General features: G+C 43.2%; 47 protein-coding genes and 1 pseudogene (1 of these 48 running past the window's edge). 18 read left to right on the top strand and 30 right to left on the bottom strand.

The annotated features are described in order from the left end of the window. From L4D12_RS02175 to L4D12_RS02165, 3 genes are all read right to left on the bottom strand, one after another. Positions 1–370: the beginning of an FGGY-family carbohydrate kinase gene (locus L4D12_RS02175; RefSeq protein ID WP_428446181.1), read on the bottom strand. 1,223 nt of this gene lie to the left of the window's left edge; only the first 370 of its 1,593 coding nucleotides appear in the window; the start codon lies at positions 368–370; its stop codon lies off the left edge, out of view. A 32-nt stretch (positions 371–402) separates the two neighbouring features. Next, positions 403–1,476, bottom strand: coding sequence for an alcohol dehydrogenase catalytic domain-containing protein (locus tag L4D12_RS02170; RefSeq protein ID WP_428446180.1), 1,074 nt, complete (start codon positions 1,474–1,476; stop codon positions 403–405). Positions 1,477–1,684: 208 nt separating this feature from the next. Further along, positions 1,685–2,680 carry a LacI family DNA-binding transcriptional regulator gene (locus tag L4D12_RS02165; RefSeq protein WP_428446179.1) on the bottom strand — a complete coding sequence of 332 codons (996 nt, stop codon included), beginning with the start codon at positions 2,678–2,680 and terminating at the stop codon, positions 1,685–1,687. Between the two features lie 314 nt (positions 2,681–2,994). Here L4D12_RS02165 and L4D12_RS02160 point away from each other — a divergent pair, with 314 nt between their 5' ends. From L4D12_RS02160 to L4D12_RS02145, 4 genes are all read left to right on the top strand, one after another. Beyond that, complete coding sequence (locus tag L4D12_RS02160) at positions 2,995–3,915, top strand: ABC transporter substrate-binding protein (protein WP_428446178.1); 921 nt, start codon at positions 2,995–2,997, stop codon at positions 3,913–3,915. Positions 3,916–3,969: 54 nt separating this feature from the next. Then, positions 3,970–5,469 carry a sugar ABC transporter ATP-binding protein gene (locus L4D12_RS02155; protein WP_428446177.1) on the top strand — a complete coding sequence of 500 codons (1,500 nt, stop codon included), beginning with the start codon at positions 3,970–3,972 and terminating at the stop codon, positions 5,467–5,469. Next, positions 5,466–6,458, top strand: a complete 993-nt coding sequence (locus L4D12_RS02150) for an ABC transporter permease (RefSeq protein WP_428446176.1) — start codon at positions 5,466–5,468, stop codon at positions 6,456–6,458. The genes L4D12_RS02155 and L4D12_RS02150 overlap by 4 nt, the downstream gene beginning before the upstream one ends. 105 nt (positions 6,459–6,563) lie before the next feature. Further along, complete coding sequence (locus tag L4D12_RS02145; RefSeq protein ID WP_428446175.1) at positions 6,564–8,060, top strand: FGGY-family carbohydrate kinase; 1,497 nt, start codon at positions 6,564–6,566, stop codon at positions 8,058–8,060. Positions 8,061–8,150: 90 nt separating this feature from the next. On the opposite strand, the gene L4D12_RS02140 is transcribed toward L4D12_RS02145, so the two are convergent. The 5 genes from L4D12_RS02140 to L4D12_RS02120 form a co-directional block, all read right to left on the bottom strand. Beyond that, positions 8,151–9,503 (bottom strand): leucine-rich repeat domain-containing protein, encoded by a 1,353-nt coding sequence (locus tag L4D12_RS02140; protein WP_428446174.1) that lies wholly within the window; start codon positions 9,501–9,503, stop codon positions 8,151–8,153. A gap of 266 nt (positions 9,504–9,769) precedes the next feature. After that, positions 9,770–10,372 (bottom strand): hypothetical protein, encoded by a 603-nt coding sequence (locus L4D12_RS02135; protein WP_428446173.1) that lies wholly within the window; start codon positions 10,370–10,372, stop codon positions 9,770–9,772. 5 nt (positions 10,373–10,377) lie between these two features. Next, positions 10,378–11,025, bottom strand: a complete 648-nt coding sequence (locus L4D12_RS02130) for a lysophospholipid acyltransferase family protein (RefSeq protein WP_428446172.1) — start codon at positions 11,023–11,025, stop codon at positions 10,378–10,380. 9 nt (positions 11,026–11,034) lie between these two features. After that, entirely contained in the window at positions 11,035–11,982 is a 948-nt protein-coding gene (locus tag L4D12_RS02125) for a phosphatidate cytidylyltransferase (RefSeq protein WP_428446171.1), read from the bottom strand. A gap of 12 nt (positions 11,983–11,994) precedes the next feature. Further along, complete coding sequence (locus L4D12_RS02120) at positions 11,995–12,624, bottom strand: CDP-alcohol phosphatidyltransferase family protein (protein WP_428446170.1); 630 nt, start codon at positions 12,622–12,624, stop codon at positions 11,995–11,997. A 374-nt stretch (positions 12,625–12,998) separates the two neighbouring features. Between L4D12_RS02120 and L4D12_RS02115 the strand changes: the two genes are divergently transcribed. Continuing rightward, positions 12,999–13,922 carry a PAS domain-containing protein gene (locus tag L4D12_RS02115; RefSeq protein ID WP_428446169.1) on the top strand — a complete coding sequence of 308 codons (924 nt, stop codon included), beginning with the start codon at positions 12,999–13,001 and terminating at the stop codon, positions 13,920–13,922. Positions 13,923–14,118: 196 nt separating this feature from the next. Here the strand turns inward: L4D12_RS02115 and pulA are convergent, their stop codons facing one another. The 6 genes from pulA to L4D12_RS02085 all read right to left on the bottom strand — a co-directional run bounded on the left by pulA (position 14,119) and on the right by L4D12_RS02085 (position 22,808). Continuing rightward, positions 14,119–17,436, bottom strand: coding sequence for a pullulanase-type alpha-1,6-glucosidase (gene pulA, locus L4D12_RS02110; protein WP_428446168.1), 3,318 nt, complete (start codon positions 17,434–17,436; stop codon positions 14,119–14,121). A 245-nt stretch (positions 17,437–17,681) separates the two neighbouring features. Further along, positions 17,682–18,911, bottom strand: a complete 1,230-nt coding sequence (locus L4D12_RS02105) for an autotransporter domain-containing protein (protein WP_428446167.1) — start codon at positions 18,909–18,911, stop codon at positions 17,682–17,684. A gap of 644 nt (positions 18,912–19,555) precedes the next feature. Next, positions 19,556–20,152: a hypothetical protein gene (locus tag L4D12_RS02100; RefSeq protein WP_428446166.1), complete on the bottom strand. Its 597-nt coding sequence runs from the start codon at positions 20,150–20,152 to the stop codon at positions 19,556–19,558. Positions 20,153–20,409: 257 nt separating this feature from the next. Beyond that, positions 20,410–20,646 (bottom strand): DinI-like family protein, encoded by a 237-nt coding sequence (locus L4D12_RS02095; protein ID WP_428446165.1) that lies wholly within the window; start codon positions 20,644–20,646, stop codon positions 20,410–20,412. Positions 20,647–21,686: 1,040 nt separating this feature from the next. Beyond that, on the bottom strand, positions 21,687–21,968 hold the full coding sequence (ppiC, locus tag L4D12_RS02090; protein WP_428446164.1) for a peptidylprolyl isomerase PpiC: 282 nt from the start codon (positions 21,966–21,968) through the stop codon (positions 21,687–21,689). Positions 21,969–22,118: 150 nt separating this feature from the next. Then, on the bottom strand, positions 22,119–22,808 hold the full coding sequence (locus tag L4D12_RS02085) for a VC0807 family protein (RefSeq protein ID WP_428446163.1): 690 nt from the start codon (positions 22,806–22,808) through the stop codon (positions 22,119–22,121). Positions 22,809–23,097: 289 nt separating this feature from the next. Between L4D12_RS02085 and L4D12_RS02080 the strand changes: the two genes are divergently transcribed. After that, on the top strand, positions 23,098–24,642 hold the full coding sequence (locus tag L4D12_RS02080) for a glutamate synthase-related protein (protein WP_428446162.1): 1,545 nt from the start codon (positions 23,098–23,100) through the stop codon (positions 24,640–24,642). A gap of 102 nt (positions 24,643–24,744) precedes the next feature. After that, positions 24,745–25,284, top strand: coding sequence for a hydrolase (locus L4D12_RS02075; RefSeq protein ID WP_428446161.1), 540 nt, complete (start codon positions 24,745–24,747; stop codon positions 25,282–25,284). Between the two features lie 98 nt (positions 25,285–25,382). On the opposite strand, the gene L4D12_RS02070 is transcribed toward L4D12_RS02075, so the two are convergent. Together L4D12_RS02070 and L4D12_RS02065 are read right to left on the bottom strand one after the other, a co-directional pair. Further along, positions 25,383–26,144 carry a DmsC/YnfH family molybdoenzyme membrane anchor subunit gene (locus L4D12_RS02070; RefSeq protein WP_428446160.1) on the bottom strand — a complete coding sequence of 254 codons (762 nt, stop codon included), beginning with the start codon at positions 26,142–26,144 and terminating at the stop codon, positions 25,383–25,385. Positions 26,145–26,235: 91 nt separating this feature from the next. Beyond that, positions 26,236–27,648, bottom strand: coding sequence for an MDR family MFS transporter (locus L4D12_RS02065; RefSeq protein WP_428446159.1), 1,413 nt, complete (start codon positions 27,646–27,648; stop codon positions 26,236–26,238). A gap of 213 nt (positions 27,649–27,861) precedes the next feature. Between L4D12_RS02065 and nagA the strand changes: the two genes are divergently transcribed. After that, entirely contained in the window at positions 27,862–28,986 is a 1,125-nt protein-coding gene (nagA, locus tag L4D12_RS02060; protein WP_428446158.1) for an N-acetylglucosamine-6-phosphate deacetylase, read from the top strand. A 120-nt stretch (positions 28,987–29,106) separates the two neighbouring features. On the opposite strand, the gene L4D12_RS02055 is transcribed toward nagA, so the two are convergent. Next, positions 29,107–29,409 carry a hypothetical protein gene (locus L4D12_RS02055; RefSeq protein WP_428446157.1) on the bottom strand — a complete coding sequence of 101 codons (303 nt, stop codon included), beginning with the start codon at positions 29,407–29,409 and terminating at the stop codon, positions 29,107–29,109. A gap of 363 nt (positions 29,410–29,772) precedes the next feature. Between L4D12_RS02055 and ltaE the strand changes: the two genes are divergently transcribed. Beyond that, on the top strand, positions 29,773–30,795 hold the full coding sequence (ltaE, locus tag L4D12_RS02050) for a low-specificity L-threonine aldolase (protein ID WP_428446156.1): 1,023 nt from the start codon (positions 29,773–29,775) through the stop codon (positions 30,793–30,795). Between the two features lie 78 nt (positions 30,796–30,873). Here the strand turns inward: ltaE and L4D12_RS02045 are convergent, their stop codons facing one another. Beyond that, positions 30,874–31,527, bottom strand: coding sequence for a hypothetical protein (locus tag L4D12_RS02045; RefSeq protein ID WP_428446155.1), 654 nt, complete (start codon positions 31,525–31,527; stop codon positions 30,874–30,876). A gap of 95 nt (positions 31,528–31,622) precedes the next feature. Further along, positions 31,623–33,032: a sodium:proton antiporter NhaD gene (nhaD, locus tag L4D12_RS02040; protein WP_428446359.1), complete on the bottom strand. Its 1,410-nt coding sequence runs from the start codon at positions 33,030–33,032 to the stop codon at positions 31,623–31,625. Between the two features lie 307 nt (positions 33,033–33,339). Here nhaD and L4D12_RS02035 point away from each other — a divergent pair, with 307 nt between their 5' ends. Then, complete coding sequence (locus L4D12_RS02035) at positions 33,340–33,813, top strand: hypothetical protein (RefSeq protein WP_428446154.1); 474 nt, start codon at positions 33,340–33,342, stop codon at positions 33,811–33,813. 150 nt (positions 33,814–33,963) lie between these two features. Beyond that, positions 33,964–35,190 carry a serine hydrolase gene (locus L4D12_RS02030; RefSeq protein ID WP_428446153.1) on the top strand — a complete coding sequence of 409 codons (1,227 nt, stop codon included), beginning with the start codon at positions 33,964–33,966 and terminating at the stop codon, positions 35,188–35,190. A 68-nt stretch (positions 35,191–35,258) separates the two neighbouring features. Here the strand turns inward: L4D12_RS02030 and sgrR are convergent, their stop codons facing one another. From sgrR to fdhF, 3 genes are all read right to left on the bottom strand, one after another. After that, entirely contained in the window at positions 35,259–36,962 is a 1,704-nt protein-coding gene (gene sgrR, locus L4D12_RS02025; protein ID WP_428446152.1) for an HTH-type transcriptional regulator SgrR, read from the bottom strand. Positions 36,963–37,073: 111 nt separating this feature from the next. Beyond that, a complete protein-coding gene (locus L4D12_RS02020) occupies positions 37,074–37,454 on the bottom strand; it encodes an NADH:ubiquinone oxidoreductase (protein ID WP_428446151.1) in 381 nt (126 codons plus the stop codon). Between the two features lie 419 nt (positions 37,455–37,873). Next, entirely contained in the window at positions 37,874–42,013 is a 4,140-nt protein-coding gene (fdhF, locus tag L4D12_RS02015) for a formate dehydrogenase subunit alpha (protein WP_428446150.1), read from the bottom strand. A 364-nt stretch (positions 42,014–42,377) separates the two neighbouring features. Here fdhF and L4D12_RS02010 point away from each other — a divergent pair, with 364 nt between their 5' ends. Further along, the gene (locus L4D12_RS02010; protein ID WP_428446358.1) at positions 42,378–43,316 is read left to right on the top strand and encodes a chemotaxis protein CheV; all 939 of its coding nucleotides are present in this window, start codon (positions 42,378–42,380) and stop codon (positions 43,314–43,316) included. A 210-nt stretch (positions 43,317–43,526) separates the two neighbouring features. Here the strand turns inward: L4D12_RS02010 and L4D12_RS02005 are convergent, their stop codons facing one another. Together L4D12_RS02005 and pdsO are read right to left on the bottom strand one after the other, a co-directional pair. Next, positions 43,527–43,697, bottom strand: a complete 171-nt coding sequence (locus L4D12_RS02005; RefSeq protein ID WP_428446149.1) for a hypothetical protein — start codon at positions 43,695–43,697, stop codon at positions 43,527–43,529. 78 nt (positions 43,698–43,775) lie between these two features. Continuing rightward, a complete protein-coding gene (pdsO, locus tag L4D12_RS02000) occupies positions 43,776–44,531 on the bottom strand; it encodes a sortase-associated OmpA-like protein PdsO (protein ID WP_428446148.1) in 756 nt (251 codons plus the stop codon). A gap of 267 nt (positions 44,532–44,798) precedes the next feature. On the opposite strand from pdsO, the gene pdsR reads away from it, so the two are divergent. From pdsR to L4D12_RS01985, 3 genes are all read left to right on the top strand, one after another. Then, on the top strand, positions 44,799–45,485 hold the full coding sequence (gene pdsR / locus L4D12_RS01995; RefSeq protein WP_428446147.1) for a proteobacterial dedicated sortase system response regulator: 687 nt from the start codon (positions 44,799–44,801) through the stop codon (positions 45,483–45,485). A gap of 5 nt (positions 45,486–45,490) precedes the next feature. Continuing rightward, positions 45,491–47,662, top strand: a complete 2,172-nt coding sequence (pdsS, locus tag L4D12_RS01990; RefSeq protein ID WP_428446146.1) for a proteobacterial dedicated sortase system histidine kinase — start codon at positions 45,491–45,493, stop codon at positions 47,660–47,662. A 388-nt stretch (positions 47,663–48,050) separates the two neighbouring features. After that, positions 48,051–48,653: a hypothetical protein gene (locus L4D12_RS01985; RefSeq protein ID WP_428446145.1), complete on the top strand. Its 603-nt coding sequence runs from the start codon at positions 48,051–48,053 to the stop codon at positions 48,651–48,653. Positions 48,654–48,659: 6 nt separating this feature from the next. Here the strand turns inward: L4D12_RS01985 and L4D12_RS01980 are convergent, their stop codons facing one another. The 3 genes from L4D12_RS01980 to L4D12_RS01970 form a co-directional block, all read right to left on the bottom strand. Then, the gene (locus L4D12_RS01980) at positions 48,660–48,932 is read right to left on the bottom strand and encodes a hypothetical protein (RefSeq protein WP_428446144.1); all 273 of its coding nucleotides are present in this window, start codon (positions 48,930–48,932) and stop codon (positions 48,660–48,662) included. A 175-nt stretch (positions 48,933–49,107) separates the two neighbouring features. Beyond that, positions 49,108–50,226 (bottom strand): glycine cleavage system aminomethyltransferase GcvT, encoded by a 1,119-nt coding sequence (gene gcvT, locus L4D12_RS01975; RefSeq protein WP_428446143.1) that lies wholly within the window; start codon positions 50,224–50,226, stop codon positions 49,108–49,110. A 237-nt stretch (positions 50,227–50,463) separates the two neighbouring features. Then, entirely contained in the window at positions 50,464–51,099 is a 636-nt protein-coding gene (locus L4D12_RS01970; protein WP_428446142.1) for a helix-turn-helix domain-containing protein, read from the bottom strand. A 324-nt stretch (positions 51,100–51,423) separates the two neighbouring features. On the opposite strand from L4D12_RS01970, the gene gcvH reads away from it, so the two are divergent. Together gcvH and gcvP are read left to right on the top strand one after the other, a co-directional pair. Beyond that, positions 51,424–51,804, top strand: coding sequence for a glycine cleavage system protein GcvH (gcvH, locus tag L4D12_RS01965; RefSeq protein ID WP_428446141.1), 381 nt, complete (start codon positions 51,424–51,426; stop codon positions 51,802–51,804). A 127-nt stretch (positions 51,805–51,931) separates the two neighbouring features. Then, positions 51,932–54,826, top strand: a complete 2,895-nt coding sequence (gene gcvP / locus L4D12_RS01960) for an aminomethyl-transferring glycine dehydrogenase (RefSeq protein WP_428446140.1) — start codon at positions 51,932–51,934, stop codon at positions 54,824–54,826. 231 nt (positions 54,827–55,057) lie between these two features. On the opposite strand, the gene L4D12_RS01955 is transcribed toward gcvP, so the two are convergent. After that, complete coding sequence (locus tag L4D12_RS01955) at positions 55,058–55,672, bottom strand: hypothetical protein (protein ID WP_428446139.1); 615 nt, start codon at positions 55,670–55,672, stop codon at positions 55,058–55,060. A gap of 572 nt (positions 55,673–56,244) precedes the next feature. Between L4D12_RS01955 and L4D12_RS01950 the strand changes: the two genes are divergently transcribed. Beyond that, the gene (locus tag L4D12_RS01950) at positions 56,245–56,670 is read left to right on the top strand and encodes a lipoprotein (RefSeq protein ID WP_428446138.1); all 426 of its coding nucleotides are present in this window, start codon (positions 56,245–56,247) and stop codon (positions 56,668–56,670) included. A 64-nt stretch (positions 56,671–56,734) separates the two neighbouring features. Here the strand turns inward: L4D12_RS01950 and L4D12_RS01945 are convergent, their stop codons facing one another. Continuing rightward, positions 56,735–57,307, bottom strand: coding sequence for an outer membrane beta-barrel protein (locus L4D12_RS01945; protein ID WP_428446137.1), 573 nt, complete (start codon positions 57,305–57,307; stop codon positions 56,735–56,737). Between the two features lie 66 nt (positions 57,308–57,373). After that, positions 57,374–57,664, bottom strand: a pseudogene (locus L4D12_RS01940) (transposase); the annotation flags it as partial. Between the last annotated feature and the right edge of the window lie 7 nt (positions 57,665–57,671).

The following is a 57,671-nucleotide window of genomic DNA, read 5'->3' as shown; positions in this document are numbered from 1 at the left end:
CTTTAAGCCTATCAAGATCAACATGGGTTTTAATCCATTCAACTTCATCTTCTGCTCGTCGGTCCATCCAAATTAAGCATGGATACAATGCTCGGCACTCTTCATCGACCGCAATACCAGAACCACCATATAGGCTACTCACCGTAATGGCTTTGATCTCTTTAGCGTTAAACTTGTCACTATGAGCTAATGTATGGATAACTGATTTGACCGCACTCAGCCAAACATCAGGCCATTGCTGCGCCCATAACGCGTGAGGTGTTTCGACCTTATAACTCACACTGGCGCTGTCGATCACTCGGCCAGTGACATCCATTACCAGCCCTTTGGTACTTTGCGTACCAATATCAATGCCAATAACTACACTCATAACTACACTCCATTTTATAGTGAACGCATCCGCTATGGTTTGAGAAGAACCTTGACTGACTCAGCACCGTGGGCCACTTCAAATGCTGCTTGCCAATCATCTAAAGCGAACTCGTGAGTCACAATACCCTCAGAGGTTATTAATCCTCGTTCTAATAAATCAATCACCACTTCATAGCAATAAGGACCAAGGTGAGCGCCGCGGATATCCAATTCTTTACGGTCACCAATGATGGACCAGTCAACGGTAGTTTCTGAACCAAATACACTGAATTCCACAAAACGCCCCAGTTTTCTGATCATATCAAGACCTTGCGTTACTCCCGGTGCCACGCCTGTCGCTTCAATGTATACGTCACAACCATAGCCATCGGTTAACGCTTTGACTTTTGCCACTACGTCTTCTTTCAGTGGATTTAACACCAAATCGGCACCATAGCGTTTAGCCAGATCTAATCGCTCATCAATGGTATCAATGACAATCAGTTTTTTCGGTGTCTTCAATTTCAGCGCTTGCACCATACCAAGCCCTAATGGCCCCGCGCCGGCGAGAACAACCACATCATTAAATTGCACGTCTGCACGGTTTACGGTATGAATTGAGCATGCCATTGGCTCGATAACCGCAGCGTCTGCAACAGATAGAGCATCCGGCAGTTTGTGCACAATGGATGTTTCTTTAAATAGCATGTATTCCGACATGCCCCCTTCAGCGACTTCATGCTGGAAACCGTAGATATTGTGTACTTCGCACATCCAGTATTTGCCTGACTTACAAAAACGGCACTTATTACAAGGCACAATTTGCTCAGCAAGAATTCTATCGCCCATTTGCACATCAAAATGTTCTTCAGCGCCCTCACCGAAAGCAACCACCACACCAAAAAACTCATGCCCAGGTACAACTGGCGTCTTCACCCAAGGGTCGTCACCCCAGAACATCTGAGCACCAGATTCACACTTAACGTCACCAGCACAAATGCCACAAGCTGTCACTTTAATGAGTAATTCTCTTGCCCCTGGTTTCGGAGTATCAATCATTTCTAAGCGATAATCTTTGGGCCCGTGACAAACTAATGCTTTCATTTTTTCAGGTACGTTTTTCATGATAATATCCTTATGTTAACGTTAACATAAAAGCGTAAAAAAATAGATTATGAGACGTAACTTACAGCGTATCAGGTAACATTAAGTATTTAAAAACAGATAATGTTGACGTTGTCATTTTTGATCAAAGCCACTGATATTTTCGTGACTTCAACAGCACTTTTATCGCTAAAGAGAATTTGGAACGTAAAATATGAACCGGATCAAATTACGCAATTAATTCACCATTGATAAAAATCCGAGAGTTTGCAGGTTGCTCACCAGTATGGATCAACTCAAACAACAATTCAGAAACACTCTTCCCCCACGCTGACGGATCATTAGCAATACATGGGATCGCCATCCCAAATGTTTTGGCATGTGGCACCTCATCAATAGAGAAAAACTGCGGTAATTTAAGCTTAGCATCTCGGGTTGCTTGTACTGCTGCCAAAGTGATCAAGCCATTGACCCCAACAATACGCTGTGGATTATACAAACCCGAACTCAGTGCTTGAGTAATCATAGGCAATGCATTTTCATATTTATAATCGGTATAAATCACAGAAATACGAGTGTCCGTATCGTGCATTGCGCCCAGAATACCCGCCACCCTATCTTGAGTGATCTCTGAATCTTTCGGCCCGCCAACAATAAGAATTTCGTTGTCAGCTTGAGATACCAGATATTTACCCGCTTTCACGCCTAGCTCAATGTTATTCAAAAACACCCCTGGCAAAGTTTGATTGGGGATATCTCGGTCAAGCAATACTAACGGAATACGGTAGGCTTTTGCCTGTTCAATATAGTAAGGATTATAATTGGTATTATCATGTACAACTGACAGAATAATACCAGCAGCCTTATAACTAAACAGTGCTGACACGGCGCGTGATTCAGCCTCAACACTGCCACCTGTATCAAAAATCATCACCGTGTAGCCCTTGGCATCTGCTGCACGACATACCGCTTTCGTGACTTCTGCATACACTGGGTTAAACGTACTGTCTGTCACCATACCTATGATATTACTCGACTGCCCTTTAAGATTTTTTGCAAACGCATTGGGTGAATAATTCATCTCTCTTGCAATAGATAATATTCGCTCACGAGTATCAGGCTTAACCAGTTCAGGTTTGTTAAACGCCCGCGAAACCGTAATATTGGTGACATTGGCGCGTTTCGCAATATCGACAATGGTAGTATTGTTTTTTTTTGTATCCATCGAGTAGAAATCCCCTTAAAACTCACTGGTTTATAACTCGGTTTTATAGCACAGAAATACACAACTGTATTCTTTACAACGACAGAACGTATATTTCAGCGGCGCGACTTTCATCACGTATCCTTTACGCACATAGTTCCATCTGCTCATTTTCTGTTCACAATCACAGTTTTTAATCTGCTGCTCCTATATTTTACATTTCATGTTGACGTTGTCATTAGTAATAAAATAAACCCAATTAATCGATTTTTCGATTTTAATGGCAGATAAATTGTTAACGTTAACATCACCCTACTATATAAACGGAGTTAACCATGTCCATATTACATAAACCTCTGACGTATATTTCCACTGCGGTTGCGTTGCTTGGAGTGTCTTTTGCTGTTACTGCAAAAGAAGAAATCACCATTGGCATGTCCTTTCAGGAAATGAACAATGCATATTTCGTGACCATGAAAGAGTCTCTAGAAGAGGCCGCTAGCGATATTGGGGCAAAATTAATCATCACTGATGCTCGCCATGATGTTGCTAAACAAATCAGTGACGTAGAAGATATGCTACAAAAAAATATCGACATCTTATTGCTCAATCCTACTGATTCGGTGGGTATTCAGTCTGCAGTCTATTCCGCGCATGAAGCTGGCGTGATCACCGTTGCCATCGATGCACAAGCTGAAGGGCCAATTGATTCATTTGTCGGGTCTAAAAACTACGATGCGGGTTATTTAGCGGGGAAATTTCTGGCAGATAGCCTAGACGGTAAAGGCGAAGTTGCCATTCTTGATGGCATCCCTGTTGTGCCAATTCTAGAGCGTGTTCGTGGTTTTGAAGCCGCAATGAAAGAGTACCCTCAAATCAAGGTCGTCACTAAACAGAATGGCCAGCAAGACCGCTCAATTTCACTTAACGTCACAGAAAACATGCTGCAAGCAGCACCTAAACTAGACGGTATTTTCAGCGTCAATGATGGTGGTGCGATGGGGGCCATGGCCGCTATTGAAGCATCAGGCCGTGATGTTAAGTTAGTGTCAGTGGATGGTCATCCAGAAGCCGTTGAAGCGATCCTGAAAGGTAATACCCCCTTTATCGCGACGTCTGCACAATACCCTCGAGATCAAGTCCGCATTGGTTTAGGTATGGCCTTGGCTAAAAAATGGGGCGCAAATATACCAACCGTTGTGCCCGTTGAAGTCAAACTAATCACCAATGAAAACGCAAAAGGCTTTGCTTGGTAGCATCAAACTACGCCCTCTTAAGTAAAGGGGGCGTTCTCTGAGGATGGAGTTCTTATGACCAAATTACTCGAAGTATCTGGGGTAAGTAAATCGTTTCCTGGGGTCAAAGCCTTAGACGATATCAATCTCTCACTTGATAAAGGTGAGATCCATGCCCTACTGGGTGAAAATGGCGCAGGAAAATCAACATTAATGAAAATTCTTTGCGGTATCTATTCCAATGATACTGGTAATATTTACATTGATGGCAACCAAGTGAAATTCAAAGAGTATCAAGATGCGATTGATGCAGGTGTAGGAATTATTTTTCAAGAGTTCTCTCTTATCCCCTACCTCAATGCGGTCGAAAACATCTTCCTAAATCGTGAACTTAAGAATCGGTTTGGTTTTCTCGACCGTCCACGCATGGTTAAAAAGTCAGCGATGATCTTCAAGCGGTTAGAGATCGACATCGATCTTACTGTGCCAGTTGAACAACTCAGTATCGCTGAACAACAATTTGTTGAAATCGCAAAAGCGCTGTCATTGAATGCCCGCATTCTCATTCTCGATGAGCCTACCGCAACCCTGACGCCCAAAGAAGCTAAGCACTTATTCAGTATCATGCTTGATCTGAAAAAGTTAGGTGTCGGTATGTTTTTTATCTCTCATCATCTCGAGGAAATATTCGAGATTTGTGACAACATCTCTGTCTTGCGTGACGGAACGTATGTCGACACGCTTGCTACTGCTGATACGAATATCGATGAACTGGTTGAAATGATGGTTGGGCGACGGGTCGAAAACTCATTTCCGCCCAAAAGCTTAACCATTATCCGTGAGACTCCGGTCTTAAATGTTGAAGCTCTTCAGCTTGAAAAACAAGGCCCCGTAAACAGCTTTAAGCTTTATCCAGGGGAGATATTAGGGTTCGCGGGCTTGGTCGGTTCCGGTCGGACTGAGACAGTACGAGCGCTTATCGGTGCAGATAAACCCAACCAACAACACATCGAATACTTAGGCCAAAAAGTCGTCTTCTCTTCACCAGCTGTCGCACTAAAACAAGGTATCGGTATTTTACCAGAAGACCGTAAAACAGAAGGGCTTATTCTTTCGTTTAGCGTCAGAGACAACATCACACTGAACAACTTCAGTGAAGAGATGACATTTAAATTTTTCATTGATAAGAACAAAGAAAATAACAAGGCACGATCGCTCATCAATAAAGTACGGGTGAAGACCCCCACCCCTGATACACCAGTTAATAACTTAAGTGGTGGAAACCAGCAGAAAGTCGTGATTGCTAGATGGCTAAACAATGATTGCCGCATCCTTATCTTTGATGAACCAACACGAGGGATCGACGTAGGAGCAAAAGCCGAAATATACGATCTAATGCGCGAACTAACGGCTAAAGGAATCGCCATCATTATGATTTCATCGGAATTACCAGAAGTCATCGGCCTGTGCGACCGCGTCGCGGTATTCAAAGAAGGTCAAATTGTTGCTGAACTCACCGATGAAGACATTGAGTCTAATAATATAATGCTACACGCTACGGGGAACGCCGCATGAACACTATCTCTAGCTCTACACCATCGACCAATAAATCCATCGATTGGAAACAGCTGTTGAAACAATGGTCTCAGCATCCTGTCTTTTTTCCACTGCTAGGGTTTCTCGCCGTCTTTATGATCATGGTATTAGTCAGTGATAATTTCCTGACAACCAATAACCTGACCAACGTTGCAAGGCAAGTCTCCATTAATGCTATCATCGCTGTTGGCATGACGTGTGCAATTTTAACTGGCGGTATCGATCTCTCTGTGGGTTCTGTCATGGCCCTATCCGGTACTATCACTGCAGGGTTGATAGTCACGGGTGTGCCTCTTCCTCTCGCGATTGTACTGGGCTTAATTTTAGGCGCTCTACTCGGCGGGATAAATGGCTTCTTGATTGCCTATGCGAGAATGCCAGCATTTATTGTTACCCTCGCCATGCTCGGAGTCGCGCGCGGATTAGCATTAATTTACACCGGTGGTTACCCTATCTCTGGTCTACCACAAAGTTTTAACTTTTTTGGCCGTGGCGACGTAATGGGCCTGCAAACCCCTATTTTAATCATGTTTATCGTCTACATCGCGGCTTACTTGTTATTAAACCACACGCCTTTTGGTCGTCATGTATACGCATTAGGTGGTAATGAAGAAGCGGCCCGATTAAGTGGTATCAAAGTCCCTAAAGTGACCCTGATGGTGTACACACTTAGTGGCTTTACCGCTGCTATCGCAGGGCTTATTCTGACCTCTCGTTTGATGAGTGGTCAGCCCAATGCTGGTGTCGCCTTTGAACTGGATGCAATCGCAGCTGTTGTACTGGGTGGTGCAGCCATGAGCGGCGGTAAAGGTGCCATTATCGGTACATTAGTCGGCGCAATGCTACTCGGTGTCCTGAACAATGGCCTTAACCTTGTCGGTATCTCTCCTTACGTTCAAAACGTCATCAAAGGCATCATTATTCTTGTCGCAATTTACGTCGGTACAGATAAACGTCGTCGTAACTAACCACAACACAGTCAAAGCCTGAACCGTTCATCAACAGAACGGTTCTTAACTTTTGCCATTTGGAATATGAGCAATTCCCAAATAGAAAACAGGTTTGGAGGAAGCATGGCCTATTTCTTAGGTATCGATTTTGGTGGAACAGTTACAAAGGCAGGTCTTTATAATACTGACGGGCATGAGCTTGCTGTTGAAGAGTATGCTACCGAATTATTAAGTGACCACGCCGGTTTTGCGGAACGAGACATGGAACAACTCTGGCAAGCAGTTTGCCATGTCACTCAAAGCGTGATCGCTAAAGCTTGTGTCGCCAGCAACGAGATTGCAGGCATTGGCTTTTCATCACATGGTAAAGGGTTATATGCCATTGATAAACATGGGAACCCTGTACGAAACGGTATTGTTTCAAGTGACACCCGGGCATTAAATCAAGTGCTTTCATGGAAAGAGGCGGGAATTGATGAGAAAGCCTACCGCAAAGGCAGGCAGCAGCTCTGGACCGGACACCCTGTCTCACTGTTGGCTTGGCTCAAGCAAAACGAACCGGGTAACTACGATAAAATCGATACTATCTTAATGGTCCACGATTACATTCGTTTCCGCATGACGGGTGAACGAAGTGCAGAGATCACTAACATCTCAGGCAGTAATATATATAACCTCGAATTCGGCAATTACGACACGAGTCTGCTAGCTGATTTTGGCATCGAAGAGTGCCAGAATAAACTCGCACCTATTATTCAATCGGCACAGGTGGGAGGCTTTGTCACCGCACAAGCGGCAAGCCAACTCGGGGTCGCAATGGATACGCCTGTCGTTGGCGGCATGTTTGATGTAGTCGCCACTGCCGTGTCATCGGGATTACACGATGCCACCGTGATCAGCGCCGCCGCCGGAACCTGGTCTATTGCCACAGCACTCTCTACGCAAATCGCAGAAAATGAACATCCTTACATATGGGGAAATTACTGCATACCCGGTCAGTATTTTGTCCATGAGGGATCTCCGACCTCTGCCAGTAATCTCGCATGGTGGCATAGTCACCTTATTCGCCACTTATCGCTCGAACAATGCAATGCCTTTGTCGAAAATACTCAAAAAACATTGCAAACTGGCACACCCTCTTCACTTTTCTATCTGCCGTATTTATATGGTTCAAACTATCAACTCGGTATGCCTGCGGGATTATTGGGATTAGAGGGGCATCACACCGACAGCGATGTGGTTAATGCTATCTATGAAGGTATCGTTTTTTCCCATTTAATCAACCAAGACAAGGTATTAGCAGTAACACCTAATGCGCAAGTGATTCGGATGAATGGCGGTCCAACGCAATCTAAACCTTGGATGACGATGTTTGCCTCTGCATCGGGCCTGCCGATTGAGATTTCGCAAGATAAACAAACAGGTTGTAAAGCGGCGGCTATTTGCGCAGCGGTGGGGACCGGATATTTTGCTGATTTCAATGAAGCCATGCAACACACCTATCAGGCCGGCACTTGTATCGATCCGGTTTCCTCTCAACATGAATATCTGCGAGAAAAATATCAACGCTATTTAGCCCTAAACGACATGCTAAGCGTAAAAATTTCAGGTTTTTGTTAGAGACCTAAACGAAAAACGCCAGCATCGGCTGGCGTTTTATCAAAAACTGAGTGGCTTACGCTAATCAATAGTTACCTCTCCATCACAGTATCATCGAGTCACCTTCACATTTTCATCAAGATCCGTATATTCTTTTGTTAATTTTGAGTTGTTTTTCAAATCTAATGATTTGATCATATTATTTTTTGCTACAAATACATTTAGGTTTTTATTTCCACTCAAATCAATGTGTCTTATTTTATTATCATTAACATACAGACGTGTAAGATCACTGAGAGTTGTTACATCAATTTCTTTAAGGTCATTTGCACCAACATAAATCGATTTAAGTGATTTTAAATGACTTACATTAATACGTTTTAATTTATTATCCCACATCGTCAAATACTCAAGATTTTCAACGCCAGATAAATCAACATTTTCTATTTTATTCCCGCCTAAAGATAATGATTCAAGTTCTGGATTATCACCAAGTTGAATGTTTTTTATCATGTTATTGGTTGCATTGATTATATTTAGTTTGTTTGCTCTTAAATCGACATCTTCAAGGCTATTCCAAACAATATCAATATCTTTTAGGTTGTAGAGATATTCAATACCGATCACAGACTCTATTTCTTTATATCTACATTTTAAGCTTACCACTTCATTGACTTTTTTATACCCATTAGAAATGATACATTGCTTGAATTTTTCATCTAAAATTGGCACATTTTCAACATGCTCAAATTGTTTAAATTTAAGCTCAACGCCATGATCAGTAGTGATATTCACAAGAAATATATTACAAACACCTGATAAATCTATTTTTTTTAGCTTATTGTTTTCAATCTCAAGGACCTCTAAATCAGAAACCATAGAAAGATCAATATTGGTTAATTTATTTCCACTAAGTTTCAGCCTGGTTAATGGCTGACGGTTAAACCCTGAAATTTCATTAATATCGTTATTCGTCAAGTCAACAATATTAAGGGCTCTATTATTTGTTAGACCAATGTTTTTCAACTTACTATCTGTAATTTTCAGCACACGAAGAGCTACGTTTTTGGATAAATCAATATCCGTAAGTAAGCTTTTTCTGATTTCGATGCTAGTTAATTCCTCGCCGTCTGGAAGATTAATATTAGCTAGTTCAGTATTTCTAGCATAAAATGCCCTAAGATTTTTGTTTTCATAAAGATCAATGCTCTCTGCCTCACTATTGATAATGCTAAACATCGTTAAATTTGACAAACGCTCAATACCTGAGAATGATTTAATCTTACCTTTACATTCTAATGAATATATTTGACTGATTATTTTTCCTTTTTTTAATACACATGCTTCAAAGTTAGGATCTTTAAATTTAATACTAGTCACAAATAATTGATACAAAAAATAAGCACCAAAGAGCGTGACTGTTACTACAGTACATAAGATGATCGTTCTTTTACGTGAAATCATAAGCTAAAAACCAAAATCAATAATAATTTGATATGACTGACAATATGCAATAACGTACGCATAAGACAACAATATACAAAGGGTTTATATTAGTAACAGAATAAACGTATAAACAGCCAAAATCGGAAATTAACGTTATCAAACAGTGAGTTGAGTAATTTACTACAACTCTGCATATTTCACAAATCTTTTTAAATCAAACGGCTAGAATTCCGTACCAAAAATTATAAACATTTGCTGTAATTCCATCTTCTATACTCAACGAATTAGTGCGGCATTTTCAAAAAGAATAAAACATAGAAAATCAGCCAAGAGACAATAAGTACACACTGTGGGTTAATCGAACTATAACGACGCACTAAGGCCGTCAGCAGATAAGTCACTGTCACCAAGATAACAAATCGAAATAGCCGAGCTGGAATAGAAACCAGCAAAAAAGTAATAAATGGAACACCCGCACTGGCACTTTGTAGCGCATACAGTTTATAGGGTGTACCTGATAACGGCCCAAACAACATTGCAATGACACCTTGCTCGCTGAGTTGCTGAGACACACTGGCGACGAGATCAGGCGAAATAGCCGGGATCTTCCCCATCAAGATTCGTACTTCAGTCAACGTTAGCGAGTCTGTACCCAGCCAATATAGCCAACAACCACCGATTAATGCCCCAAGCAACGTCAAACCACAAGCATAGAGTGCCTTGCGGTATGACTGCTGCGCTAAGTAGGTCAAGTACACATCTGGGATAATAAAAAAGAAGGTCGCTTCCGCCACGCCCCACAAACCGGCAATACAACGCTCACCTAAACGTAAGGTATGCGTTTGCTCTGTCTGTGATAAGGTAGCACCCACCTTCTGTCGTATCACTTGTCTTAATCCCACTCGGCAAACTTCCCTTCCTTTTCCAGCACATTAAAGCGCTGCTCTAAAGTCTGCATGAAAGCGTGGCGATCCTCTTGGCCATAAAGAGGCTCACCAATAAAACCATCACAGAAAAAAGGCACAAGTAACCAGTCTCCTTTGGGTAAGGCTTTTCCAAGCCCGTGTAAAAACACGGGTACCACGGGTATATGCGGGTATTTTGCGGCCAATTTAGCAATGCCGCCTTTAAATTGGCTGAGCGTTTCCGGCTCTCCCCGACTACCTTCAGGAAAGAAAATTAAGATCTGATCATCTTCCAACGCTTGGTAACAAGGACTCAGCGGATCGACATCAGGGGTTTTGTGACGTGATATAGGTAAAATCCCAACAATCTTAAGCGCAAACCATGCCAACAGCTTATTCTTAAGAAAATAATCCATCGCCGCGACTGGCTTGGCGCGTTTAAGCTGTTCATTATTGAGCAAGCTCATCAGCACCATGGTATCAAGGTGACTGTTATGATTAGCCACTAATATAATAGGTCCGGCATTTGGCAGTAAATCACGTCGCCGAATATTCATTCCTAATACTAAGGCAAGAATAGAGCGGATAAACACACGGTAAAACAACCACCGCAGAGCACGATTGAGCGCATTCATGATCTCACCTTATGTGTAGTAAAAATAGCGAATAAAATGCATAAATAGCGGCGCACTGTAAGTCAGGCTATCGATACGATCTAAAATGCCACCATGCCCAGGCAGTAAATTTCCGCTGTCTTTGATTTGCAGATCACGCTTGAGGGCTGAGATGGTCACATCCCCAATAAAGCCGCCGATACCAATGATCAGCCCTGCAGCAATTGCCATTGGCCATTCCATCGGCGTTAATAATGGTGCGAGTGCTATCGCAACTGCGGTGGTAGTCAAAATACCGCCGATAAAGCCCGCCCAGGTTTTATTCGGACTAACTTTAGGAATGATCTTACGTTTACCCAGTAACTTCCCCCATGTATATTGCGCGACATCATTAAACTGGGTAAGCACAACTAAGTAGAGCACCAGACCGGCACCACCAGATAACGCATCCCTGTGCTCTGGCAGAGCAAGTAAAAACGCGAGGTGACTAATACTGAATACCATGGTCATCAACCCCCAGTGAATCGTCCCCGCAGCGCGCAAGAAATGCTTCGTTTCACCGACTATCACCATTTGCATTGGTAGCAGCAAGAACATATAAACGGGTATGAAGATAATGAATAAACCGTAATCCGCTATCCACACCAAAAAAAATTGAATGGGTATCGCTAAATATGCCCAGAAGAGAACGCGACGATCAGCACGACGGGTAGGAATTATCGATAAATACTCTTTGAGTGATAAATAGCTGATGAGGGCAAAAAAGGCGATAGCCACAGTACGACTGGCAATAAGCGCACCACAGAAGATAAATACCATCACCCACCAAGATCGGATTCGTAGCCAAAGCTCGGTATAGTCGCGCTCAGAATGACGCCATTTGAGCCAATGCACTAACCCTGTCGCAAAACACAACACGGCCAAAATGGCACCGAGTACTATTTTCATGCCCATCGTTAAAGAAGTGAAATAATCCATTATTTGTCCCTTCTATAGTCCCTGTTGTCCGAGCAATGCCTGCTTTTCACATAACGCTTGTCGGGCACGATTAATCACGGTAATCGCTAGCAAGCCCACAACCACCCATAATCCACCATTCAGCCAAGCAAAATTTCCCCAGCCACTGGCTAACAGCAAGGCAATCACGCCGAAAATAAAGGCACGATCACTCTTCCCCATGGGGCCATCATAACGACGCGAAGCACCAATTTGCACACCGATGACCCCTGTCATTTCGCTGATGATGGCAAGTACGCAGACTAAAATTACCGCCGCAGGATCTAAGCCAGCCAGTAACGCAAAAGGCAGATAGAGCGCCGTATCAGCCAGTACATCACCAAGCTCATTTAAAATGGCCCCTAAATCAGACTGCATGCTATGTTCTCTGGCAAGCATGCCATCAATCGCGTTGAGTGCCATACGAACAAAAAGCAGAAACGGTACACACCACAGTGGCCATTGAGATTGTGGTGCAATCACAATCGCAGCGCCTAAAGCCGCACTTAACAACAACGCAAACAACGTTACTTGATTAGCGGTGACGCCCATTTTCGCCAATTTTTCGACCAATGGACGCAGTAAGTTTTGAAAAGCAGGTTTGAGTTGATAAATAGAAGCCATCTTAAAATCCTTTTAAGAACACGGCGCTATAATATCTTATCCACAAACACGGCATATCAGGAAAACCAATAACTTAGTTTTGCATCGCAAAGTTCATGAATGGCTATAGACGTAACAGAACAAATTGTTATGACTTTTGTAGTTATAAATGAGGCTGCATATCTAACTATGTTATATCTATTTTCTACGTTAGAACTTTTTCTTATTTAGAACCCCTGAATTCACCTCCGAAGTGTGACACTCACCAATATTAAGCAACTAATACAATCTTCTTTAAGATTGTTTATAGCTCTAACTATTGTCATCTATTGATATCAGATAGTAGTATGTATTAGGAAATAAATGTTCATTGTGTGGCGATTGGGTATTTGTATATGGAAGATTCAATTTTGCGAAACAAGCTATACGTGATTGATGATATCGTTCAGTTGCGCTTAGCACTGGATAATGTCCCTGTTTACTTTTATATAAAAGACAGAGAATCACGTTACATTTATGCAAATAAAATAACTCTAGATTTATTTGGTTGCTCTGCTGATGAACTAATAGGCATGGATGATAATCATTTTTTTCCTTCAGATACTGTGAAAATTTTACGTGACATTGATTTACGTGTACTAAATGGTGAAAGTACACAGGAAGAAGTTTATGTCGGAGAGCCTGGTAGTAGTCAGCAAGTCTATTTAGAAGTTAAAACACCGATCTATGACAAAACTAATAGCAAAACAATAGTGGCAATATTGGGGATTTCTACTGATATAACTTATCAGAAGCATATTGAACATGAAGTACGCAGCTTAGCTCTCACCGATCCCCTTACCCATTTACCCAATAGACGCTTGTTAATTGAGCGAATAGAACAAGCTCAGTATCGTAGCAATCGCCATAGTGCCTACTGTGCTGTTCTATTTATCGATTTAGATAAATTCAAATTAGTCAATGATATATATGGTCATAAAGTTGGAGATCAGTTACTCATTGAAATTGCTAATCGTTTGAATTTACATCTGCGGGATACAGATACCATCGCACGAGTAGGTGGCGACGAGTTTATTATTCTTCTGGAAGAGGTTGGTACAAAATTAGAACAAGCTACTAAATATACGGCTGAAATCACAAAAAAAATAATTAAAATATTAGGTGGTAGTTATTTTTTTGGTGAAATAAAGTTAAATATCTCAGCAAGTATTGGCATTAATTTGTTTATTGGAGATACATATTCACCATCTCATATAATTAACAATGCTGATAAAGAAATGTACAAACAGAAACAACAAGCTCATAAATACCATATTTAATTAATAGCTACTAACATAACCATTTACTTTTCTGCTAACCATATTATAAACGTTAGACTTAATCAGGAAATACTCAGAATATCACGTACCACTTTGATATTTCATTCTAACGCTACCAAGTAAAACAATGCTATTTCGCATAAATAAAAAAGCCCTCTTGCGAGGGCTTCAATTTACGATAACACGTTCTACGCTATTATTTAGCCGTTACAGGGATCCCCACGCCGCGCTTGCCCTCTTTACGCGGAATTTCAAAGACCGCTGGTGTCCAGGCTGGGATTGTCATGGTGCCGTTTTCATACTTAGCACTGCTTGCCAGTGTGGATGTATGAATTGGGCTCAGGGTTAAGTCTGTGTTCCAATCAATCGGCTGGGCCTGATTAGTTGCGTTAATTACAATGACCAGTCCATCAAGCTTAGGATCAATATCAGTACCTGATGCAGTACCGTTATCAATGGACATAACAATCAAGCCCGCGGTTTGATCTATACCAGTGTTATGGAAATCAACCCGCTTAATAACTTCTTCGCCTTTACCCAAGGTGATGAGCGGGTAAGACTTACGTAGAAGTGCCATTTCTTTATAGTAAGTCACCATATTTTCAATATCGGCTAATTCTGGATCAGCTTTCGTTCCAGCCTGAGAAATTACCTCTTCAATAATGGTGTAGTTATCGCCATCTTTGTCTTTGCGTGGTAAGCCTTTATCCCAGTTATTATCCGCTAGGGTAAAGTCGACTAAATTGTACCACTCCCCTGAATCATAAGAGTCACGCTGCATCGATTTAGAACGCAGTAGCTCAGATCCCATATGGGTAAAAGGTACACCCTGCCCTAGCATCGCTGTCGCAAGTGAAACGGCTTGCATCCGAACCCGTACATCAGTTGTTACATCGTAACCAATCTTGTACTGGTTATTATCCCATAATGTTTGGTTATCGTGCTTAGAGACATAGTTTTGGATCTCTGTCGGATCAGCGGCATAGCCTGCTGGCTGCCCGTTATAATCAAGCTTTTCACCTGTGATAGTCTTACCTGTTGAATCAACTATCTTGAACGCTTTCAGGTTACCTGCCATACCTAGACGTGTAAGATCGGACAAGTGCAACGCAGTTTTTCGTGAAACCGTGTTGTGTTCGTTAGGTAGCACTGAAGCACCATTTCCGAAGCCTTGGTTTTTACGAAGATTATCACCACCATCAAACGGACCGCCACCTCGGACTGCATCGCGTAGGCGATCAGAGAAGCTACCGATCCCCGTGCCAGCTAAGTTAGGTTGAGTCGCCTGCACAAACAAGGCATCATTTGCCACTTCACCAAAGTTCCAACCTTCACCGTAAAAATACGTCCCAGGATCAACTTTTTGTACGGCAAACAACGAGCGCTGAATCTGATCTAATGGGTGATGGCCCATCAAGTCAAAACGGTATGAATCGATTTTGTAGTCACGAGACCATACCACCAGTGAGTCAGTGATCATTTTTTCGAACATTGCTCGTTCTGGAGCAGTATTTGAACAGCATGTCGAATTCTGAACGCCACCAGTGACTGGATCCAAACGTTGGTAATACCATGGTACTAATTTATCGAGTACGGAGGTGCGCGCCTCAGGGCCTGCTGAGTTGGTGTGGTTATATACCACGTCCATGACGACGTTCATGCCAATATCATTTTTGATCGACATGACCGCTTCACGCAGTTCTTTGATCCGCTGCGGGCCTTCAGCATTAGTGGCGTACGAGCCTTCAGGCACGGTGTAATGGAATGGGTCATACCCCCAGTTGAATGCATCTGTGTCAGACACAAAACGGTTCAACTCCTGTACTGCAGGATTGGCTTTTGTATCATCTTTCTTCACTGCGTTTAAAACTTCAGAAATCAACATATCTGATGAGCAGTACTTGCCAAATTGCGACGCTTTGACACCTGAATTGACATTACACAGCTTACTAAAAGGCTCATCAACATTAGCCACTTCATCTGGGTTTTCATTAATGGTGGCAATATCAAAGATAGGCAATAGGTGCAGGTGGGTCACACCATTCTTACTCAACGATTTAAGGTGATTGACCGGTACAGTATCTTGCTGGCTAAAGGCTTTAAATTTCCCTCTTGCCGCCTCTGCCGTTGAGCTATCTAACGCGGAGAAATCACGTACGTGTGATTCATAAATCACGAACTGAGACGGATTCGATTGGTCAACAGGACGCTGTAAGTCATCCCAACCATCAGGCTTCAACGCAGGATCATTCAAGTCAATCACCTGGCTGTATTCGGAGTTCATCGATAAACTCAGTGAGTACGGATCTGTGACCTGGTAACGTTCAATTTTTTCAGAAGCAGGATGGAACACATCGACCAAGTAGCGATAATATACCCCACTTGGTGCCTTATCCGTTAATAACGACCAGACACCGGACATTTCGTCGTAGTCCATCTGAAGACGACCAAGCTCTTTCTTATCACTATCGAACAGGACAGTAACAACGTTCTGGGCAGAAGGTGCCCAAACACTAAATTGGGTATTGCTGCCTTCAATGATCGCACCTAATTCAACCTGTTTTGCTGCCTGAGCAAATAGCTGATCAAACGCACCTGCGGGCTGTACTTTGGTTCCTTCAAGCACCAAGCCTTTCTCATCAACTGCCAATGCGGCTAATTCTGCTTTCATGACAGCGCGCATATCGATCGCATCATCAATGGCAAAAGCGGGTTGATTAGCAAGATGCGGGAATTTTGCTTTAATGTCAGCCGTTAGTGCAGTCGGTTGAAGCACAATATATTCAGACGCATACTGATTTTCAGCATTCGGCCCAAATGTCCCATCCAACTGAATATACAAACGCACTTCACTCGCGCCTTCTGCGCCATCCCATATCAGAGTATGGCTATCAACCAAATGCGCTTTGGCTTGTGCCACGCCAAATAGCTGAACATAAGCATCGCGACGGGAATCAAAGGCGGTTGTACTTCCTGGCAGGTATGAGGCTGTTCGATCTGCTATTGCGGCAAAATCAAGCTTTGCATCACTACCTAATAAATTGTCCAGATTTTCATTTCGTATGATGAAATTGATACAGTCTGTTTTGCCATCAACAAGCTTCAATCGCCAGTATGGGCCGAAGTCATCGGCGCCAGCAGGTGTAATAGTCTTATCAGTCCACCCATTGTTTACTTCACCAGCGCGGTCACACGTCGAATTATTCCAGACATGTAAACTGTATTGTGCATAATTACCAGCTGACGCTTTGGCTGCTTCATTTCCGCTAACCATGTATATAACAGCTTCATTTTGCGCGGCTTGAACAGGCTCATTAATTGGGCCACTTTGCGACAACGTAGCCATCGGGCCATCGGTTTCTGGTAGGTCAATATTAATAGCAGGTGGGTTTGTTGTATCAAAATATCCATCATCGACTTTTCCATCAGATGATGAACTATTACATCCAACAAACACAAACGCAGAACACAGAGGAATAACAGCCTTAGCGACCGTAGATAATGTAAAGTTCACGGAAAATATCCTTTATACTCATAATTTTATTGGGGGAAGTAATAAAAATTGAGTTTTTCTTATGCCGAGAACTCTACAGAAAATGACCGACTGCATTCTGTGATCAAAAGCACTCAGCACGGACATTTTTACGTTAAATTACCGTTTTCTGACTGTAAATCACTTTCCGTACAGATATTAAAGGCAAAGAATACCTGTACAAAAGGACTAACGAATCACACTTTTGCCACTCATTAGCTCGCTTGTTAATCTAACGCAATACTGACACCAACAGAAATGGTGTACGCCGACAGATCATCATGCCAAAGCAAACGGCTTGCTTCAGCATAACCATACCAATCTTGACTTAATGCACCAGAGATGCCGAGATGTAAACGGCCATACACATTATCATCAGACTCAACAATAATAGGCAAAATACTCCCGGAGTGGTTTGATTTAAGCTGGGAAATTACATGTTCATTCCCACTTGCAAGATCATAATGAATATACCCTTTTGCATAAGGTTGAAAAACCCCAAATGGTGTTCGTAACGGATGTGACAGGCTCATACCGGTGATCAACATGGTCGACTCAAGTGCATCAACATTGTCTATATTGGCAATTAAATAATTGGAATTCGACAATGAAATTCGCTCTGCATAACGGTCGGTATCAGACAAGGTATATTGCAAGCTGCTTTCCAGCGCAATATTTAGATATTTGTAATAAAATACATAACCCGTACCGAGAGTAAATACCCAAATATCTGAATCAGCATTATTGGCATTATTGATCACAGAATCGGCATACAATGAAACCTGCCGTTCAATATCGGTATCCATCACCGCATAGCTGGCAGTAAAATCAACATACCACGCGTCACGTAGGTAGCTAAAATAACCCGAGGCGACCATTCCATCGATTTCCGTCTCACTAGATTCTTTCAGTGGTTGGTTAAATGGAAGTCCAAGAGTGAGACCAAATAAATAGTGTTCACGAAACAGATAATCGCCACCCAGGGTCAATGAATAACCGCTGTAGTCAGACTCATGACTCTTTCTATTCGGCGTTGAATCGGGATAAATGGTATTATCAACGCGTACATAGCCACCTAAGCGAGAATGGCTACTGTGTTCGATTGCACTTATCTCATCAACAGTCATATCGGAACTCATCGGGAATGTATAGCGCGTAAATGAATCTTCCCTCACCGAGGTTCGATTCAACACTGTCCGATCAGAAAGCCCATTTGTCCTCAGCTCTGCCCACCGATTAGTCAGATGCCTTGAATGTATTTTTCTGTCAATCTTGTCACCACGTACATTACTGGCAAGCAAACGTAACTCAGTCACTGCTGCGCTCATTTCCTCTGTGATCATGTCACTGATGGAACTGCCTGAGTCCTCTTCATTTGCTTGACTCGAAACGGAAAAATAGACAAACAAAATCGTGACGAGTAAGCAAGGTGAAACCTTCTTTAAAGACAAAAACATAATGACCCCAAAAATATGTCTTCCACTCTCATTTCTAATAGTAAATATTGAAAGTGTCTTACTTATCATTAGCTACATATTCAGTATAGGAAGCATGGCGTACATATTTTGTCTCAAAAAAAACACAATGCTGTTATTTTTATAAATAAATCAACAGAGCTAAATCGCTTGTCGAATCAGGAATATCAAACTACCGTCATAACCGAATACCATTGAATAGCATCTTAACGACATAATTGCCTTGTGGCGTAAAACATTGAATGTTATATTAATGTTAACAATAACATGTCATGAGGAATATCATGAGAGTAAAATTTTGTAACAAGTTCAGGTTTACAATATTTCAATTATTCTTCAATTTCCGACATTTTTTCCAGCTCTGTTATTACCCTATTCTTTCTTTATGCCTAGGTGGGATAGTCATTGCAGCCGTAATAGAGCTGGTTCCAGATACACAAGTATCAGGATTAACAGGCATATTACTATTTGGATTCAGCGCAATGGGGATCATGATTATAAAATATTATTACCCAATGATCCTCGCTTGGTCAGACATGCGTAATAAGACACACACTGTCACCCTTCTTCGCTAACCAACAACAAAAAGCCCGCAATATGCGGGCCTTTAAAATATTTGTATAAAATTAATCAACAATATGATAGTTTTTCATATTATGAATTAATAGTTTAGTCACTTCAGAACTGGTTTTATTCACATCATCACTCTGATCAAATTGTGCAGACGTTGACCAAATGGCTCTTTTACTCACAGTATCAAATAAGGTGAATGCGACGTTCATTTCCTCATAAGAAACGGTATAACTACCACCATATACATAGTCATATGCGTTATCATAAAAACCATCGAACATCAGATCATTTGTGTAGCCAAGGGTTTCTTCAGGGTATTCGACAATTTTATTTTCGACATCAACCAACTGTGCAACAAACACGGTTTGCATACCATAGTTCTTTGCATATGCCGCTATTTGCTCTTTAGTCGGTGGTTTATTAGGAAACATTTGAGAACTAGGTACTGCATTTACACCGGCGGTTCTCAGCCTGCTCACCATATCATCTTCGAATATTCTGCGAGTGCTGATATTATCCGACATCGCAACAACATAGGCACTTTTAATTGGTATTTTTGTATACGTGGAATCATACCAAGAAGAGGTTATGTTAATCTGTGCACACGCCGATAAGAGCAAACCACAGAGTAATGTATAAAGTAAACGCATAATACACCTTGCCAGAACTTGTTTTGAAATTAAGACTAGTACAGCATAGTGATAATGCAATTATGAATATATTAATCGTAATATTTTATGGCCCAATATGAACTTTATTATTGCAATATTTTATATTAATATTTGTTTTTAATCATCGATATTTACATTCAGACAAGAAAACACCTTTCCTATATTAGATAAAATACAAATATCATTCCAGCAACAAACATTTCACTCTAGTGAATTTATACCAGACTGATGACCAGCTACTCGTTATACAGCCATTCATCCGCTTCATCAAACATCTCTTCTAAAACCGCGCCTACTTCTGCTTTACAGTCTTTAGGCCCACCGAGTACGGTTAAGTCATTAATTGTTCCTGTACGAACACGTATCATTGCATCAGGCCAGTGTTGCTCCATTCGACGAATGAATTCACTTTCTATCTTTGGGAAGCCATTTTCTGGAATACTTACTTTGTTTAGCATTAATTCAATACGCATCTTACGCCACCAAATACTGTTTATTTATACAGTTAATTGTATACGCAACGCGAAACACTTCAATTTGAATTGTTTATCATGAATGTGAGCATTTCTAATTAAGATCAACCAGCATGTCAAGACTGATAAGGGAAATAGTATACGACTAAATCACTACTTCCTCCGAATCGGTCCTAACAGTCATAAAACCGACGTCTACAGTATTTGTTGGTAGAATAGCTATAGCACATTCTTATACCGATAAGTACTTTCATAATCTTTAAATTCCCTTATATAATTTCCCATAATAGATATTTATGGGGTCTCTTCAACACAAAGCTCTTCTGTGGGAGGAGAAACGGTGACTTCATTGTAAAAAATAACTCGGTTGTTTTTTGTAACCATTTTTTCAATAACCCCGTCAGACCATAATGCATAAGACAATGAACAACTTCGAAATTTAAAGGTATCAAGTATAATCAACTGCCGTATCATTCACCCAGCCTTACCATATGGATAAGCACTCTTATATCCTTCCGTGGTAGACTTGTAATTTCATTCCAATAAAGAATAAATAACAAGAATTAAGTGAACAAATTGTAACTCAAATACCTAAAAAGTATATATTAGCCACTTGATATCGATCACGTTTCAAACAAAACAGTAAACAGGTAAAATATTGCCGGTATCATATTTTCGAATTAAAGCGGTACTCATCTAATTCGAAACCAGCAAATCGCGGGGATATAAAAAAGGCCACCACTAAGGCAGCTTAGTCAGAAAACATACTAACTAAAATTACTATTATCAATTACTCAGTCAAGAAGCCATTTATTTAATGGTTCATTTTATCAAAATTATGGATGATTATTACTAAACGGGCCGGTATCTGTTTGCGAAGCGTTATAAGCTACGGTTTATGGAAAATGGATGTCCAATACGATAATTCAAAAGCAGAAAATAAAAAATCTGGAGCCAATTAAAAAAATTGGGGCAAATTGCCCCATTTTTGCCCCAAGAAAACACACGAAATACTCAGGACATTGAATTATAAGTGTTTATTAGGTCCGATATAGAACCTTGATAATGTGGTAGCCGAATTTAGTCTTCACCGGACCAATAGGCTCTAATACTTTGCCAGTAAAGACGGCTTTATCGAATGCAGGAACCATTGCACCTTTACGGAATTCACCTAGATCACCACCACGCTTGCCGGATGGACAGGTTGAATATTTTTTTGCAAGGTTTTGAAATTTCTCACCCTTTTTCAATTGCTTAAGGATGTCGTCTGCCTGTTCTTTATGCTTCACCAAAATGTGAAGCGCTGCTGCTGTTGATGCCATGTTTGTAACCTAGCGTTGCCGTTATTAAATCGGTGGAAGTGTGCGATAAATCACGCAAAGTAGCAAGTATTTAGCACTGGGTATATCAAGCTCAGAGACAAGAAAGCCAGCATCACAGCTGGCTTTCTTGAGATCTTACAACACCTGATGTTAGCTTTCAGATTTTAAAATCTGTGCGGCTTTCAGTTGCGTCATCTGGCGAATTTGTCGCCACATATAGAAGAAGATACCCATCATCATCAGCATGGATGGGATCGCTATCATCGGGTAGCTCACTAAAGTTAAGCGCCCCAACTCTTCATTGAACGCCTGTGAACCTGAAGGACTTGTGACAATCGTCTTGGCCAACACATAATTCATCACAGAGGAAAAGACAAACGTACTGGCAAACAAGTAATTGGCAATCACTAAACTACGTTCAAACGCATCGCTTTTCCCAAATTCACGTAGTTTCTCGTGAATCAAAGACATGTTTAACACTGTATCATTGATCAGCAATTTACTGACTACCGGATACTTGGTAAACGTTGAGACAAAAACACCAATACCTATCAGGCCAGGAATTAAGGCTTCTTTAACAGCTAACCACTTGTTGTCGAGCTCAAGCAGTCCAATCCCCCCTGTCAACAACACACTGACAAAACCAAGCAATGAAATGAAATTGAATTTTTTGTATTTGATCAGCTCATAGCCGCCAAACACAATCGGGAAAGCCAACGCAATGACTAAAGCACCTACGGAACCAAGGTACTCGTCACTACTGAGCTTCATCAATACAACTGAAGGCACAATAACGTTAAAAATCAGGTCATTAAGTGGGCTTGCTTTTTTTTCTGTCATAATATCTTACAAAGTCATCCAAACTGTAAACATCTGTATTGTTTCGTGAATTACTGCCGCTGTAAAGTAGATGTACGTTACAAAAGGTTAAATCCCCGTGTGAGTGTTCTCTATGTGAGTGCCAAAACACCCTTAAGTCTCTCATTTCATACTGTGAACACCAGACTCTTTGCAACTTGAGGTAACTTACTTCCATAAGAATATACAACAACGCAAATTCTGCAAAGCTCTCTATCCTCCTCCATAATCAGATTCTAACACATACCCACTTTTCTGTTAGGAGTGTGAGATGAGTAAACCTGTGATCGCCAATAACCTTCCTATTCAAGTGCAGCTAGAAAAAGGCAAAAGTTACTATTTTTGTACGTGTGGCCATTCATCCAGCCAACCTTTTTGCGATGGTTCACACCAGTCGACTGAGTTCACGCCACTAAAGTTTAAGGCCGGTAATGATGAGGATGCTTTTCTTTGTGCCTGTAAACATACGAAAAATCCCCCTTATTGCGACGGTTCTCATCAACAATTTAATGCTGATAATGTCGGAAAAGAAGGACCAGGAATAACATCCGATGCAGGGGATATGCCAATCGCACGCCCTACCGCCGAAGAGCCTACAGTTGCTTTTATCCATCAACTTGCGAAAGATGGGTTAACCTCAATGGGTCACCATGGACCAATGACCGCAATGGGTGTACCTCGAAACCAATTACCTGAATGGGATGATATTCAAATCATGGTTGCCCAGATGGCGAGCAAGCCTTTACAAGATAATGCTAAAGTCGGCACAGAACTTGTGATCGGCCCTAAGGCGAAACGTCCACTGGTGCTTGATACTCCTCTGTTTGTCTCTGACATGAGTTTTGGCGCGTTATCAGAAGAGGCCAAAATCGCCTTGGCAATGGGGGCGGAACTCGCTGGGACAGGGATCTGTTCTGGCGAAGGCGGTATGCTAGCAGAAGAGCAACAGGCCAACTCCCGCTATTTCTACGAGTTGGCCAGCGCTAAATTCGGCTATCACGAAGGGTTGTTGAAAAAAATCCAAGCATTTCACTTTAAGGGGGGACAAGGTGCAAAAACAGGAACAGGTGGGCACCTTCCTGCGGCGAAAAACATCGGAAAGATAGCACAGACCCGCGGCTTAAAACCGGGAACTGACGCTATTTCTCCCCCTACCTTCGAAGACTTAAAATCCCCCCGCGATTTTTCGGCTTTTGCTGAAAATGTCAGGGTGATCACCGGTGGCATTCCGATAGGCTTCAAACTCAGTGCAAACCATATCGAGCGCGATATAAATTTTGCCCTTGAAGCTGGTGCCGATTACATCATTTTGGACGGTCGTGGTGGTGGCACTGGCGCCGCACCAAGCCTGTTTCGTGATCACATTAGCGTCCCTACTATCCCTGCATTATCTCGTGCTCGATACTTCCTTGATAAACATGGGATGTCGAATAATGTGACTCTGATTATTACTGGCGGACTGCGCACTCCTGCCGATTTCATCAAAGCGCTTGCTCTGGGTGCAGATGGTATTGCGATAGCAAATAGTGCTATGCAGTCAATCGGTTGTGTGGCTGCTCGTATTTGCAATACCAACAATTGTCCTGCAGGCATTGCGACACAAAGAGACGATCTGCGCCAAAAGCTTAACATAGAAAAATCGGCTCATCAGTTAGCCAATTTTTTGTCTGCTTCAACGAAGCTAATGCAAGTCATGGCACGTGCTTGCGGCCACCACCACCTTAACCAATTTAACAAAGATGACCTTGCCACATGGAATCATGACATGTCGTTATTAGCAGGCATCGAGTATTCAGGTTTTAAACAGCGAGAATAAATCATAGATAGCTGATTTCAGATAATAACTGCTCGCAGAAATTATCATCTTGATGTAGCTTGAGTATATTCGTAAAGACGGCCACCCTAAAAGGAATTCACAATGATATCAGCCACTAACACTGCACTTGTTATTATTGATGTTCAAGGGAAACTCGCACAAATAATGGCAAATTATGGTGCTCTTTTCCAAAAACTAGAAACAATGGTTAAAGGCGCAAAGATCCTTGAAATGCCGATCATCTGGGTAGAGCAGCTACCTCATAAGCTGGGACCGACGATTCCTCAAATTGCGGATCAACTATCGCATATTACGCCTATCGCAAAAAACAGCTTCAGTTGCTATCGCGATGAGCAATTCGTCACAGCACTGCAGCAGACTGGCTGTAAAAACGTGGTCGTGGTCGGCATTGAAGCCCATATCTGCGTCTACCAGACTGTTCAGCAGTTACTTGACAATGGTTATCATGTTGAAGTGGTCAGTGATGCCATATCTTCCCGCGAACTCTCTAATAAGCACATCGCTCTGAACAAAATGCAACAAGCCGGAGCGGCAATAACCTCAACCGAGATGGTGCTATTTGAATTGCAAGAAGTGGCTGAAGGGGAACGGTTTAAGCAGATCTTAACCATTATTAAGTAAGATTAATTTGTCTCTAAGCTACCGTAGCGTTCACAAAAAAAGCCGTAATAAAATCAACTATTACGGCTTTTTGGATGGCTCATCGACAGGTCTGCAAGTTAATAACCGACGCCTGCGCAGTAAGAAGAAATAACAATGAGAACTAAGGCATACGTCATCACGTTTGATGCAGGCTTACTCTTAGTCAAAATAGGCATAAACCAGACGCCTACGGCAGCCAACAACAAGCCTAAACTCGCCACTTGAGCGATAAACGGGGCGATATCATTAGTAAGCTCAGCCCTATTGGCTAATTCAGTTAATTGAGGTAATCCAGTTAGCAGGCATATCAGGGTGATCAGAGCGCCGATAATGGGCAGATAAGTATCGACCTTTTCAACCTTATGTTCGGCTCTGACTAATGCCGTGTGAGCAAGTAATGTCCCACCGCATAATGTCGTTGCGAAGAAGTGCGCTGCCACCATCCACTGTGTGCTTCTAACCATCAAGCCATGAAGTAAGTAGCTTGCCCCCGCAATCAACGTGATAATCAGCACGATCTTACGGAGGTTGTCATTCCCCACTAACCCTTTTTCAACAAACCAATATATCAATGCTAATGCGAAGAAGCCCATCACCATCAAGGCTTCGATGCCAAGACTATAGACTGTAGCGGTATTAGAAAAAATTAATGTGACTTCACGTAAGGTCAGTGATGAAAATAACATCAGCCACAGTGCAGGAAGGGTACGATGCAGACGATCCATCTGACCAAAACACAGTTGACCACTGAGGATCACCCCGCCAAGAACAATAAAGGCACCAATTGCCAATTGAGCAAAAACACTCGAAAGAATCAATGGCCACTCATACCAAGCCATAACTAACCTCTATACCAGCAGCGAACTGCTAAAATTCAAGATGAAACAAAGGAAGACATTTTGCCTTACCTTACGTTGTTGTTCTATTTTATTATTTGCTAGCAACGGGTTGATATGGTTTTTCAACACCTTCAACATCACTTGATAATGCTTGAGCTTTAAGCAACAACATGGCAACTATAAATGCAATAATAGCTATCAGCGCCATACCCCCATATGTAAGCGTGAAACCTTCGCCCAATATCTGCGAATCAAAATCAGCTAAACCATGCCCGCTACCTTCACCGATAAGTACGGGTACTTTAATGTGGAATAGTGCTGAGCAGAATGCGACACCGACAGCGCCACCAAGCTCTCTACCATAACCGAACATGGATAGCCCGATCCCCCTATCATGTGGCGGTAAGACATTCTGAACCACTACATTGAGTGATGGTAAGGTTAACCCTAGGCCTGCCCCTGCTAATGCCAACGCCATGTTTGGCATTATTCCACGATACAGTAAAAACATTGCGACTGAAGCCATTGCAAAACCCGCCACAATTAATGACTTGTAGTAACCAGTTTTAGCAATCCTTTTACCGCCGAGATAGGCGCCAATGGTAATGCTCATCATAAATACCATCATAATGAGTCCACTGCCTGAAGCGGACATACCATGTTGCCATTGCATCTGCAGCGGTAAATACACTAATACGGCAAACATCAGCAGCTGTGAGCACATAATAAGTAATACGCTAATTGCATAGCCCGGTAACTTGAAGATTCTTGCGGGTATAATGGGATCCGCCACCCGACGCTCAACCATAACGAGCAATACAGTCACAATCAGCAATGAGATCGCTAATACATCATTACTAAACATGGATTCTGGTGATAACAGCAGCAACAGCAAGCTAGTAACAATCATAAGCAATCCGGCTCCTAACCAGTCAAACTGACTATCTCGTCCTTTATTCAAGTGCTTTAAATTCGTATTAATTAGCCACAGCGCCAAGCCACCGAGCGGAATATTAATCCAAAATACCCAGCGCCAACTTAAATGCTCAGCAAAAAAGCCCCCCAGCAGAGGGCCTGCAATACTCGATACCGCATAAACTGCGGAGATATACCCTTGGTATTTCCCCACCTCGCGAGCAGGAATACAGTCCGCGATGACAGTAAAGGCAAGCGCAATCAACCCTCCTCCACCAATCCCTTGCAGCACACGCGCGCCAATAAGACTGGGCAGATCTTCCGCTAAGCCGCATGCGACTGATCCCAATACAAACAGCACCACACTAATATTGAGCATTTTTACGCGACCAAATATATCGCTTAGTTTGCCGTATACCGGAAGTACCGCTGTTGCAGCCAATAAATAAGCCGTAACAATCCATGTTAACGCCTGTCCTGCGCCTAGTTCCTCACCAATAATGGGTAAAGGGGTTGTAACAATACTTTTTTCTAGTGAACCAAGCGCTATAACCAATGCAACACTGGCAAAAATCGTTTTTGGCGACATACACTCTCCTCAAAATTCATTTGCATGATAAATCATGTGATGAATTTCGAAAACAAGTTATATCAGCGGTAACCTCAACTTATGCCGACTGTACTATTGACATATATCGGTTATCTAGTAATCTTAATTTTAAATGAAAATTAAGTTGCGCATTACAGAGCCAATTTTGATTACGCAGACCTCAGTCTATGTGCCTGAATAAGAGGAATACTTATGTACGCCATTACCAATGTCAATGTTTTCAACGGTTTTACCACCCTCAGCAATCAGGCCATCTTTATTGAGGGAGACACCATTCAGTCCATTACCCCTATGGATGAAGCTACCTTACCCGCTCGCACTTATTCCGGTGAGGGAATGACCGCGACCGCTGGTTTCATTGACCTACAAATCAACGGTTGTGGAGGCGTACTTTTCAACATTGATATTGATAAAAAAACTCTAGATATCATGAATCAAACTAACCTTAAAAACGGTACAACACAATACTTACCCACCTTTATAACCAGTCACCATGATAAGATGTGCGACGCCATTAATGTCGTTTCAAGCATTGAGAATAAAGAATTGGAAGGGATCCTTGGGCTCCATCTTGAAGGTCCATTTATTAGCACTGAAAAAAAAGGAGCCCATAACGAAAATCACATCCGAATTCTTGATGAATTAACGGCATCCTATTTAGCAGATAACAACGCGCACATCGCCGTTGTCACTCTCGCACCTGAGCATACTTCTCAACGTGTTATTGATATCTTAAACAATGCAGGGATCACCGTCTCTCTGGGTCATACCAATGCTACCTATGATGATCTCATTGCTAAAGACAATATCGACATGGCAACACATCTCTATAATGCAATGACACCTCTTGGCTCTCGAGAACCAGGTACTGTAGGCTATATTTTTGACAAAAAGCCGTATGCTGGCATCATCGTCGATGGTATTCATTCTGCCTATGCCTCCGTTAGAATCGCCCACCAGCAATTAGGGGAAAAGCTCTTTATGGTCACTGATGCCGTCACCCCCGCAGGCACCGACATGACAGAATATGACATGGCTGGAACCAAAGGCTATGTCACTAACGGCAAATGTCATTATGAGGACGGTACGATTGCAGGATCTGCAATTACGATGATAGAAGGTGTTCGTAATTTGATTCAGTATGTTGGAATAAGCCGCGAGGAATCGTTACGCATGGCTACCCTTTATCCAGCAAAAGCAATCGGTATTGACGACCAATACGGAATGCTGGCTGTTGGATATAAAGCAAATGTCACCTTGCTTGATGACAATAATAACGTATGCAGCGTATTCCAAATGGGGACTAAACGGATCTAAGCGCAACGACACTCTCTTATTTACCGAGAAATGGTAAAAAATAGCCCTGAAAGATATCAGGGCTAAATGACAAATATGTATTTCATTCGAACACTGATGCGATAAGTTACGCCATTGTTACTATAAATCACGCATCAATATTTCATACTCGTCTTCAGCTAACTCAATCAACTCAGCGAGCTCTCTTGCATCATCACTGGCCAAATATAAGTGCCACCTTACGGTATCAGGTACTTGCTGATCTTTGCACACGAGTTCCGTTTTCTTACCTCGAGTATAAAAACACAGCTCACTGAATTCCCCCGTAAGATGGTTATCTTTTTCTAATATATTGACGTCAAGCTCACCGATTGGGTTTACAGTTATATCCGCATGAAACCCAGTCTCTCCAGGCAAAATAAACTGTCTACGCTCAGTCAACATGTCCAGCCTCCTATCTGTATTGCGCCATGTCACACAAGTGGCCACCATAAATAATGGCGATAAAAACTTGTGCTTACCACCCTATTCCATACTATTTCGAGTACTTCAATGGTGCTAACACTATTAGTTTAGCCAAGGCAGAGGCTTGAAAATTGATTTTATTAAATCTTCATCAACATTCAGTCGTTTTTATGTCGCATATCAAATTTTTGTTACTGAAATGCTTCATGACATAATTATAATTTGCGATTCCTGCAACGCGGACTACGTTGTAGACCCAACATCCTCACGATGCAGGATTCAACGTGAGCGCAGCGTGCTTCATGTTCATAGCTCAATTGGCTAAAATACAAGGAAATAGCAATGATAGATTTTCGTTCTGATACCGTCACCCGCCCAAGTAAAGCGATGAGAAACGCCATGGCTGATGCTGACGTAGGCGATGATGTTTATGGTGATGACCCAACCGTCAATGAACTTGAGCAATGGGCCGCTAAACGCCATGGATTTGAATCTGCACTATTTTGTAGTTCAGGTACACAGGCAAACTTACTTTCTCTGATGGCGCACTGTGGCCGTGGCGATGAATATTTGTGTGGTCAACAAGCACACAATTACAAATTTGAAGCTGGAGGTGCCGCAGTACTTGGTTCTATCCAGCCGCAACCAATAGAAAATGAAAAAGACGGTACACTTTCTTTTGCCAAACTTGCCGCTTCAATCAAGCCTGATGATCCGCATTTTGCTCGCACTCGCTTACTTAGCCTTGAAAATACCATCAATGGCAAAGTGCTTCCTCTTAGCTACCTTGCACAAGCGCGCCAGTTTGTTAATCAACATAACTTAAAACTGCACCTTGATGGCGCTCGCGCCTATAACGCTGCCGTTGCCCTGAATGTTGACATTACAGAAATAAGCCAGCACTTTGACTCAATGACGATCTGCCTATCAAAAGGCTTAGGTGCACCAATCGGCTCTCTTGTTCTTGGTGAGCAAGCATTCATCCAACGCACCCGTCGGTGGCGTAAAATGCTTGGCGGCGGAATGCGACAAGCCGGAATACTCGCGGCTGCTGCAAAAATGGCACTTACCGATAATGTCGAACGTCTAGCCAATGATCATGCCAATGCGAAATATCTGGCTGAGCAACTCAATAACGTCTCAGGTTTCAAGGTCAACGTTGAGCATGTGCAAACAAATATACTCTTTGCTCACGTAGATCCCACTATCGATCAACTGCAGCTTGTTGATACATTAGAGCAACAAGGGATATTAATCAGTAAAGGGCAGCCAATGCGCTTCGTGACTCATCTCGATATAAGCCGTGACGACATTGACACCTTTTTGTCTGCGCTTAGTCGTGCCGTTTCAGCTCAAGAAAAGTAATCAAACCTATATCTAAAATACAAAAAGGCACAGTATTGTGCCTTTTATCGCGATATCGATAGCAATCAATATCAGTAACTAGAAACGATAACCAATACTTACCGCTGACAAGCCATGCTTAATTTTTATATCACTGTCATCGAGTCGCGTAGGCACCACTAGCCGTAACCCAATCTCCCACTGCTTATAATTAGCAACGGCACCTAGATGTGAGTTAAAACCAAAACCGACAGAGGTAAATTCTGTTTTAGTACCATTCTCATCCGCTAACTCTCCCTCAGAATTAACGTAATGCACCCCTGCACCCACTTCAACACGCCAGCTTTTGCAGGTTCCACATAAGTTTTTATCACCCCATTGGTAAAATAACACAGGGGTAAAGGACACTGAGTAGCCCTTATATTCACCATCTCTGTACGCCTTATCCTCGTCGTCGTCATAATCGAGCTTAAAATATCCACCATTCAGCTCGGTGTGGTATCCCCACTGGCTGGTTGGTGAAAAATAGACAGGCGGCTGAATTAAGGTGATCACCGGGCTGATCGACGATGATGAATTGAAAGGAATATCGTTGAATGTACCTTTATGGCTTACTTCCACGTTTCCACTGGCCTTAGCTATACCAATTTTCAATGCCGGTAGTCGAAAAATCGACTCCATATCCATCGCAGCGGCCAAAGAAAACGGATTGAGCATTACAGCGCTTAAACACACAAGTCCATATTTATTCATGCGTCATCCCTTTTGACTAAACGGTAATTTTCTCTTATTTTTCAATTATAACCGATTGATTATAACCTTGGATTATTTATAACTCGAACAGAAAGCTAAAACAAATGATGATTTAACAATAAGTGACAAACAATGCTTGCTACGTACCCTAAAGCAATCACAGGCGTCCATTTCAGGTGTCCAAAGAAGGTGTATTTACCATGTGCAGCCCCCATCAAAGCAACGCCCGCAGCCGAACCAATAGACAACAAGCTCCCTCCCACGCCCGCCGTCAAGGTGACAAGTAGCCAATTGCCTAAACTCAAATCTGGTTGCATCGTTAATACCGCAAACATAACCGGAATGTTATCCACGATCGCGGATAATATCCCCACCATGATGTTCGCCCAGATAGGATTCCATTGCTGATACATTACTTCTGAAATAACCCCTAGGTACCCTAATAAGCTAAGCCCACCAACGCACATAACCACACCATAAAAGAACAATAATGTGTCCCACTCGGCATGAGAAACTCGCTTGAATACATCAAATGGAACCACTGAACCTAATCGCTTTAACGCTGCATCATCATGATTCGCAATGGCTCTCGCTTTCTTTTTCTCAAGCGAACGCGGTAGTGTCTTGCGTAAATAGAAACCAAAAAACTGCAGATATCCTAACCCCATCATCATGCCAATCACCGGAGGAAAATGGACAAAAGCATGGAAACCAACCGCCGTCGCGATCGTTAAAATAAACAAGCAGACAATACGTTTTGCGCCTCGTTTTAATTCAACATATTCACTTACGGTATTCGGCTTGGTTTTCGGGATAAACAATGACATGATTACAGCGGGTACAATGTAATTAACCAATGACGGTATGAATAAATCAAAAAACTGCATAAAACTTACCAATCCAGCCTGCCAAACCATCAAGGTCGTAATATCACCAAATGGACTAAATGCACCGCCCGCATTCGCAGCAATAACGATATTAATACAGGCAATATTAATAAATCGAATATTGCTACCTCCGACTTTTAATACTACGGCACACATTAATAATGCAGTCGTCAAATTATCAGCAATCGGTGAAATGATGAATGACATACACCCCGTCAACCAAAATAGGCTACGGAAGTTAAAGCCTTTATTTACCATCCATGACTGCAGAGAATCAAACAGTCGCCGTTCTTCCATCGCACTGATGTAGGTCATTGCTACAAGTAAAAACAGCAATAGCTCTGCATACTCTAATAAATTATGCTCTATTGCGCGCTGGGCCATTTCTATCTGACCATGCTGCTGATAGACGTAGCCGATCATCAACCAAATAATGCCAGCCGCTAGCAATACAGGTTTTGATTTACGCAACTGCAAGTATTCTTCTCCCATCACTAAGCAGTATGCGAAACCAAATACCATAAGTGAGGCATAACCAACGGTTGACTGTGTAAAGTCCAAACCATCACCACCAGCAAATACAGGCATAGCCCCGAATACCAACATAATAAATGTCATGACATGACTCAGTCTCATACGACTCTCCCCTCCTTGAGGTCTCTGAGGTATATATACCCCAAATTATTAGCTTACATTTAGTTTACACATTCCTTTTAAACAATTACGTGAAGCCACCCAATAAGATCACCCGTTAATTAACAGAGCGGTAACGAATAATGAGCATCTATTTGCCAGAAAACTTGAAACTGATCCAAACTAATCATTATGCGCAGATAAATTTCGCAGTATAAACATAGAATCTGCCAGCAGAATTCAATAAGTGAGTCAGATCATTTTGTCGTTAATTGATGAAGGATAAAGCAGCATGAATGACATTGAGTGTTGGCTAAACCAACTAAAAAGTGACTATGTACTTGATATTAGGAATGAAATATCAACATTAAGCCGTGCCGTCAGTCACGCACCTGCAAGCATTTTTGGCCCAATTGATACAGAATTACAAAGTGAAGCCATCGCTTACTGGTTCGATTCCTGTCAGCGGTTAAGCTATTACTACCAACACCTGAATGACGTTGAGCTTGCATACAGCTATATGCATTTTGCTTACAGTAAGTTGCAAGAGTTAGCCAGTTTGTCGCCGCAAAACCCTGCGATGAAACGCTGGTGTTACAAAAAACTCGACAGAATGATCGTCAGTATGATGGAGTTCTGCCAGCAGCAGCATGGTCAACGCTGGGAACAAGAAAGCAACGACCTTGTCGAATTGCATGTTATTTTTATGCAGGGACAACAACACATTAACCTTGTCTATGAACTGTCACCACCGTATACCTCCTAGCAACGTCCTCATACTCAAGTGCCTTTTAGTTGCTCAAAAGAAGACTAAATTGCAGCTTGGATATATTATAAATAAGACAAAACTGTCATCACTTTCGTTCTAGGTTCGCAAACTTTCACTAAGCTAATTATATGCTTCTGTGTTGTAACCATGGATTACCTACCGATGACATTACATACCATCTTAAAACCCTTTATCTTTCTACTGCCTTTTTTATCACTGCTTTTCGCGTCTCCTTCATACGCAGGATCAATGCCCTCACCACCGACCATCGCAGCTAAAGCATGGATATTAATGAGCTACGAATCAGGGCAAGTCATTGCGGGTGAAAATATCAATCAACTCCATGCTCCCGCCAGTTTGGTAAAAATAATGACCAGTTATGTCGTAGGGCAAGAATTAAAAGCAGGCCATATTGCCTCTGAAGATACAGTACTCATTAGTGAAAATGCTTGGGGAAAGAAATTTCCTGGTTCGTCAAAAATGTTTCTCAACGTGGGCGATCAAGTCTCAGTAGATGATCTTAACCGTGGTGTCATCATCTCATCCGGGAACGATGCAACTGTCGCATTGGCTGAACATGTCGCAGGGCATCAACCTGCATTTGTTGAAATGATGAACAAGCAAGCAGAAAAACTGGGCATGATAAATAGTTACTTTTCTAATTCTCATGGTTTAGATTCTGACGGTCAAACGATTACCGCATATGATATGGCTCTACTGACTCGCGCTTTAATTCGTGATCTTCCAGATATCTATCCTTTATTTAAAGAAAAATCATTTACTTTTGGTGATATTAAACAAGGTAACCGCAATGCGTTATTATGGGATACGTCCCTCAATGTTGATGGCGTCAAAACAGGTTTTACCAAGCAGGCCGGTTATAGCTTAGTCTCCTCAGCGGACCAAAATGGCCAACGACTTATTGCTGTTGTGCTAGGCACCCATAGTACTCAATCCAGACGTGTAGAGAGTAAAAAACTATTAACATGGGGATTTCGCTTCTATCAGGATATTCAACCTCAATTTAGCGCTAAAGAACTAACTCCATTGAAAGTCTGGTATGGTTCACCATCTGAAATATATCTCGAGGTCGCAGAGGGGGGGATTGTGACGGTTCCCCGTCGACAACGTAAAGAAATAAACCATAAAATACACTACGACACCAACCTTGAAGCCCCGGTAACAAAAGGTCAACAAGTCGGAACTATTGAGTGGTACCTCAATGATGAGATTATCGCGGAACAAGCATTACTGGCGAAAGAAAACTCGCTCAAAGCACCGTGGTATAAATCGATGATTGATATTGTATGGCGACCGATCAATCAATGGTTCTCAAATCAAAACTGGGAACCTAAAGTGACGTCCAATAACTGAACGCAGCAATACCTAAAAAGATGGCAATAGGCGACCTCTGCATGGTCGCCGAACCTATATGAACTACATTACATATCGTGTTCTGGCTTCATCCAAACAGACTTAAAATCAAACCAACCCATGGAATTAGACTGCATCCCCTGCACCACCCCCGTATCATCGACACCCAGCCAATTATGAAACAATGGCAGTACTTGTCCGAATTCTACGAGCTTTGCCCCAAGTTGCTGACACGGCGAGTTTTGATCTTTATTACCCCGCCATTGCGCTACTTCCTGCTCTAGTGCATCAAATTCATCCACTGGCATCGCTCGTGCTATGTGGTCAAAATTAAAAAACCAATTCAGTAGTGCATCATCACGGTAATTCATTAGGCTCATTCCTCCCAACCAGATATCTATCTTGTTGGCATATTTACCCAACGCAACTTCCGTGGTAGTAAGCTCTAGCATCTTCACTTTTACCCCGTCGTCATGAAGAATATCACGAATCGCATTTGCAACATGTGGGTAAACAGGATGTTGGCAAGCAAAGGCAATGGTCATGGTTCGCTTTGCGGGTGGGGCTAACTCAGCAGATGACTGCAAAGGTACATGCGCCCAACCGGGCAAAATACCGTATGCATTAGTCAGCCTAAAATCACCTATCTGCTCTTTATTCAAACGCTGCAGAATATTCAATGATGTCAAACGTGCATGAAAATACGCCAACCAGCTAGGGTCTGCAGGCAAGCCCGATATTCGATTAAATAGTAGAAAATTACAGCCTTCATCAAGCTTAAGTCTGGCCGAAACACTGACACCCGCAAGCTGGGTAGCATCTGAGGCGGGTTGTAAATAACACGATGCCACTTCAGATAGCATCCAAATATCAACAATATCAATCAGTGCGCGAAAACCAAAATACTGTTCAAACGCTTCAAGTTTAAAGCGCTTATTGTCATTTTGAATCACTTTATACGGCCCTGTTCCGATAGGGAACAAGACATTCTGATTTAACATTTCGGCATCTGCCGGTTGGATCACAGCAAGTAAATTCGTTAATAAGTCCGGTAATCGATGGTCGTCAGTATATAAAAAGATATCAATCGTATTGGCAAAAGGGGCTTCAACTTTCTTAATATGGGAGAAAAGACGATGCTGCCTGACTTGATTAAACGTCGCGATAATGTCCGCACTATCAAGTAATCGACCGTCATGAAAACGCACCGATGGCCGGATGTAAAATCGCCAGTGACGGGGAGAGATCGCTTCCCAATGATGCGCAAGATCCCCTTCTACTTCCTCTTTTTCCTCATTTATCCGCGTCAAACCATTAAATATCTGGCGGACTAAATGCTGCTCTGAACGGCGAAGTGGTTGCAGCGGATTTAAATTACTGAACGCGCGATAATATGGTAGTCGCACTATCTGTTTACCGTGTGCGGTCGTATGCCCTAGCTGCTCCTGAATGATTTGAGCCAGTTTATCCGCATTATTTCCTAACGCCTCTAGCGCTGGTTCCAGTTTTCCTTCTGCAACCAATTTCCGTGCATGAATAAGCTGCAATTCGCTATCAGTACTATGAAACGTTAGTCTCGACTGCTTTCCTCGACCAACGGCAGGCTCCCAATCAATCCAGCCATTTTCGACCATTTTATTGATCACCATGCGAACGTTACGCCGGGTGCAAAATAAAACTTCCGCGATATCCTGCAAATTGGTATCACTGTCTTGGCCGGCAAAGTGGCTATATAAACGCTGGAACTGGGATTTGAGCCGTTGACCACTCATAAAAGAGGAACCTATATTCTGAATTTCAAATATTTTGATTTCCTATTTTAACGCAAAAAACGGGCCTCAGCCCGTTTTTTCAAAGAGATACCGTACAAAATACTTGTTGTGTTACGCTGTTTTTTCTGCCAACTCTTTAGCTGACTTTGCGGCTTCACGGGCCATTTGGCGCTCACGCAATACCGAATATAGATAGGTAACAACAATAGCAAAGAAAAGGTATGAAAGTGAAAACACAAATGGCGAATTGATCACCTGAGCTTCTATTCCCCACAGTACACCAGTGATCGTGACACCAATTTTAGCCATCAAGCCCATTAACAGCATTAAAAAAGCCAATTGGGGATAACGTGCTGAACATCGAAAGGCAAGCCAGTAAGCTGAGCCGACTGCGATAGCTGCAATACCAAAGCCAGCCATAAAGGAATGAAAATGCTCGCCAGAAAGAACCCCAGCAAACGTAGAAAAAAGTAAAATCAAACCGAATTTCATAAACGCCTCTCAAGGAAAGTAAGGAAAGTCAGAAAATGCATCCTTTCTATCTAAATCTGCCTAACGTAGGTATTTTCCCACTTTCCTCTTGAGATGAATACAAGAAGGTTTACACCGCTTATTTAGATTCAGCCATCACATCAGGAATTTACATTTCAATAACCTTGCAACTTATTATTACCAAAAAAAATATAGACCAGTCGTTAATCATTTGTAAAATATACCTAATTTTCATTTAATCTCGAAATATAGGATAAATTCAACACTTTCATCTACATTGAGCCGTATTTTTGGTTGCGAGCTATTACCTCTACTCACATTTACGAATAATTCATCTATAAATATCGAATTATGGATCCGCTGAATATAAAAAAACACCCAGCTAAGCTGGGTGTTTTTAAAGGTAAAGCGATAAGCCGCTAAAGACGTTTTTCGATCTTCACTGCGGCCACTTTAAACTCAGGGATCTTCGCATGTGGATCTGTCGCCGATACCGTCAGCTTATTGGCTGCTGACTCCACAAAGTGGAATGGCACAAAAACCACACCGGGTTGCATTCGCTTGGTCACGAAAGCAGGCGTTTCAATGCTGCCGCGTCGAGTTGACACCACTAGCATTTCACCATTTGCTACCCCGATTCGCTCGGCATCCACCACCGAAATCATCGCACGAGGACCCGCTAAATTATCCAACCCTTTCGTCTTACGTGTCATGGTGCCGGTATGAAACTGCTCAAGCAAGCGTCCCGTAGTCAGAATCATTGGGAATTCTTCATCCGGTAGTTCAGCGGCATAACGGAATGGAATTGCCGCCATTTCACCTTTACCGCGAATGAATGCTTCCTGATGCAAAGTTCGTGTGCCCGGATGTTCGCTATCGTGACATGGCCACTGGATCCCATCCTTACCCACTCGATCCCATGTAATTCCCGCATACTGTGGCGTTAACTGGGTGATTTCTTCGGTAATGTCCATGACTGATTGATAATTCCAGTCACTGCCCATCGCATTAGCAAGTGTCTGAATAATCTGCCAGTCTTCCATGGCTTCTCCTGGCGCTTTAATCGCAGGCATTAAGCGCTGAACACGTCGTTCTGTATTGGTGAAATGACCTGTCTTTTCAGCAAACGAATACGCCGGTAATACTACATCAGCCAACTGCGCAGTTTCTGTGAGGAAGATGTCCTGCACAACTAAGAAGTCGAGTGTATTCAAGGCTTCAAGTACGTGCTTCTGATCAGGATCACTCAGCACAGGGTTTTCACCCATCACGTACAGACCACGCACTTGCTGATGGCAAGCTGCATCAATAATTTCTGTCAGTGTCAAACCCGGTTCAGCGGGTAATTCTGGACAATTCCATGCTTTTGCAAACTTGCTATGAACCTCAGGATTTGCCACCTTCTGATAACCAGGGAAGTCTTTCGGTAACGCCCCCATGTCGCACGCACCCTGTACATTCGACTGACCACGTAACGGGTTAATACCCCCGCCTTCGATACCAATATTGCCGCATAATAGCTGCAAGTTCGCGATCGAACGGACATTATCGTGCCCGGTAGTATGTTGAGTAATACCCATGGAATAGTACACGGCGGTATGCTTAGCGGTGCCGATCATTTCCGCAAGTTTACGTAAATCAGCCTGCTTAACCCCAGTGACCAACTCCACTTTATCAGGTGCATACGCATCATTCATCACTTCCGCTTTAAGCTCTTCAAAGCCATCTACACGATCAGCAATGTACTGCTCATCATGCCAGCCGTTCGTGATGATCTGCTGCATAATACCGTTTAGCAACATCACATCAGTACCCGGACGATGCGCGACATACAGCTGTGCATGATCAGCGATATCAACTTTCTTCGGATCAGCAACTACCAAACGGGCTTTACCGTTTCGAAGTGTTTGCTTAATATGTGAAGCAATAATCGGGTGCGCCGCCGTGGTATCTGAACCAATGATAAAAATCAGATCAGAATGCGCAATACTTGGAATATCATTGGTCATCGCGCCACTGCCCAGTGCCGCTTCAAGCCCTGTTACCGTACTGGCATGACACAAACGAGCACAATGGTCGATGTTATTGGTGCCCAATTCACGACGAATAAATTTCTGGAACGCGAAATTATCTTCATTCGTTGTTTTCGCTGAAGAGAAGCCCGCTAAAGCATTCCCACCGTGAGTGGCTTTGATCTCAGCAAACTTGCCCGCCACTAATGTAATCGCTTCATCCCAGCTAGCGGGTTGAAGCTCACCGCTCTTACGAATCAATGGCTGCGTTAGGCGTGTTTCATTCTGGATGAAATCAAAACCAAACCGGCCTTTTACACACAGCATTCCCTGATTAACCGGCGAATCTTTCGCCCCTTGCACATAGCGGATCTGGTTGCTGGTCTCATCCACATACATGGTAACCTTGCACCCTACTCCACAATAAGTACAAATGGTCTCAACTGGCTTAAGCATTTCAATCCGGCCTTGTGACTTATCACGACTGTCCACCAGCGCACCAGTCGGGCAAACCTGAACACAAGCGCCACACTGAACACAATTGGAATCACCCATGTTATGACCATCATTAAAACCAGGGCGACACTCCGGACGCTTAGCGCTAGTACCATCTTCATTTTTCAGGAAGCTTAATACGCCATGTACTGCTTTCTCATTACAGATATCGACACATTGGCCACAGCTGATACAGCGGTTGGCGTCAAAAACAATAAACTCAGAGCTGTTATCGACACTGAATTTCTGGCAGCTGGACATATCCAGCTCATCGTTCTCTACTTTATATTCGGTAGCGAAATCACGCAGCTTACAATCGGTATTAGCCTGACACCCACATTCAAGACAACGTGCAGCCTCTCGCATAGCCTCTTCATTAACAAAGCCGGTTTCAACCTCAGCAAAGTTCAATGCACGTTGTTCCGATGTCAACTCTGGCATGATGACACGCATCGCTTTTTGAATACCAGCAAACTGCTTAGGATCAACCTGTCCCACCTTGGCTGCTTTTTGAGCATTAAACGGCTTAACCGGGATATGCGTCATGTCCCCGTGTAAGAACCGATCAATGGCTTCAGCAGCAACACGGCCATCGGCGACCGCTTCAATGGCAGTTGCCGGGCCACGACGGAAATCACCAATACTGAAAATGTTTTCCACACCTGAATGCATCGTATCCGGATGAGAGTCCAGCGTTAACCAACGAGTTGTAGGCAATTCAATGGTGTCACTGTCAAGGAAAGACAGATCGGGTTTTTGCGATACCGCGGAGATCACCGTATCAAAATGTTCAATAAAACAGTCACCCGTCGGTACAGGGCTACGACGGCCAGACGCATCAGGTTCACCCAGCGCCATTTTTTCCAACGTCACATTGGTCACGCGGCCATTTGCGTCAGCACTGTTTTCAACAGGATTGGTCAAGAAGTGGAATTTTACTCCTTCGTGCTCAGCCTCAACAATTTCATAGTCTTCTGCTGGCATCTCATCGCGGGTACGACGATAAATTAGCGTGGTATCCGCCCCAGCCCGTACGGCCGTACGTGCACAGTCAATCGCGGTATTGCCACCGCCAATCACCGCAACTTTTTTACCCGTGGTGTATGTTTGAGTGGTGACATAATCTTTCAGGTAATCCACCCCCAAATAACAGCCATCAAGATCGCTGCCCGGGTAATTCATTTCGACGGCCATTGACGCACCCACAGCCAGACACACTGCGTCATATTGAGTAACCAACTCAGACAACAACATGTCTTTACCCAAAGCGCGATTGGTTTCAACCTGCATACCATTACGGCAGATAAGTTCGATTTCCTTATCCAAGATCGCTTTAGGCAGACGGTACTCAGGAATACCATAGCGTAACCAGCCCCCCGCCTGAGGCATGGACTCAAACACCGTGACAGCGTAACCTTCATTGCTCAGGTAATAACCACAACTCAACCCACCAGGGCCACTGCCAATAATGGCAATACGTTTATTTTTATCGGCTTTGCGTGGCGGCACATACTGTTCTTGCGCTTCAAGATCAATATCGGCTGCGTGACGTTTTAACTGACGTATCGCAATAGGCTCATCCACAACACCACGTCGGCATTCCGACTCACAAAATGCAGGACACACGCGGCCAATGGAAAGTGGCATAGGCAATGTACGCTTGATCACTTCAACCGCTTTCTGGTGCTCATTTTGAGAGATATGGTACAGATATGACTGAATATCAACACCTGCCGGACAGGCTGTTTGGCACGGGGCCTCACAGTCGGCATAGTGATCAGACATAATGCGGTTTAGTGACTTACGACGGCGCTCTGACAACACATCACTGTGTGTTGTCACTTGCATGCCTGGTTGCACGGATGTCTCGCAGGCACGCTGAATACCTTGTCCGTCGATTTCAACCACGCACAAATCGCACGGCACTTTTTCACCGCTTTTGTTGAGCCCACAAAGCGAAGGAATATCAATTTGATGTGTGTTTGCGACATCAAGTAATGACTGGTGAGCGCTAACCGCGATTACCTGCCCGTCAATTGTGATGTTAATCATCGTTGCCTCATTCTATTGCAGGCACGGCAGTGGTGATTAATTGTTCGTGATAATGATCAATTCAATCACATTTTTTTATCGAAAAACCAATGCCGTGATCAAGATGATGACCAAATAGAACCTTGTTCTATCAGGGATTAGTCATACATCATTTTTAATTAGCCGATCACTTTAACAGAGGCAGAATAAAATTTCTTGATTTTGGACATTTTGGATATTTATTTTACGAACAATTAAATTAGAGCTTTTACTTGCTCTTATCGTAAGCAATCTCAGTTGAAAGCACCTTTGATCATGGCTTTTCTGATTCTCTGCCTTTATAATTTACTGATAATCCGGACAATAAATGAAACCTGAAGATAGAATGGCAACGATATTAGATTCAGTTGATCTACGCACCAAGCTCGTCGGTGAAAACCGTCTTGAGCTATTGATATTCCAAATGCACACTTCGCAACTTTTCGCGATCAACGTGTTCAAAGTAAAAGAGGTAGTCAAACTGCCTAAGCTGAATCGACTGCCAGGCTCTCATCCCAATATCACCGGCGTTGCCAACATTCGTGGGGTATCTATTCCCGTTATTGACTTACGTCAGTCTATTGGTATGCGTCACAATGCTGACAATAGTGAAAGCAACATCATCATCACTGAATACAACCGTTCTGTGCAGGCTTTTCTTGTTGGTCAGGTCATGAATATTGTCAACTTAACATGGCGTGATATTCAGCCACCACCGACACACGTTGGCAAAAACAATTATCTTACGGCCATTACTAAAGTGCCTCGAGATGGTAGCGACAAGCTAGTCAGCATTATTGATGTTGAAAAAGTACTCGCAGAAATTGTCGACTATAACATTCAGATTTCTGATGAAATTTTGGATGATTCAATTGTGAACCACTTTATGGGTAAAAAAGTGTTGATTGTGGATGACTCATCAACCGCCCGAGCACAAATCCGCGACACACTGTCGCAGTTGGGGTTAGAAATTATTGAAGCCAGTGATGGTCTGAAAGCCCTCAATTTGCTAAAAAATTGGTGTGACCGAGGTAAAAATGTCAATGACGAAATCTTAATGATGTTCACTGACGCTGAAATGCCGGAAATGGATGGATACAAGCTTACCCATGAAATCCGTAATGATCCTCGTATGAAAGATCTCCATATTGCGTTAAATACGTCATTAAGTGGTAGCTTTAACGAAGCAATGGTCAAAAAAGTAGGATGTGACCGATTTATTTCAAAATTCCAACCTGACTTATTAGTCGAAGTCGTACAAGACAGGCTTCGCGCCACGTTATAAGTCATCAGAGCCAGACTCGTCGATTAGCAACGTTTCAGCCTATAACCAAGTTACATCGAAGCATTCTTTGAGGTAACTTGGGAATAGCATTATCGTTCACACAATACCCTCGATTAACAATATACTAAGCTCAAATGCAGTACGGATAGTTTCAGTAAGATATCCAGTAGAATCGCGTCATCTATCATAACTGTGCTTCCTTCATCTGCTTTATTCTCGGTTTTCGTGCTTAGCCACATGTGGCTTCGGAATATGTTGATCAACGTCATCCCAGGCATAGAGCGTTTGACCATCCATCGTATCGATTCGCTGTACTTCAATATCATCTGCTTTAACGGTGACCTGCATAGTCAGCAACAAGGTGATAAAGAGAAGAAGCACCCAACATGGCGCTCCTTCATTACAAGCGTTGTTACAAGACCTCTTTAACTTTCTCGCCATATTTCAACGTTTCCAGTATTAATGACTGTGTGCCGTGCGCACGGATTCATTGCCACTGCGCAATGTAACGCGGCGATCAAAGAAATCCCCCTCAAAGTTTTGCTCAGATTTTAACGGTTCCTGATCGCCATAAGCAGATGCATATATTTGGTCTGTATTCACCCCATGCGATTCAAGGTAGCGATACACTGATTCAACTCGACGCTCAGATAACGCCAAATTCTTTTCACTGCTGCCTCGGCGATCTGCATAGCCAGAAAGCGCCCATTTTATTTCTGGCGCTTGTTTCATGACTTCTGCGATTTCATCAAGCTGCATGCGAAAGTGTGGTTCAATCTCAGCAGAACCGGTGCGAAAGTGAACATTCATCTCCAGCGCCAGATCGATTTCACGCTGTTGAATATTCATGACGTCGAACTTTTCTTGTTCAAGACGGGCAATGTCAAGCTGAGCCTGATTGTATTTATGGCTGATCTGCTCTAATGCCGCATTGCGTGAAACCAGCTCCGTCAACTCTGCATCTTGCGCCTCGATGTACCCTTCCTGACCAACTGCCGTTCCCATAATTCCGCCGACAATTGCGCCAATCACCGCCCCTGCCGGACCACCAATAACGGCCCCGACAGCCGCGCCAGATCCTAGACCTATTAATTGTTCTTGCTCACCCACTTTATAGCTGTCATCGCCCTCAATAGGTGTAGCCATAACCGTTGGTGTTGCCAATGAAGCGATTAACGTTGTTGCAATGAGTGTTGAGATAACCTGCTTTTTCATGATGAATTCCTCATTCAGTATTTCGACGATGTCTGTAATGTGCATACCGTCTGTATCGGCCCTGCACTGTTTCGATGAGGTCATTTAACCAAGTAGATCTGGCACTGAAGAGGACAAAAAAGGGCAATGTGATGATCAATTGTGGCAAAAAAATGGCAATTGGCCTTATTTACCAAATCGCGCTTTTTTAGCCTGTAATTTATTGTATAGTCACAGCATAAATACGGCTCAGACGCGACATATCACCATCCGTGAAGGTATTACTGCATGAAAAAAATTGTCATTGTTGAAGATGAAAAAGCCATACGAGAAAACTATCTCGATGTATTAAAGAAACATGGCTACGATGTTCAAGGTTATGACAACCGGCCAGATGCCCAAGCGGCATTCTCTGAACAGCTGCCGGATTTGGCCATTATTGATATTGGTCTACAAAATGAAATCGATGGTGGTTTTACCCTGTGTCAGGCCCTGCGCGCCATGTCCCCGACGATCCCGATTATATTTCTGACTGCACGAGACAGTGACTTTGACACCGTTTGTGGACTTCGGATGGGTGCCGATGATTACCTGACCAAAGATATTAGTCTTCCGCACCTCATTGCCCGCATTGCCGCTTTATTCCGCCGTAGCGATTTAATGACGACACCAACCGAGCAAGATACTCTGCTGGTACGAGGCCCGCTCACCATTGATAAAAACAAGATGCAAATTTTCTGGAATAACCAGCGGATTGAGCTGACGGTCACCGAATTCTGGATGGTCTACGCCCTTGCCAAACGCCCAGGCCATGTCAAAAGTCGCTATGACTTAATGGATGACGCCCAAGTTGTGGTTGATGACAGTACAATAACTTCACACATCAAACGTATTCGCAAAAAGTTCATCCAGTTTGATGCGAGCTTCGACTGTATTAATACCGTTTACGGCATGGGCTACCGCTGGGGCGCATAACAAAAATGAATAACCGCTTAAATCTGACCTTTGGCTTACGTACCAAAGTGATCCTGATCGCCAGCTTATTGCTTAGCCTTCCTTGGCTAGGCTATAACTATATTCTCGAAATGGAGAAAATATTACGGCAAGGCCAAGAGCAAACATTGATCGGAACAACCCGCGCCGTTGCAACCGCGCTGAATGAGCGACCAAACCTGTTTAGTGATCAAGCCAGCTTTCTTCACTCAGTGCAAAAAGGCCGAGATCTCTACGCCTATGAACTAACCGCTCCCATAAAACTGGATGGACAACTGAGTGACTGGTCAGATTATGACGACAAACTAATTGATTACGGTCGCGATTACCTACAATTTAGCCGACGCCCATATAGCACTAATAGTATTCACTTTCGTCATTTAATTGGGAAATATGACGGCTACCTTTATGCCGCGTTTGATGTCACTGACAATTTCCCGGTTATGCGACGTAAAGGGTCGGCTCGGGTCGATCGTAACGATTACATGATCATTGCCATGACGTCACCCAACGGTGATTTTAATCGTTATGTTATCTCAGCGTATAACGACGGTTGGGTCAATGCGTGGCAAATTAACGGGGACATCAGCGATCCTGCCGCACTGACACTTGAAAACCAGATTCAGGGGTACTGGCATACATCTTCGCATGGCTATAACATTGAATTACGTATTCCACTCTCCATGCTGGGGAATAAGCTTGGCTTTGCATTCTATGACGTTAACAGTACACGCAGTCGAGACGTTGAAACTATTATTGGCACATCAAACACCAACCATCAGAATCGACTCGGTACCGTACTGGTTCCCTCGCCGGAAATCGACAATATCCTTAAAGGCATGGGCCATACCAGCTCTGTTATTCGCGTAATAGATAAGCATCAGCGTGTTTTAGCCCAAACTGGCGATATCCAGCAATCAAATGGCGTATGGTCATCCTCGGTTAAATACAGTAATAACGATGCATCATGGTGGTCAACCATAGAAGAAAAATGGCTGCACCCTCTTTACTACCGTTATCTGATTGATGCGCCTGTTTCCTTTGAAGATTCACTCAAAGATGCCGCTAAAGTGCAAGGCGTACATATTTCTCAAGCGCTTGCAGGTCGAGGCTACTCGCACTGGCGACAATCTGAAGATGGTAAAGCGATGATCCTTGCTGCGGCCTACCCTATTTGGCTCGGCGATAATGTTATGGGCGCCGTCATCGCCGAAGAATCTACCGTTGGGATCCAAACTCTGCGTAACCGCGCCATGGAAACACTATTCAACGCGATTATTGCTATCATCGTGGTGGGCACATTTACCCTGTTACTTTTCGCCTCTAAAATCTCTGGCCGTATCCGTAAACTACGTGATGAAGCCGAACAGGCCATTGACAGCCAAGGTCGCATTCTGAATGCCATTACCGCATCCGACAATACCGATGAAATCGGTGATCTTAGCCGTAGTTTGGCGGCAATGGTGACCCGTTTAGGACAATACAATCACTATCTTGAGAACCTCTCATCAAGGCTTTCTCACGAACTTAGAACGCCTGTTGCTGTTGTTCGTTCATCCATAGAAAACCTCGCCATGCAGGAGCAGGATGAGGAATCACAACGCTATATCGATCGTGCGCAAGAAGGTGTCCAGCGATTAAGCACGATTCTATCAAGCATGACAGAAGCAACCCGAATAGAGCAAAGCCTTCAGGGCGCGGAGAAAGAACGTTTTCCATTAAACGAACTTGTTACCGGCTGCATGCAGGGCTACCAAATGGCCTACGCCCAGCAACAATTTGAAACGACGGTCAGCGACAATATTATGGTGATGGGAGCGCCGGATTATCTTGCTCAGCTACTCGACAAACTCATCGCAAATGCCGTTGATTTCAGTGCTAATACCGATCCAATTTCGGTTTCTCTGATACAGCAACAAGGTAGTGCCTGTTTATGTGTCAGTAATATTGGCCCCTTACTACCGGTTGATATGGAAGATCAACTGCTTAATTCAATGGTCTCGGTACGCGGACAAGACAAGCAACTAAAACCTCATCTGGGTCTCGGGCTTTTCATTGCACGGTTAATTACAGAGTTTCATCAGGGCACAATTTCACTGAAAAACAGGCAAGATAAAAATGGTGTCGACGTTACAATCACATTGCCGACTACGTCATGACAGTGACAGAAAATAATCCAATCGCAACAGCAATGGCGACAACAATTAGCACCACCTCAAAAATCATGTTTCGCATAAGAATTTGCTCGTGCAAGGTACAGAAATCAAGTCAATCTTAACTTGATTTCACCAACTAACTTGTTATCTCACTATAAGAAGTCTTCATCCTACTCTGTCTGGCTAAATCTACGCTGAACAGTAAGATAGCGCATTATAAACAGTGCTCATACTTTACGACTTATCACTCACTTAAACAGTAATGCCATGAAAAAACACCATTTCCTTTGGATCATTTATCGAAAACCGCACAGCAAGCCATTGCATTCAGAGTGAAATAAAAATAGATATAGGTCTTTTATACAGCACTGATTCAGGGTATGTAGCATCAATGAGAGTCAGTTCATTCTTATGTACAGCCGTTTTAGCCCTTTATCATCACCATGCAATGAGTGTGGAACTGCCTATTAACCAATACACTGCCTTTCAAACCTTAGTTAATTTTCAAATCAGCTCAATCCAACTCCCCATCAACATTGAAGAAGAGCCTATTACCCTCATGGGGACTGATTTAAATGAGAATTCGGTAAGGGATGATTACGAAGAGACTTTATTAAAAAACTACCAACAGCCAGAATACGTCGCGATGGGTATACTGGCAGCCAAGCAATGGCAACAGATAGTCAATATCGTCTCTGATACTGACTGGCAGGCGAGTGAGCGAGAAGCCCACTTCATGCTAAATACCGACAAGGCCATTACTCAATGTTATAACAACCTGCGTAAACAACAACCGGATCTCTTTCTTCCTGCTGACGCTTATTTTAATACTTCTCTGCGCACCGCCGCTCGGCAAGCAGCCACAAGAAAATTAATCAACGCTATCGATAAAGCACCACATAAGCATATGGATGGATTAACGGGCAAGCCGTCCTGTTATGTGTTTAAAATACTCTTCGACACCTACGTTCCGGAAAATACCGATCTCCAATAATAAACATTAGTCATTAACCGTCCGTACCTTCTGTTGTTCGTCCTCTTCCAGCAATGTCTCAGCTTGTGCCGTTAACGCTTGCTCTTTCTCTGCGATCGCCGTGTATTGCGCCTCACAAACACTTTCTGTTACCCCATCATCACCATAGGTATTCATACAATGTGTCATATAGTCCTCGAATTCCATCATCACGGGATCCGCAACAGCAGCTTCAGAGAGAAAGAGTGGACCAATAACAAGACAAATAGCATGTAGACGAATACAGCAGCGCTTAATCATGATAACTACCTCACTTATAGCCATACCCACAATCAACGGGTATAGCTATAAAGAAAGATGATTTAGCACGATTACGCCAACCTGAAAATGAGAAAAAAAGGAGCTATACAGCTCCTCTATACTTAAATTACGTCAATATGCATACCTTAAAGGGATATCAGCGCACAAATTACCGTCAGCCACGTACATAATTCTGTGGTACAAACGGCATTTTCTCGACAATCATCGGCAACTTTTTACCACGTACTTCGGCAAAAATAGCGGTCCCCAGCGCTGCGTAATCGCTTTGTACATACGCCATTGCCACAGGCATCCCTCTGGTTGGGCCAAATGTTCCACTGGTAACAATCCCTATTTCATGATCGTCTGCATCAAACAGCTTACTGCCTTCGCGCACTGGTGCTTTTGACTGCCCCACCAAACCCACCCGCTTACGACTAATGTCTTTGGTTTCAATTTGCTCAAGAATAATTTCAGCGCCAGGGAATCCACCAGCACGCTCACCATCAGCACGACGCGGCTTACTAATACCCCATAACAAGCTGGCTTCTACGGGCGTGGTGGTCGTATCAATATCATGTCCATATAAGCAGAGGCCACATTCCAAACGCAGAGAATCACGTGCCCCCAGACCAATCCACTCAACCTCTTCTTGATCCAATAGCGCACGGGCAAGCGGCTCGGCTTTATCTGCGGGAACAGAAATTTCATAGCCATCTTCACCGGTATACCCCGACCGGCTGATCAGGCACTCAACACCGACTAAATCCAACACGGCGGCATCCATAAACACCATATTGTTCACCGCCGGGTTCAAACGCGCTAATACCTCCGCAGCTTTGGGTCCTTGAATGGCCAACAGGGCACGATCTTGCAAAATCTCCATCGTCACATCATCAGGCAAGTGTGCCTGAATATGAACGATATCTTGTGCCTTGCAGGCGGCATTCACCACCACAAACAGATGATCGCCAAATTTCGTCACCATCAGATCATCTAAAATGCCACCCTGCTCATTGGTAAAGAATGCATAACGCTGCTTGCCTACCGGCAAATCGATAATATCAACTGGTACCAACGCCTCTAGCGCTTTAGCCGCATTTTCACCATGTAAACGCAGCTGACCCATGTGTGATACATCAAACAAACCAGCAGCCTCACGACAGTGTATATGTTCTTTACGTACACCCAGTGCGTACTGTACGGGCATATCATAACCTGCAAAAGGAACCATCTTAGCCCCCATCGCAATGTGTAGTGCATGTAAAGGTGTTACCAGCAGTTGTTGAGACATACGTTTGTACTCCATACACCGCGAGCAAAGCGGCAAAACTCCAATCGACCGTTACAGTCATGTTAAATGCAATTTCTTATAGTAAACAAAGTTTCCTGACGTTAAAGCCGTGTCACTCACATTATTGGCAATAAGGATACAACACTAAAATTAACATAAGCACAACACATGCACTCTGACAATATTCGGAAAGGGCCACCTGAATTGTTAAAATAATCTATATACCGGCAAGCACCGTTATGACGCCGTTACCCATAATATCAGGGCATCATCTCTACTCAATGTCGCGACCATATGTCCCATATTGGCATCGTAGTAAACCGAATCCCCTTCGCTAAGAGTGACAGGTTCGTAGAACTCGGAATAAAACGTGATCTGTCCATCCAGTACCAATAAAAACTCCTCACCGTCATGTCGGATCCAATCCGAATAATCATCAAAAGATCGGGCTCGTACACGTGATTTAAACGGCATCATCTTTTTATTCGTCAACTGTGTCGCCAACAACTCATGTTCATAAGTTGTTGTTGGATGGGGTTTCCCCTGATCATTACGCGTAATATCACGGCGTCCTGTCGCGGTGATCTGCTTCGGTGGTTCAAAGAGCTGAGGAATATCAACCTTTAAACCACTCGCCAACTTTTGTATGGCTTGGAAGGTCGGTGAGATCTGTTCATTCTCAATTTTTGACAGTGTCGAGCGTGCCAGTCCGGTTCGCCTGCTGGCTTCTTCTAACGTCAAACCATGAGCTGTACGAATCTCTTTTAATCGCTTTCCCAACTGCAGAGGCTCAATCTTCTCTGCTATTTCGACTTCTTGACCTTTCACAACGGTCATCGATGGATATACATCGACTGATTGTCCATTACTCATACACCCTTCCTTGACCACGCAGTGAGTAACAACACTAACTCTTTCGCAACATGCCAAATGTTAACAAAATAGTTCGACAACCAATACAGTCTAGGAATTACACTCAAAAAGCAAACAGCCACTCAAGACGGTGATGATTAAAGTGCGCAACATTCCACTATTGGAAATTTTTATTTGAAAGCCTAACTACAGATGCGTATGTTACATAGTTGTTGAGCAACAATGTCACTAACAAAACCTCTTTATCTTACTTACGGCTTGGCAAAACCGCCCAGCCAGAGACTATTCACCGCCTCTTCGGAAAGATTGCGCAAGGAGTTTTACATGGAAAATACACTGAAGTTCACTGAAAGCCATGAGTGGGTACGCGATAACGGTGATGGCACTATCACGATGGGTATCTCTAACCACGCACAGGGCCTGCTGGGTGATGTTGTATTTGTTGACTTGCCAGATGTTGGTGATGCGACACAAGCAGGAGAAACATTCTCACTGGTTGAATCAGTAAAAGCCGCATCCGATATTTACTCACCCATCACCGGTGAAATCATCGAAATTAATGAAGAATTAGAAGATAGCCCAGAACTTGTTAATGACGAACCCTATGAAGGTGGCTGGATAGCAAAAATCAGGATCACCGACGTTGAAGAACTCAGCAATTTAATCGATGGTGAAAAATACCTCGCGACCATCGAAGAAAACTAAAAGACCAAGGCTTTCAATTTCCTTCAGGTTGAAGGCCTTTCTTATTTAAAGACCGTCAATTTTTCGATGATCCCTACCATTGCATCATGCTCACATGCAATAGGTAGTCACTGTTCAGGAAAGAACCATGACCGACATGACTCTGCTACAAACACTCTGTGACGATAATGAATTTGCAGGTCGTCACAATGGCCCGGGTTCAGCACAGCAGAAAGCAATGCTTGAAACCATCGGCGTAACCAGTCTTGATCAGCTGATCGAACAAACTGTTCCAGCAGCAATCCGTTTACCCAACCCTATGCAGCTTGCCCCACCTCAAAGCGAAGCAGATATGCTGGCCTCACTCAAAGCCATTGCCAGCAAAAATACCATTCATCGCAGCTTTATTGGACAAGGCTACTACAACACCTTTACGCCTAATGTCATCCTTCGCAACGTACTCGAAAATCCGGGCTGGTACACCGCTTATACCCCTTATCAGCCCGAAATATCACAAGGTCGCTTAGAATCACTGCTGAACTATCAGCAGATGATAATGGATCTCACCGGAATGGAACTGGCGAATGCGTCACTGCTCGACGAAGCAACCGCTGCAGCAGAAGCCATGACCTTGTGCCAACGTGCCAGTAAAAGTAAAAGTAAGGCCTTCTTTCTCTCAACTGACTTACACCCACAAACGGTCGATGTGGTCCGTACCCGTGCTGGCTTCATTGGCATTGAAATCATCATTGGCCACATTGATGACCTGAACAAGCACGATGTCTTCGGTGCACTGGTTCAGTACCCTGGAACTACGGGTAACATTACCGATCTGACTGACACCATTGACCAAGCTCATACCCAAAAAACATTGGTCGCAGTGGCGTCTGATCTGTTAGCGCTGACACTGTTAAAATCGCCAGGGGAAATGGGGGCCGATGTCGTTATTGGCTCTGCCCAGCGTTTCGGCGTGCCCATGGGCTTCGGTGGCCCACATGCAGGTTTCATGGCAACCAAAGATAAACACAAACGTACTATGCCGGGTCGAGTCATTGGCGTATCAAAAGATAGCCACGGCAACCAAGCACTGCGCATGGCGATGCAAACCCGCGAACAGCATATCCGCCGAGAAAAAGCGACCTCGAACATCTGTACCGCACAGGCACTGCTTGCCAATATGGCTGCCTTTTATGCGCTCTACCACGGACCAGAAGGCCTGAGGAAAATTGGCCGTCGCGTTCACCACTTAACCGCTATTCTTGCTGCAGGGCTACGAAATGCAGGGATTGAGCTGGCCAATGAAACCTTTTTCGACACCCTTACCCTGAACACTGGCAAACAAACAGCCTCGTTCTATCAACAGGCTCTGAATGCTGGGATTAACCTGCGTAAATACCCGTCCTCGGGTAATGGGGACCAGCTAGGGATCAGCCTTGATGAAACCACCAAGATTGAAGACGTCGAAGTGCTGCTAACACTATTCAGCGGGCAAAGCATGAAAGCCTCTATGTTCACCGCTGATATTGCCAACGATGAATTTGCGGCTATCCCAGTATCATGTCGTCGTACTAGCCGCTACCTGACCCATCCGGTATTTAACCAATACCACAGCGAAACGCTGATGATGCGTTACATGAAAACACTGGAAAACAAAGATTACTCACTCACCCACGGAATGATCCCGCTCGGCAGTTGCACCATGAAACTCAATGCTGCGGCAGAGATGATCCCAGTGACATGGCCTGAATTTGGAGCACTACATCCCTTTGCCCCAGCCGAGCAAGCCATCGGATACGCAGAGCTTGCTGATAAACTGTCTGCAATGCTATGCGAAATTACCGGTTATGATGCTTGCTCCCTACAACCAAACTCCGGCGCACAAGGCGAATATACCGGTCTGGTTGCTATTCAGCGCTACCATGAAGCCAATGGCGATCATCACCGTAATGTTTGCTTGATCCCAAGTTCCGCACACGGCACCAACCCAGCCTCTTCTGCTATGGTATCAATGAAAGTCGTGGTTGTTGGTTGCGACAAGCTCGGTAACATAGACGTCACGGATTTAAAATCGAAGATCGAACAGCATCGCGATAACCTGTCATGCATCATGATCACCTACCCTTCAACACACGGTGTCTATGAAGAAGCCGTGCAGGAAGTGTGTGAACTGGTACATGAAGCCGGCGGTCAGGTTTACCTTGACGGTGCGAACATGAACGCCCAAGTTGGCCTAACTAACCCTGGTTTTATTGGTTCTGATGTATCCCACCTTAACCTGCACAAAACCTTCTGTATTCCTCACGGCGGTGGCGGCCCAGGTATGGGGCCGATTGGTGTGAAAGCACACCTTGCGCCATTCCTTCCGGGTCATGTTGAAAACAGCGAAGATGGTCAACCTCAGTACGCCGTTTCTGCTGCGAATTTAGGTTCTGCCTCTATTTTACCGATCTCATACGCCTATATTGCCATGATGGGTGAAGCGGGTCTGACAGAAGCCACCAAGATCGCTATTTTGAATGCGAACTACATCATGGAGCGCCTACGCCCACACTACCCGGTACTTTACCGTGGCACGAATGGCCGTATTGCCCATGAATGTATTATCGACATCCGCCCAATCAAAGACGCCTCTAGCATCACTGAAGAAGACGTTGCCAAACGATTGATGGACTACGGCTTCCACGCCCCGACCATGTCATTCCCTGTTGCTGGCACACTGATGATAGAGCCAACAGAGTCTGAAGACATTGGTGAGCTGGATAGATTCTGCGACGCGATGATTGCCATCCGCCACGAAATCGCCCGCGTACAAGATGGCGAGTGGGATATCAAAGACAACCCATTGGTGAATGCGCCACACACCCAAGTGGATTTGATGGATGCCGAGTGGAACCGCAGTTACAGCCGAGAAATCGCCTGCTACCCATCAGCTCACACTAAAAAGGCAAAATACTGGCCAACCGTCAATCGCGTCGATAACGTGTTTGGTGACCGCAATCTGGTCTGTTCGTGCCCGGGCATTGAAAACTATGTTGATGGTTGATCCCTGTGATCATGTCATATCAAGTTGGAAACCGTGATAGGCTAGTACGAAGCGATAACAAAAGCGAACCATTGGGGTTCGCTTTTTACTTATTGGACTAAGTTATCTGGCGTTAATCAACTTAGAGTTCACTAACTCGAAAATGGACAGAAGTGAGTCAGTGACTTTTCTAAATTAGAAACTAATAAATTACTTCAAGTATGGCAAAGTCACTTAACTCGTTGTCCAATCTTATTGGTTCAGATTACTTTGCTTGTTAAGCCTAGCTCTGTAATTACTCAGCTTTTTGACATATTCTTTGATAAATTCACTATGTGTATGCTCTTTATCTAGCTTTATAACCCTTTGGATCTCAGTGCTTATTTCATCACATTGCTCGATAGTGGCGCCATCGTTGCCATATAGTATTCCGCTGGGCCATTCATGCTCGGAGTATTCGAGCCAAGACACTATAGCCTTAAGCAGCAGCAACCTAGCTTCATCATTTTCAGGATCAATTTCGTGGCTTTTGTTGTACAAACTTAACTCGCTTAACCATCCCAACTCTTCGTGAAGTTTCTGGGCTTGATATAGGTTTTGTGCAAGCTTTCCAAGCCAAAGAGTACTATGGAAATCATCATCTTCGTAGCCAACCTTTAAAATCGGGTACACCAGCTCATGGAATATCTCATGCCGAATTCGTGAATGACTATTTGTTTCTAGTTTTGGCAGATACTCCCACACCCATTCTTCTATCTCTCGTTCGTTATCGAATGATAAAATAAAGGCACGGAGAGATTTTGAAGCTTGTTTCTTCAATCCCTTTTCTTCGTATTCTTTAAACTCTTTAAAATCCTCGATATTCATAGATGCTCAACGTTATAGATACGGGGTAAAGCCACCATTTATGAGCATATAATGCAATCTTTCTTATTCACATACAACGCCAGCTCAGTAGCTTAGGTGTTTCGTCAAGACCTTAGAATGCAGCAAATCGTCAGGTACAACGCGAAACTACTTCACAAACCTTCGAATAACTTCTAGTAGGGCAAAGACGCATTAACGGGGTATGAATGATCCTTTACTCTAACCAAAAAAGGGGCACTTCTGAGTTACAAAGTGCCAACTGTTCACAATGAGTCAGCGAACTCATTAATTTAACATTTCATTCATGGATTATGTGAAGTCTTACAAAGCTTCTAAACAAGTAGACAAATTTAGTCATTCACGACAAACAAATGCATAAGCCTCATATGAACATCTGGATTAGAAGCTCGTTACAACTCTCTGCTGTTTAGTCATAACGAAATAAATTATAATGCACACTGTTCACATGTGACATTGACCAGCCGTTTAAAGGCTCATCATTATCAATATGCCACTGCATGCTCATTATGCTTGGCTATGTCTTGTCATTATTGGTTATTAAAGAGTTTAAAATGAAAAAGTACATTACTGCATTACTACTTGTTACCGCTCTAGCTGGTTGCGATGATGCATCTAAAGCGATTGATCAGGCACAAGAAGCCGCAAACAAAGCGGTTGATACCATGCAAGATAAAATGAACTCCGTTGATTTAACTCAGTTGAAGTTAGATCAACTTGGCGATGCGGCAGGATCAGCTAAAGAGTTGGCGTCATCTGTAGAAGAAGCGTTAAACGTGAATTTCAGTGACCCTGCAGCATTGACAGAGGTAAAAGAACACATTGCAAATGCTTATAGCTGCTTGGTTGATGCATCATCAGAATCAACGGCTGAAAGGCTGATGGATAAAGTAATGGCAACAGTGAGCAATGAAGAAGCTCAATCTTTAATTGAAAAAGCTATTGCGAAAGCCAAAGAAGCACAAGAGTGTGTCATGTAATACTATTACATGAACAAAAACAACTGCGAAATCAACGTCGCAGTTGTTTTTATATTATGGTTAATTAAAACGCATAACTTGCACCGAAATGATATGACTCTGTTTCAAACTTATCGGCACTAATATATTGGTATTCCAAATTTAGTCCAAATCCAGAATTAAATCGATATTCCCATCCAATAGCACTATATAAACCATATTCTGTTGAACGTCGTTCAATATCATCTATTTCATAGCCAACCCTAATAGCGGTTCCACCAATTTTCCCATAAATGCTATTACCCCAAAGGAAAGGAAGATTTGCATAAAGAGCGGTACGTCCTGCAAGGTAATGAAAATTTCTCACATCACTGAGACCTAACCAGTTTAGGACACCACCACCGCCACCTCCCATGAAGCCGGCTTCAACCCCAAAATGAGGATTAAGCATATATCGATAGTAAATATCACCGCTCATACTCATATTTGATATCTGATAGTCAGCATCTTCACCAGCACTAGTATCAAAAGACTGAGACCCGACACCGCCAATATTCGCACCTAAAATGTGCGTTGAATTATCATAAGCATGAGAGATAGGCGTGATCAAAATCCCGCCAATCAATATACTCAACTTTAACACTGCATTCTTATTCACTATTCTACTACTCAACAGAATAAACAACATATAAACAACAAATCATCAACACTTAGAAATACCTGATTACCACCGAGCCTCAGCCAATTTGAGTAAGCGCTCAGGCATCGGTGCTGTTTGAATACTTGAGTGAATCAGGTTATCTATCATTTCTTCCAAATCAAATCTGCGATTGAACTTAAAGCAGAATTCAGCGAGATATCTCGGTAAATGCTTGTTGTTTATCGCATGGTAAGTTCCGTGCATTGAGTTTTTCACATTACTTATCATCGTGTTAACCCACTTGAAGTACGGTAATTCAACACAATCAGCACCACCGCCAGTGATAATGGCCAGATGGAACTCGTTTGCATCTTCTCTTCAA

Origin of the sequence: Photobacterium nomapromontoriensis (assembly GCF_050336815.1) — a bacterium.
In the GTDB taxonomy this organism is placed as follows: Bacteria; Pseudomonadota; Gammaproteobacteria; order Enterobacterales; family Vibrionaceae; genus Photobacterium; species Photobacterium nomapromontoriensis.
This window is presented reverse-complemented; position numbering and strand designations above follow the sequence as displayed.

Excerpts from the sequence above, each read along its gene's own strand:
- L4D12_RS02170 (WP_428446180.1), bottom strand. The coding sequence starts at position 1,476 with ATGAAAAACGTACCTGAAAAAATGAAAGCATTAGTTTGTCACGGGCCC.
- ppiC (WP_428446164.1), bottom strand. The coding sequence starts at position 21,968 with ATGGCATCAACAGCAGCAGCGCTTCACATTTTGGTGAAGCATAAAGAA.
- L4D12_RS01950 (WP_428446138.1), top strand. The coding sequence starts at position 56,245 with ATGAAAAAGTACATTACTGCATTACTACTTGTTACCGCTCTAGCTGGT.
- nagA (WP_428446158.1), top strand. The coding sequence starts at position 27,862 with ATGTACGCCATTACCAATGTCAATGTTTTCAACGGTTTTACCACCCTC.
- L4D12_RS01955 (WP_428446139.1), bottom strand. The coding sequence starts at position 55,672 with ATGAATATCGAGGATTTTAAAGAGTTTAAAGAATACGAAGAAAAGGGA.
- gcvH (WP_428446141.1), top strand. The coding sequence starts at position 51,424 with ATGGAAAATACACTGAAGTTCACTGAAAGCCATGAGTGGGTACGCGAT.
- L4D12_RS02095 (WP_428446165.1), bottom strand. The coding sequence starts at position 20,646 with ATGCGTATTGAATTAATGCTAAACAAAGTAAGTATTCCAGAAAATGGC.
- L4D12_RS02035 (WP_428446154.1), top strand. The coding sequence starts at position 33,340 with ATGAATGACATTGAGTGTTGGCTAAACCAACTAAAAAGTGACTATGTA.
- L4D12_RS02160 (WP_428446178.1), top strand. The coding sequence starts at position 2,995 with ATGTCCATATTACATAAACCTCTGACGTATATTTCCACTGCGGTTGCG.
- gcvT (WP_428446143.1), bottom strand. The coding sequence starts at position 50,226 with ATGTCTCAACAACTGCTGGTAACACCTTTACATGCACTACACATTGCG.
- L4D12_RS01970 (WP_428446142.1), bottom strand. The coding sequence starts at position 51,099 with ATGAGTAATGGACAATCAGTCGATGTATATCCATCGATGACCGTTGTG.
- pdsS (WP_428446146.1), top strand. The coding sequence starts at position 45,491 with ATGAATAACCGCTTAAATCTGACCTTTGGCTTACGTACCAAAGTGATC.
- L4D12_RS02125 (WP_428446171.1), bottom strand. The coding sequence starts at position 11,982 with ATGGATTATTTCACTTCTTTAACGATGGGCATGAAAATAGTACTCGGT.
- L4D12_RS02165 (WP_428446179.1), bottom strand. The coding sequence starts at position 2,680 with ATGGATACAAAAAAAAACAATACTACCATTGTCGATATTGCGAAACGC.
- L4D12_RS02045 (WP_428446155.1), bottom strand. The coding sequence starts at position 31,527 with ATGAATAAATATGGACTTGTGTGTTTAAGCGCTGTAATGCTCAATCCG.
- L4D12_RS02020 (WP_428446151.1), bottom strand. The coding sequence starts at position 37,454 with ATGAAATTCGGTTTGATTTTACTTTTTTCTACGTTTGCTGGGGTTCTT.
- L4D12_RS01980 (WP_428446144.1), bottom strand. The coding sequence starts at position 48,932 with ATGATTAAGCGCTGCTGTATTCGTCTACATGCTATTTGTCTTGTTATT.
- gcvP (WP_428446140.1), top strand. The coding sequence starts at position 51,932 with ATGACCGACATGACTCTGCTACAAACACTCTGTGACGATAATGAATTT.
- L4D12_RS02075 (WP_428446161.1), top strand. The coding sequence starts at position 24,745 with ATGATATCAGCCACTAACACTGCACTTGTTATTATTGATGTTCAAGGG.
- L4D12_RS01985 (WP_428446145.1), top strand. The coding sequence starts at position 48,051 with ATGAGAGTCAGTTCATTCTTATGTACAGCCGTTTTAGCCCTTTATCAT.
- pdsO (WP_428446148.1), bottom strand. The coding sequence starts at position 44,531 with ATGAAAAAGCAGGTTATCTCAACACTCATTGCAACAACGTTAATCGCT.
- L4D12_RS02115 (WP_428446169.1), top strand. The coding sequence starts at position 12,999 with ATGGAAGATTCAATTTTGCGAAACAAGCTATACGTGATTGATGATATC.
- L4D12_RS02070 (WP_428446160.1), bottom strand. The coding sequence starts at position 26,144 with ATGGCTTGGTATGAGTGGCCATTGATTCTTTCGAGTGTTTTTGCTCAA.
- L4D12_RS02065 (WP_428446159.1), bottom strand. The coding sequence starts at position 27,648 with ATGTCGCCAAAAACGATTTTTGCCAGTGTTGCATTGGTTATAGCGCTT.
- L4D12_RS02120 (WP_428446170.1), bottom strand. The coding sequence starts at position 12,624 with ATGGCTTCTATTTATCAACTCAAACCTGCTTTTCAAAACTTACTGCGT.
- nhaD (WP_428446359.1), bottom strand. The coding sequence starts at position 33,032 with ATGACATTTATTATGTTGGTATTCGGGGCTATGCCTGTATTTGCTGGT.
- L4D12_RS02150 (WP_428446176.1), top strand. The coding sequence starts at position 5,466 with ATGAACACTATCTCTAGCTCTACACCATCGACCAATAAATCCATCGAT.
- L4D12_RS02130 (WP_428446172.1), bottom strand. The coding sequence starts at position 11,025 with ATGAATGCGCTCAATCGTGCTCTGCGGTGGTTGTTTTACCGTGTGTTT.
- L4D12_RS02105 (WP_428446167.1), bottom strand. The coding sequence starts at position 18,911 with ATGTTTTTGTCTTTAAAGAAGGTTTCACCTTGCTTACTCGTCACGATT.
- L4D12_RS02145 (WP_428446175.1), top strand. The coding sequence starts at position 6,564 with ATGGCCTATTTCTTAGGTATCGATTTTGGTGGAACAGTTACAAAGGCA.
- L4D12_RS02030 (WP_428446153.1), top strand. The coding sequence starts at position 33,964 with ATGGATTACCTACCGATGACATTACATACCATCTTAAAACCCTTTATC.
- L4D12_RS02010 (WP_428446358.1), top strand. The coding sequence starts at position 42,378 with ATGGCAACGATATTAGATTCAGTTGATCTACGCACCAAGCTCGTCGGT.
- fdhF (WP_428446150.1), bottom strand. The coding sequence starts at position 42,013 with ATGATTAACATCACAATTGACGGGCAGGTAATCGCGGTTAGCGCTCAC.
- sgrR (WP_428446152.1), bottom strand. The coding sequence starts at position 36,962 with ATGAGTGGTCAACGGCTCAAATCCCAGTTCCAGCGTTTATATAGCCAC.
- pdsR (WP_428446147.1), top strand. The coding sequence starts at position 44,799 with ATGAAAAAAATTGTCATTGTTGAAGATGAAAAAGCCATACGAGAAAAC.
- L4D12_RS02080 (WP_428446162.1), top strand. The coding sequence starts at position 23,098 with ATGAGTAAACCTGTGATCGCCAATAACCTTCCTATTCAAGTGCAGCTA.
- L4D12_RS02055 (WP_428446157.1), bottom strand. The coding sequence starts at position 29,409 with ATGTTGACTGAGCGTAGACAGTTTATTTTGCCTGGAGAGACTGGGTTT.
- L4D12_RS02100 (WP_428446166.1), bottom strand. The coding sequence starts at position 20,152 with ATGCGTTTACTTTATACATTACTCTGTGGTTTGCTCTTATCGGCGTGT.
- L4D12_RS02140 (WP_428446174.1), bottom strand. The coding sequence starts at position 9,503 with ATGATTTCACGTAAAAGAACGATCATCTTATGTACTGTAGTAACAGTC.
- ltaE (WP_428446156.1), top strand. The coding sequence starts at position 29,773 with ATGATAGATTTTCGTTCTGATACCGTCACCCGCCCAAGTAAAGCGATG.
- L4D12_RS02085 (WP_428446163.1), bottom strand. The coding sequence starts at position 22,808 with ATGACAGAAAAAAAAGCAAGCCCACTTAATGACCTGATTTTTAACGTT.
- L4D12_RS02155 (WP_428446177.1), top strand. The coding sequence starts at position 3,970 with ATGACCAAATTACTCGAAGTATCTGGGGTAAGTAAATCGTTTCCTGGG.